This window comes from Bradyrhizobium sp. Gha, from assembly GCF_900113735.1.
Taxonomy (GTDB): domain Bacteria; phylum Pseudomonadota; class Alphaproteobacteria; order Rhizobiales; family Xanthobacteraceae; genus Bradyrhizobium.
In genome coordinates this window covers 1-54685 of the sequence record NZ_FOQM01000012.1, presented here as the reverse complement: position 1 = coordinate 54685, position 54685 = coordinate 1, and the positions used below count along the sequence as shown (strand labels likewise).

General features: G+C 63.9%; 58 protein-coding genes and 2 pseudogenes. 39 read left to right on the top strand and 21 right to left on the bottom strand.

Annotated features, from left to right (window positions below):
- Positions 1-9: 9 nt before the first annotated feature.
- From BM222_RS16800 to BM222_RS16790, 3 genes are read left to right on the top strand one after another with little or no spacing between them, the layout of a single operon-like run.
- Positions 10-315, top strand: coding sequence for a hypothetical protein (locus tag BM222_RS16800; protein ID WP_244547171.1), 306 nt, complete (start codon positions 10-12; stop codon positions 313-315).
- A gap of 3 nt (positions 316-318) precedes the next feature.
- Complete coding sequence (locus BM222_RS16795; protein WP_092229395.1) at positions 319-519, top strand: CbtB domain-containing protein; 201 nt, start codon at positions 319-321, stop codon at positions 517-519.
- A gap of 10 nt (positions 520-529) precedes the next feature.
- Positions 530-1297, top strand: coding sequence for a CbtA family protein (locus BM222_RS16790; RefSeq protein WP_092229393.1), 768 nt, complete (start codon positions 530-532; stop codon positions 1295-1297).
- A gap of 76 nt (positions 1298-1373) precedes the next feature.
- On the opposite strand, the gene BM222_RS16785 is transcribed toward BM222_RS16790, so the two are convergent.
- Entirely contained in the window at positions 1374-1808 is a 435-nt protein-coding gene (locus tag BM222_RS16785) for a hypothetical protein (protein ID WP_143105988.1), read from the bottom strand.
- An 85-nt stretch (positions 1809-1893) separates the two neighbouring features.
- Here BM222_RS16785 and BM222_RS16780 point away from each other — a divergent pair, with 85 nt between their 5' ends.
- On the top strand, positions 1894-2295 hold the full coding sequence (locus BM222_RS16780) for a MerR family transcriptional regulator (protein ID WP_092229389.1): 402 nt from the start codon (positions 1894-1896) through the stop codon (positions 2293-2295).
- A 25-nt stretch (positions 2296-2320) separates the two neighbouring features.
- On the opposite strand, the pseudogene BM222_RS43345 reads toward BM222_RS16780, so the two are convergent.
- The 3 genes and pseudogenes from BM222_RS43345 to BM222_RS16765 all read right to left on the bottom strand — a co-directional run.
- Positions 2321-2452: pseudogene (locus tag BM222_RS43345) on the bottom strand (Cj0069 family protein); the annotation flags it as partial.
- 273 nt (positions 2453-2725) lie between these two features.
- Entirely contained in the window at positions 2726-3787 is a 1062-nt protein-coding gene (locus BM222_RS16770; protein ID WP_092229601.1) for a HoxN/HupN/NixA family nickel/cobalt transporter, read from the bottom strand.
- Between the two features lie 5 nt (positions 3788-3792).
- A complete protein-coding gene (locus tag BM222_RS16765; RefSeq protein ID WP_092229385.1) occupies positions 3793-4071 on the bottom strand; it encodes a metal/formaldehyde-sensitive transcriptional repressor in 279 nt (92 codons plus the stop codon).
- A gap of 404 nt (positions 4072-4475) precedes the next feature.
- On the opposite strand from BM222_RS16765, the gene ilvD reads away from it, so the two are divergent.
- Together ilvD and BM222_RS16755 are read left to right on the top strand one after the other, a co-directional pair.
- A complete protein-coding gene (gene ilvD / locus BM222_RS16760; protein WP_092229383.1) occupies positions 4476-6212 on the top strand; it encodes a dihydroxy-acid dehydratase in 1737 nt (578 codons plus the stop codon).
- The gene (locus tag BM222_RS16755; protein ID WP_092229381.1) at positions 6199-7023 is read left to right on the top strand and encodes a tetratricopeptide repeat protein; all 825 of its coding nucleotides are present in this window, start codon (positions 6199-6201) and stop codon (positions 7021-7023) included. Before ilvD ends, BM222_RS16755 begins: the two co-directional genes overlap by 14 nt.
- 125 nt (positions 7024-7148) lie before the next feature.
- On the opposite strand, the gene xth is transcribed toward BM222_RS16755, so the two are convergent.
- Positions 7149-7946, bottom strand: a complete 798-nt coding sequence (gene xth, locus BM222_RS16750; RefSeq protein ID WP_177243267.1) for an exodeoxyribonuclease III — start codon at positions 7944-7946, stop codon at positions 7149-7151.
- Positions 7947-8081: 135 nt separating this feature from the next.
- Between xth and BM222_RS16745 the strand changes: the two genes are divergently transcribed.
- The gene (locus BM222_RS16745) at positions 8082-10412 is read left to right on the top strand and encodes a hybrid sensor histidine kinase/response regulator (protein ID WP_092229377.1); all 2331 of its coding nucleotides are present in this window, start codon (positions 8082-8084) and stop codon (positions 10410-10412) included.
- 130 nt (positions 10413-10542) lie between these two features.
- Here the strand turns inward: BM222_RS16745 and BM222_RS16740 are convergent, their stop codons facing one another.
- The gene (locus BM222_RS16740) at positions 10543-11016 is read right to left on the bottom strand and encodes an Lrp/AsnC family transcriptional regulator (RefSeq protein ID WP_092229374.1); all 474 of its coding nucleotides are present in this window, start codon (positions 11014-11016) and stop codon (positions 10543-10545) included.
- 128 nt (positions 11017-11144) lie between these two features.
- Here BM222_RS16740 and BM222_RS16735 point away from each other — a divergent pair, with 128 nt between their 5' ends.
- The 7 genes from BM222_RS16735 (at position 11145) to BM222_RS16705 (ending at position 18706) form a co-directional block, all read left to right on the top strand.
- Positions 11145-11378 (top strand): DUF6356 family protein, encoded by a 234-nt coding sequence (locus BM222_RS16735; RefSeq protein ID WP_092229372.1) that lies wholly within the window; start codon positions 11145-11147, stop codon positions 11376-11378.
- 30 nt (positions 11379-11408) lie between these two features.
- Positions 11409-12185, top strand: a complete 777-nt coding sequence (locus BM222_RS16730) for a class II glutamine amidotransferase (protein ID WP_092229368.1) — start codon at positions 11409-11411, stop codon at positions 12183-12185.
- A gap of 168 nt (positions 12186-12353) precedes the next feature.
- On the top strand, positions 12354-12575 hold the full coding sequence (locus BM222_RS16725) for a DUF3311 domain-containing protein (RefSeq protein ID WP_092229599.1): 222 nt from the start codon (positions 12354-12356) through the stop codon (positions 12573-12575).
- A 63-nt stretch (positions 12576-12638) separates the two neighbouring features.
- Entirely contained in the window at positions 12639-14192 is a 1554-nt protein-coding gene (mctP, locus tag BM222_RS16720) for a monocarboxylate uptake permease MctP (RefSeq protein WP_092229366.1), read from the top strand.
- 503 nt (positions 14193-14695) lie between these two features.
- Complete coding sequence (locus BM222_RS16715; RefSeq protein WP_092229364.1) at positions 14696-17956, top strand: adenylate/guanylate cyclase domain-containing protein; 3261 nt, start codon at positions 14696-14698, stop codon at positions 17954-17956.
- Between the two features lie 152 nt (positions 17957-18108).
- Positions 18109-18291: a DUF1059 domain-containing protein gene (locus BM222_RS16710; RefSeq protein ID WP_092229598.1), complete on the top strand. Its 183-nt coding sequence runs from the start codon at positions 18109-18111 to the stop codon at positions 18289-18291.
- Positions 18292-18409: 118 nt separating this feature from the next.
- Positions 18410-18706, top strand: a complete 297-nt coding sequence (locus tag BM222_RS16705) for an antibiotic biosynthesis monooxygenase (protein ID WP_092229363.1) — start codon at positions 18410-18412, stop codon at positions 18704-18706.
- A 364-nt stretch (positions 18707-19070) separates the two neighbouring features.
- Here BM222_RS16705 and erpA read toward each other — a convergent pair whose 3' ends face one another.
- A complete protein-coding gene (gene erpA / locus BM222_RS16700; RefSeq protein WP_027529739.1) occupies positions 19071-19400 on the bottom strand; it encodes an iron-sulfur cluster insertion protein ErpA in 330 nt (109 codons plus the stop codon).
- 121 nt (positions 19401-19521) lie between these two features.
- Between erpA and BM222_RS16695 the strand changes: the two genes are divergently transcribed.
- From BM222_RS16695 to surE, 12 genes are all read left to right on the top strand, one after another.
- Positions 19522-20730 (top strand): deoxyguanosinetriphosphate triphosphohydrolase, encoded by a 1209-nt coding sequence (locus tag BM222_RS16695; protein WP_092229361.1) that lies wholly within the window; start codon positions 19522-19524, stop codon positions 20728-20730.
- 10 nt (positions 20731-20740) lie between these two features.
- Positions 20741-22531 carry an arginine--tRNA ligase gene (argS, locus tag BM222_RS16690; protein WP_092229360.1) on the top strand — a complete coding sequence of 597 codons (1791 nt, stop codon included), beginning with the start codon at positions 20741-20743 and terminating at the stop codon, positions 22529-22531.
- 140 nt (positions 22532-22671) lie between these two features.
- Positions 22672-24183 (top strand): SPOR domain-containing protein, encoded by a 1512-nt coding sequence (locus BM222_RS16685; protein WP_092229597.1) that lies wholly within the window; start codon positions 22672-22674, stop codon positions 24181-24183.
- 46 nt (positions 24184-24229) lie between these two features.
- Entirely contained in the window at positions 24230-24661 is a 432-nt protein-coding gene (locus tag BM222_RS43340; protein WP_092229359.1) for a hypothetical protein, read from the top strand.
- Entirely contained in the window at positions 24658-25497 is an 840-nt protein-coding gene (locus BM222_RS16675) for a segregation and condensation protein A (protein WP_092229357.1), read from the top strand. Before BM222_RS43340 ends, BM222_RS16675 begins: the two co-directional genes overlap by 4 nt.
- Positions 25498-25518: 21 nt before the next feature.
- Positions 25519-26271: an SMC-Scp complex subunit ScpB gene (gene scpB, locus BM222_RS16670; RefSeq protein WP_177243266.1), complete on the top strand. Its 753-nt coding sequence runs from the start codon at positions 25519-25521 to the stop codon at positions 26269-26271.
- A 166-nt stretch (positions 26272-26437) separates the two neighbouring features.
- Entirely contained in the window at positions 26438-26671 is a 234-nt protein-coding gene (locus BM222_RS16665) for a twin-arginine translocase TatA/TatE family subunit (RefSeq protein WP_027529733.1), read from the top strand.
- 88 nt (positions 26672-26759) lie between these two features.
- A complete protein-coding gene (tatB, locus tag BM222_RS16660; protein ID WP_092229353.1) occupies positions 26760-27323 on the top strand; it encodes a Sec-independent protein translocase protein TatB in 564 nt (187 codons plus the stop codon).
- Positions 27320-28132 carry a twin-arginine translocase subunit TatC gene (tatC, locus tag BM222_RS16655; RefSeq protein ID WP_092229352.1) on the top strand — a complete coding sequence of 271 codons (813 nt, stop codon included), beginning with the start codon at positions 27320-27322 and terminating at the stop codon, positions 28130-28132. The genes tatB and tatC overlap by 4 nt, the downstream gene beginning before the upstream one ends.
- Positions 28133-28269: 137 nt before the next feature.
- A complete protein-coding gene (gene serS, locus BM222_RS16650; protein ID WP_092229350.1) occupies positions 28270-29601 on the top strand; it encodes a serine--tRNA ligase in 1332 nt (443 codons plus the stop codon).
- Positions 29602-29699: 98 nt separating this feature from the next.
- The gene (locus BM222_RS16645) at positions 29700-30065 is read left to right on the top strand and encodes a hypothetical protein (protein WP_092229349.1); all 366 of its coding nucleotides are present in this window, start codon (positions 29700-29702) and stop codon (positions 30063-30065) included.
- A gap of 132 nt (positions 30066-30197) precedes the next feature.
- Complete coding sequence (gene surE, locus BM222_RS16640) at positions 30198-30965, top strand: 5'/3'-nucleotidase SurE (RefSeq protein WP_092229347.1); 768 nt, start codon at positions 30198-30200, stop codon at positions 30963-30965.
- Between the two features lie 19 nt (positions 30966-30984).
- Here the strand turns inward: surE and BM222_RS16635 are convergent, their stop codons facing one another.
- The gene (locus BM222_RS16635; RefSeq protein WP_092229594.1) at positions 30985-31356 is read right to left on the bottom strand and encodes a response regulator; all 372 of its coding nucleotides are present in this window, start codon (positions 31354-31356) and stop codon (positions 30985-30987) included.
- A 238-nt stretch (positions 31357-31594) separates the two neighbouring features.
- Between BM222_RS16635 and BM222_RS16630 the strand changes: the two genes are divergently transcribed.
- Positions 31595-32245: a protein-L-isoaspartate(D-aspartate) O-methyltransferase gene (locus tag BM222_RS16630; RefSeq protein ID WP_092229590.1), complete on the top strand. Its 651-nt coding sequence runs from the start codon at positions 31595-31597 to the stop codon at positions 32243-32245.
- A 109-nt stretch (positions 32246-32354) separates the two neighbouring features.
- Positions 32355-33743, top strand: coding sequence for a LysM peptidoglycan-binding domain-containing M23 family metallopeptidase (locus tag BM222_RS16625; RefSeq protein ID WP_092229344.1), 1389 nt, complete (start codon positions 32355-32357; stop codon positions 33741-33743).
- Positions 33744-33911: 168 nt separating this feature from the next.
- Here BM222_RS16625 and BM222_RS16620 read toward each other — a convergent pair whose 3' ends face one another.
- On the bottom strand, positions 33912-34904 hold the full coding sequence (locus BM222_RS16620; protein ID WP_092229341.1) for an ATP-binding protein: 993 nt from the start codon (positions 34902-34904) through the stop codon (positions 33912-33914).
- Between the two features lie 179 nt (positions 34905-35083).
- Here BM222_RS16620 and yajC point away from each other — a divergent pair, with 179 nt between their 5' ends.
- From yajC to BM222_RS16590, 6 genes are read left to right on the top strand one after another with little or no spacing between them, the layout of a single operon-like run.
- Positions 35084-35452 (top strand): preprotein translocase subunit YajC, encoded by a 369-nt coding sequence (gene yajC, locus BM222_RS16615; RefSeq protein WP_092229337.1) that lies wholly within the window; start codon positions 35084-35086, stop codon positions 35450-35452.
- 49 nt (positions 35453-35501) lie between these two features.
- A complete protein-coding gene (secD, locus tag BM222_RS16610; RefSeq protein ID WP_092229332.1) occupies positions 35502-37100 on the top strand; it encodes a protein translocase subunit SecD in 1599 nt (532 codons plus the stop codon).
- A 16-nt stretch (positions 37101-37116) separates the two neighbouring features.
- Complete coding sequence (gene secF, locus BM222_RS16605; RefSeq protein WP_092229328.1) at positions 37117-38142, top strand: protein translocase subunit SecF; 1026 nt, start codon at positions 37117-37119, stop codon at positions 38140-38142.
- 60 nt (positions 38143-38202) lie between these two features.
- Positions 38203-38586, top strand: coding sequence for an Mth938-like domain-containing protein (locus BM222_RS16600; RefSeq protein ID WP_092229326.1), 384 nt, complete (start codon positions 38203-38205; stop codon positions 38584-38586).
- On the top strand, positions 38583-39446 hold the full coding sequence (locus BM222_RS16595; protein WP_092229323.1) for a phytoene/squalene synthase family protein: 864 nt from the start codon (positions 38583-38585) through the stop codon (positions 39444-39446). Before BM222_RS16600 ends, BM222_RS16595 begins: the two co-directional genes overlap by 4 nt.
- A gap of 45 nt (positions 39447-39491) precedes the next feature.
- The gene (locus BM222_RS16590) at positions 39492-40736 is read left to right on the top strand and encodes a threonine ammonia-lyase (protein WP_092229321.1); all 1245 of its coding nucleotides are present in this window, start codon (positions 39492-39494) and stop codon (positions 40734-40736) included.
- Between the two features lie 6 nt (positions 40737-40742).
- On the opposite strand, the gene BM222_RS16585 is transcribed toward BM222_RS16590, so the two are convergent.
- The 5 genes from BM222_RS16585 to BM222_RS16565 all read right to left on the bottom strand — a co-directional run bounded on the left by BM222_RS16585 (position 40743) and on the right by BM222_RS16565 (position 45474).
- On the bottom strand, positions 40743-41921 hold the full coding sequence (locus tag BM222_RS16585) for an aminotransferase class V-fold PLP-dependent enzyme (protein ID WP_092229319.1): 1179 nt from the start codon (positions 41919-41921) through the stop codon (positions 40743-40745).
- 94 nt (positions 41922-42015) lie between these two features.
- The gene (locus tag BM222_RS16580) at positions 42016-42573 is read right to left on the bottom strand and encodes a CAP domain-containing protein (RefSeq protein ID WP_244547170.1); all 558 of its coding nucleotides are present in this window, start codon (positions 42571-42573) and stop codon (positions 42016-42018) included.
- Positions 42574-42664: 91 nt separating this feature from the next.
- Positions 42665-43759, bottom strand: a complete 1095-nt coding sequence (locus BM222_RS16575; protein ID WP_177243265.1) for a serine/threonine protein kinase — start codon at positions 43757-43759, stop codon at positions 42665-42667.
- A 7-nt stretch (positions 43760-43766) separates the two neighbouring features.
- Entirely contained in the window at positions 43767-45194 is a 1428-nt protein-coding gene (trmFO, locus tag BM222_RS16570) for a methylenetetrahydrofolate--tRNA-(uracil(54)-C(5))-methyltransferase (FADH(2)-oxidizing) TrmFO (protein ID WP_092229313.1), read from the bottom strand.
- A gap of 127 nt (positions 45195-45321) precedes the next feature.
- Positions 45322-45474 carry a DUF1127 domain-containing protein gene (locus tag BM222_RS16565; RefSeq protein WP_092229311.1) on the bottom strand — a complete coding sequence of 51 codons (153 nt, stop codon included), beginning with the start codon at positions 45472-45474 and terminating at the stop codon, positions 45322-45324.
- Positions 45475-46105: 631 nt separating this feature from the next.
- On the opposite strand from BM222_RS16565, the gene BM222_RS16560 reads away from it, so the two are divergent.
- Positions 46106-46432: a hypothetical protein gene (locus BM222_RS16560; RefSeq protein WP_177243278.1), complete on the top strand. Its 327-nt coding sequence runs from the start codon at positions 46106-46108 to the stop codon at positions 46430-46432.
- A gap of 69 nt (positions 46433-46501) precedes the next feature.
- Here the strand turns inward: BM222_RS16560 and BM222_RS16555 are convergent, their stop codons facing one another.
- Both BM222_RS16555 and BM222_RS16550 read right to left on the bottom strand, forming a co-directional pair.
- Complete coding sequence (locus tag BM222_RS16555) at positions 46502-47326, bottom strand: lytic murein transglycosylase (protein ID WP_092229307.1); 825 nt, start codon at positions 47324-47326, stop codon at positions 46502-46504.
- A gap of 163 nt (positions 47327-47489) precedes the next feature.
- On the bottom strand, positions 47490-48392 hold the full coding sequence (locus BM222_RS16550) for a DUF2189 domain-containing protein (protein ID WP_092229305.1): 903 nt from the start codon (positions 48390-48392) through the stop codon (positions 47490-47492).
- Between the two features lie 333 nt (positions 48393-48725).
- Here BM222_RS16550 and BM222_RS16545 point away from each other — a divergent pair, with 333 nt between their 5' ends.
- Positions 48726-49139, top strand: a complete 414-nt coding sequence (locus BM222_RS16545) for a DUF3597 domain-containing protein (protein ID WP_092229303.1) — start codon at positions 48726-48728, stop codon at positions 49137-49139.
- 54 nt (positions 49140-49193) lie between these two features.
- Here the strand turns inward: BM222_RS16545 and BM222_RS16540 are convergent, their stop codons facing one another.
- The 4 genes and pseudogenes from BM222_RS16540 to BM222_RS16525 form a co-directional block, all read right to left on the bottom strand.
- Positions 49194-49481 carry a GNAT family N-acetyltransferase gene (locus tag BM222_RS16540; protein ID WP_092229301.1) on the bottom strand — a complete coding sequence of 96 codons (288 nt, stop codon included), beginning with the start codon at positions 49479-49481 and terminating at the stop codon, positions 49194-49196.
- A 106-nt stretch (positions 49482-49587) separates the two neighbouring features.
- Positions 49588-49863 carry a GNAT family N-acetyltransferase gene (locus BM222_RS16535; RefSeq protein WP_092229299.1) on the bottom strand — a complete coding sequence of 92 codons (276 nt, stop codon included), beginning with the start codon at positions 49861-49863 and terminating at the stop codon, positions 49588-49590.
- 11 nt (positions 49864-49874) lie between these two features.
- Positions 49875-50115: pseudogene (locus BM222_RS16530) on the bottom strand (DUF3828 domain-containing protein); the annotation flags it as partial.
- Positions 50116-50263: 148 nt separating this feature from the next.
- Entirely contained in the window at positions 50264-50578 is a 315-nt protein-coding gene (locus BM222_RS16525) for a hypothetical protein (protein ID WP_092229296.1), read from the bottom strand.
- 179 nt (positions 50579-50757) lie between these two features.
- On the opposite strand from BM222_RS16525, the gene BM222_RS16520 reads away from it, so the two are divergent.
- The 3 genes from BM222_RS16520 (at position 50758) to BM222_RS16510 (ending at position 54090) form a co-directional block, all read left to right on the top strand.
- Positions 50758-52365, top strand: a complete 1608-nt coding sequence (locus tag BM222_RS16520; RefSeq protein ID WP_092229587.1) for an acyl-CoA synthetase — start codon at positions 50758-50760, stop codon at positions 52363-52365.
- A 9-nt stretch (positions 52366-52374) separates the two neighbouring features.
- Positions 52375-53235 carry a PCC domain-containing protein gene (locus BM222_RS16515; RefSeq protein ID WP_092229294.1) on the top strand — a complete coding sequence of 287 codons (861 nt, stop codon included), beginning with the start codon at positions 52375-52377 and terminating at the stop codon, positions 53233-53235.
- A gap of 87 nt (positions 53236-53322) precedes the next feature.
- A complete protein-coding gene (locus BM222_RS16510) occupies positions 53323-54090 on the top strand; it encodes an AAA family ATPase (RefSeq protein ID WP_092229584.1) in 768 nt (255 codons plus the stop codon).
- 252 nt (positions 54091-54342) lie between these two features.
- On the opposite strand, the gene BM222_RS16500 is transcribed toward BM222_RS16510, so the two are convergent.
- On the bottom strand, positions 54343-54685 hold a 343-nt coding region (locus tag BM222_RS16500; RefSeq protein WP_143105954.1), incomplete at its 5' end, for an IS630 family transposase.

The following is a 54685-nucleotide window of genomic DNA, read 5'->3' as shown; positions in this document are numbered from 1 at the left end:
GGTGCTCACGTGGCGCGCGACAGCTTGAGCAGCGAGGTGCATTGGCGCGACGATATCGCCTCGCTGGTCTTTGCCGTCACCGGTCATGGCGCGATCTGCGCCGTCCATCGCGGCGCGTTCCGGACGCTGTTGGGCGCCGAGCCCACGCCGCAGGCCTGTCTCGGCTATTTCCAGCGGTTTGAGCTGGCCTTCCGGGCCGCGGCCGCCAGCAAGATCGCCCGCAGGGGCATTTTGCCCGGAACAAGTCTGCATCTTACCAGTCGCGATATCGCCCGGAAGCTGCTACAAGACGCCCAAATCGCCGATGGAGAATAGATCATGAGCCAGTCCCAGCTCGCCAACGCCACGACCCCGGTCACGCTTCCGGTCGCCGCCGGGCAGGTGGGACGGCTGTCTCAGGCTGTGATGGCCATGGTGCTCGGCGTGTTCGTCATCGGGATGGTCGGCTTCTCGCAGATCGACGTCGTCCACAACGCCGCCCACGACGTGCGCCACTCGAACGCGTTCCCTTGCCACTGACCGCGATGGGATGAGCACGTTTCGCTCGATCGTCTTCGCGTCGGTCATATCAGGCCTCATCGTCGGTCTCATCGTCACTGTCGTCCAGCAGTTCGGCACCGTCCCCCTGATCCTGAAGGCGGAAGTCTTCGAGAAGGCGGCAGAGACGCACCAGCATGAGGCGACGCCGCAGCCCGCTGCGGCTGGTCATGACCGCGCCGGTCACGACCATGCGGCGCACGAGCATGGCGCCGGCGACCACGACCATGGCGCCGGGGCGTGGGAGCCGCGCGACGGTTTTGAGCGCAACGCCTATACCGCCGCCGCCAACGTCCTGACCGCGATCGGATTTGCACTGCTGCTGGCGGGCTTCTTCGCCCTGCGCAGCGGCGCCACCGGGGCGAGCGTCCGCTGGCACGAAGGCCTGCTGTGGGGCCTGGCGGGCTTTGCAGTCTTTACCCTGGCGCCTGGCGTCGGCCTGCCGCCCGAACTCCCCGGCGTGCCGGTCGCGCCGTTGCTGTCGCGCCAGATCTGGTGGCTGGCGGCCGTGCTGGCGGCGGCAGGCGGGCTCGCCCTGATCGCCTTCCGCCGCTCGGTGCCGGCGGCGATATCAGGCGTGATCCTGCTGATCCTGCCCCACCTGATCGGCGCACCTGATCTCGCCAATATCGAAACCAACGTGCCGTCGTCGCTGTCGCATCAGTTCGTCACCGCGGTGACGGTGACGAGCCTGGTGTTCTGGACGCTGCTCGGCGGTCTGACCAGCGCGATGTTCGCGCGTTTCGATCAACGCGCCTGAAGCTTGCGAGCCATCGCCGGAACGCGATTGTCGTCCTGGCCGTCTCGACAAAGCCGAACGGTGGTGCGGCCGTCCATCAGCCGGCCAGCGGCTTCGGCTTCTTGGCAACGCCGAGCGCGTGGAAGACGGCCTGTTCCATCACCGGCCACAGCGCAGCCGTCGCCGTCAGCACGGTCGCCGCGCACATCGCTGCCAGCACCCCTGCGCGGATCTTCAGGCCCGTCATTCGCCATCGCCACACGATCCAGCTCCATGCGCCGAGCACGACCGCGATCGAGAGTATTGTCATCAGGCCATGCGCATGGTCGAGCACGGCGATCAAGCTTCCCGCGGTGGCGAGCACGACAGCGGGCAATGTGAAGGGCAGCACGCAGCATGCCGTGCAGGCTGTCGCGACAACAGCGGTTACAACCGCCGTGCCCGCGGCCCTGCCGCCGCCGGACTTGGCCGCGCAGCCGCATGCGGGCGACGCCTCGGAGGGTAGGCCGCAAGACGGTCCAATAACGCTCATGTGATTCTCCTCATGCTTGTGCGTCTCGGACCCGATCGCTACGCCCTCAAGCCACTTGAGGTTCAAGCGAAAAGTGAGAGCTTCCATGAGAATTGGCGTGCTCGCCAAAGCCACCGGCGTTTCGGTTCCCACCATCCGCTACTACGAGAGCATCGGACTGCTCACGCCGCCGGCGCGGCAGGGCGGCCAGCGCGTCTACGGCAGCGAAGACGTCAAGGTGCTCAGCCTGATCCGGCATTGCCGCGATCTCGACTTTTCGCTCGACGCTATCAGCGACATACTCGCCTCAGTGCAGCGGCGCTTGCCCTGTAGCGACACCAAGGTTTTTGCCGAGCAGCACCTCCGCTCGATCAGAAAGAAGATCGCGGAGCTGCGTACGCTGGAGACGACAGTGGCGGGGCTGGTCAGCGGCTGCGAGACGACATGCTGTGGCAGCACCGCGCCGGACTGCGTGATCCTGCAGCCCAGCCAGGCGTGTTGCGGTTGAATGCGACCCGCTTGCTTTGCAGCAACTACGGCCTCGCACCCACCAGCCCCTCGCGCACCGTTCGCGCGATCGCCGCCGGCGCCTCATCGGGGATCGCGAAGCACGAGCTCGCATTGATCTCGCAGAGAACGTAGCTGTCGGCGCCATCGGCATCGCGTAGATCGCCGGTTGCGCCGCGATGCCGGCGGCGGCGAGGGCGTCGAAGACGCGAACGAAGCGGCTGTTCTGTGCGGTTGTGTTGCGGCGCGCCTCGGCATCGCCCCGCGAAACAATGGCTACGGAATATCGGCGAGAGGATTTTGTGTCCATGCGCAAGCTCCACGAAGTGCGTGCTGCGCAGACTTGGACCGAAGTCTCACGAGGAGTCTGCCTTGTCCCCTCGGCCGCATTCTATGTGGGATCCCGAGGACACCGCAAGACGTCGGGACACTCAAACCATCAGCTCGTGCAATCCGGTCCAGCCGGTGTAGAGACCGACGAACACGATCAGCGCCGCCGAGACGTAGGGCGCGCGATGGGCGTAGCGGCTGAAGCCGCTCCAATGGCGTTCGACGTGGCGCAGGCTGAGCGCCGCCAGAACGCCTGCCGACACCATCGTGATCGCGAGCCCGATGCCGAAGGACAGCACCAGGACAAAGCCAAGGCTGAACTGTTTCAGCTGGATGCAGAGCAGCAGCACGGTGATCGCGGCGGGACAGGGGATCAGCCCGCCCGTGAGACCGAACAGGACGATCTGTGTCGTCGTCACGTTGCGCCCGGCAAAGCGCTTGCGGATGTCGGCGGCGTGGGCGCGGGCGTGCGCGTCGTCCTCGTCGCCGAGATTCATGTGGTCGCGATCGTGCTCTTCGAACAGGCGCTCGGTGGCGTCGCCTGCAAGCGCAATGCGCGCCTTGAACGCATGCGGCTCGGGGATCTCTTCGACGCTTTGGAGGTATCCGTCGCGCGCAGCGAACGCGAATGTCTGCTCCGCGCCATCCTCGCGGATGGTGGTCACCGTGATCTCATCGGCGGAGGGAAGCGTACCGTTCTCGCTCCTGATACGCCAGCGCGGCGGCACGCCGTCTTCGAACACCTCCAGCAGGAGCGAGGCTCCCGCGAGCGAGATGGATTGCGGTTCGTCGTGGTGATGATGATCGTGGTCGTGGTTCTGCTCGCGCCAGGTGCGCCAGATCATCCAGCCGGCGATGCCGATGATGATGGCGGCGGACGCCAGTTGCAGCCAGGCTTCGCTGCGTTCCCCTGATAATTCCCGGCCGAAATACAACCCGGCGAGCGCAACCGCCCAGACGATCGCCGTATGCGAGATGGTCGCCGACAGGCCGAGCAGCGCAGCCTGAAGCACCGTGCCCCTCACGGCGATGATGAACGCGGCCATCATCGTCTTGGAATGGCCGGGCTCGAGACCGTGCAGCGCGCCAAGCAGGATGGCGCTGGGCACGAACAGCCAAGCATGTGCGCTGCTCTGCTGGAGCAGAGAGGACAGGTCGGTCATGGCGTTCACTTCAAATAGGTTCGAACGACGTCGATGAGGTCGGCAGCGCCCTTGGCCTTCTCCGGATCCTTCTCGTGCGCGGGATCCACGACATGATGGCGAATGTGATCTTCCAGCAGTTCGGTGGTCAGGCCACTGATCGCGCCTTTCACCGATGCCACCAGCATCAGGACGTCGGCGCAGCCGATCTCCGACTCGAGCGCGCGCTCGACGGCTTCGAGCTGACCTTTGATGCGCCTGACGCGGCCGATGAGCTTCGACTTGTGCTGGATCGTGTGGGACATGCCGATAAGATAGGGGGGTACCCTATAACTGTCAAACCCACCGGTCGTGCGCGCCCGCGCCGACAATCACGATCCGAGCGCCGTCGCCGCAAAAATTGCACGCGTCTCATGTCTTGAAATCCGAGGTTGTGGGCTTTCACCTCTGCGAGGTATCGCAGTAGGAATTCCCGTGTCTTCCCGGTAACGATTGTGCTTCCCGTGCAACATTCCTGTGGGATTTCACCGGCGTCGCCCGGTCGTTCGCATCAGCGCCGCTTTTTGGCCACACCCGAACATGAATAAAATCACTCTAATGTTTCGGGGCTGGGCTGGCCCCTTGCAGGCGGCGAAAAAATCCCAAGGTCGATTCAAATCTCGGCGCTGATTTTTCGGGTCTGAAAGGGTTAGCCAAGGAAACTGGTGCGATGGACGCCAAGGCCAATACCAAGACCAACATCAAGCAGAGGCTGCCGAGCCGTCACGTGACGGAAGGTCCTGCGCGCGCGCCCCACCGGTCCTACTTCTACGCCATGGGTCTGACCACCGAGCAGATCCACCAGCCGTTCGTCGGCGTCGCCTCGTGCTGGAACGAGGCCGCGCCCTGCAACATCTCGCTGATGCGCCAGGCACAGGCGGTGAAGAAGGGCGTTGCCTCCGCCGGCGGTACGCCACGGGAATTCTGCACCATCACCGTCACCGACGGCATCGCGATGGGCCATGACGGCATGCGCTCGTCGCTGCCCTCGCGCGAATGCATCGCCGACTCCGTCGAACTGACCGTTCGCGGCCACGCCTATGACGCCCTGGTTGGGCTCGCCGGCTGCGACAAGTCGCTGCCGGGCATGATGATGGCGATGGTCCGTCTCAACGTGCCTTCGATCTTCATCTACGGCGGCTCGATCCTCCCCGGCAGTTTCCGCGGGCAGCAGGTCACCGTGCAGGACATGTTCGAGGCCGTCGGCAAGCACTCGGTCGGCGCCATGTCGGACGAGGACCTCGACGAGATCGAGCGCGTGGCGTGCCCCTCGGCGGGCGCCTGCGGCGCGCAGTTCACGGCCAACACGATGGCGACCGTCTCGGAGGCCATCGGCCTTGCGTTGCCTTACTCCGCCGGTGCCCCGGCACCCTATGAAATCCGCGACGCATTCTGCATGACTGCGGGCGAGAAGGTGATGGAGTTGATCGCGTCCAATCTCCGGCCGCGCGACATCGTCACCCGCAAGGCGCTGGAGAACGCGGCTGCCGTGGTTGCGGCCTCAGGCGGCTCGACCAATGCTGCGCTGCACCTGCCGGCGATCGCCCACGAAGCCGGCATTAAGTTCGACTTATTCGACGTCGCCGAAATCTTCAAAAAGACACCATATGTCGCGGATTTGAAGCCCGGCGGCCGTTATGTCGCCAAAGACATGTTTGAAGTTGGCGGCATCCCGCTTCTGATGAAGACGCTGCTCGACAACGGATTTCTCCACGGCGACTGCATTACGGTCACCGGTCGAACGATCGCCGAAAACCTCAAAAGCGTGAAGTGGAATCCGCACCAGGACGTGGTGCACCCGGCAGATAAGCCCATCACCGTCACGGGCGGTGTGGTCGGTCTGAAGGGCAATTTGGCGCCAGAAGGTGCGATCGTGAAAGTCGCGGGCATGTCCAACCTCAAGTTTACCGGTCCGGCCAGGTGCTTCGACCGGGAGGAGGACGCGTTCGAGGCAGTCCAGAACCGTACCTACCGGGAAGGCGAAGTCATCGTGATCCGCTACGAGGGCCCCAAGGGCGGCCCCGGCATGCGGGAGATGCTCCAGACCACCGCGGCGCTGACCGGGCAGGGCATGGGCGGCAAGATCGCGCTCATCACCGACGGCCGCTTCTCCGGCGCCACGCGCGGCTTCTGTATCGGCCATGTCGGGCCCGAGGCGGCGATCGGCGGCCCGATCGCTTTGTTGCAGGATGGCGACATCATCGAGATCGACGCCGTTGCCGGTATCCTTAACGTAAATTTGAGCGACGCTGAGCTGGCTCAGCGCAAAACCAAATGGAGCCCCCGCGCGACTAACCATACGTCGGGTGCGCTCTGGAAATATGCCCAGCAGGTTGGACCAGCGGTCGATGGGGCAGTAACCCATCCAGGCGGCGCGCACGAGAAACAGTGCTATGCGGACATCTAGGCGTGCCATAGTTGCGTTTGTGTTGGGGGCTATCGCGCTGGCCGCGCCGGCGCTCGCCTTCGACGGCGCGCCGGTCAATCCGAAAGATGCGACCATCCCCGTGGTGACCAGTTTGCCCGGGTCCGCAGGAGCTGTGCGCAAAGCCGTGCCGCCGGTCGCGACCCCGGAAAGCTCGCTCAGCGCCCTGCAATATGCCGCCGAGGGCGGTCACCCCATTGCGCAGTGGAAGCTCGGCCGCATGTACGCCAGCGGCGACGGCGTGGCCCAGGACGACGTGCGTGCTTTCGACTATTTCACCCGGATCGCAAATGCGCATGCCGAGGACAGCCCCTCGGCGCCGCAGGCGCAGGTGGTGGCCAATGCCTTCGTGGCGCTTGGCCGCTATTATCTGAGCGGGATCCCGAACTCGAAGGTCAAGGCCGATCCTGACAGGGCGCGGGAGATGTTCTCCTATGCCGCCTCCTATTTCGGCAACGCGGATGCCCAATACGATCTCGCCCGGCTGTATCTGAAGACGCCGGACGCCTCGCGCGAGGATTTCCGCTACGGCGCGCGCTGGCTCGGCCTTGCCGCCCAGAAGGGTCAGCACGAGGCGCAGGCGCTGCTTGGCCAGATGCTGTTCAACGGCGACCGTCTGCCGCGGCAGGCCGCGCGCGGCCTGATGTGGCTGACGCTCGCGCGTGACAGCGCCGGCGCCGACGAGATCTGGATCAAGGAAAACTACAACCGCGCCTTCGCCAGGGCGTCGAACGACGACCGCGCCATGTGCCTGCAAATGCTGGAGCAATGGGTGCAGGGCCGCCGCGAATAATAACATTGCGCTGTCATTCCGGGGCGATGCGAAGCATCGAGCCCGGAATCCCGAGATTCCCCGGTGCGCAATTGCGCACCTGAGGTTCGGCTCTTCGAGCCGCCCGGGAATGACGACGCTGATGGCTACGCCGCCTCCAGATCCAGATCCGCCCAGACCGGCACGTGGTCGGACGGCTTCTCCCAGGCCCGCACATAGCTGTCGATGCCGACATTGGCGAGCCGGTCGCTGGCCTGCGGCGACAGCAAGAGATGGTCGATGCGCAGGCCATGGTTCTTCTGCCAGGCGCCGGCCTGGTAATCCCAGAAGGTGTAGAGCCCGCCCTCGTCGGTGACGGCTCTTAAGGCATCGGTCAGGCCGAGGCCGAGCAGCGACTGAAAGCTCTCCCGTGTCTCGGCCTTGAACAGGGCGTCCTCGGTCCAGGCGGCGGGATTGTGGACGTCGCGGGCGTGCGGAATGACGTTGAAGTCGCCTGCGAGGATCAGCGGCTCCTCGGTCTGAAGACGCTCCTTCGAATACTCAAGAAGCCGCGACATCCATTTGAGCTTGTAGGGATATTTCTCTGTCCCGACCGGATTGCCGTTGGGCAGATAGAGACAGGCGATGCGCAGCACGCCAGACTTGAGCGTCACCACGCCCTCGAGGAAGCGGGCATGCGCATCCTCGTCGTCGCCTGCGAGGCCCGATTTGGTCTCGTCGAATTTGAGCTTGGAGAGCAGGGCGACGCCGTTGAACGTCTTCTGCCCGTGCGTCACCACGTTGTAGCCAAGCGCCTCGATCTCCAGCCGCGGGAAGGCCTCGTCCACGCATTTGATCTCCTGCAGGCAGACGATGTCGGGCTGACACTCCCTCAACCAGGTCAGGAGGAGATCAATCCGCTGCCGGACCGAATTCACGTTCCAGGTGGCAACTCTGATGGGCATGTCGGCGGGCTCCGGACCAAGGGGCATGGTTAGAACAAACCGCCAACGCCCCCGTCAAGAACGCCGCAAAATCTCCCACAAAATTAACCCGGCTTAAGCCGGCCGCAGTCATGGATACCGAAAAGGTTCCTTGGAATGGGATGGCGGGACAAATCCACAGCATCGACCGAGCCGCGCGACGGGCTGATCAGCGCGTTCCTGTACTGGCTCGGCGGCTTCGAGATCGAGGACGGGCTGACCGCCGATCTCAGCGAGCGGGAGCTGCGCCGCATCCGCGCCAAGCAGATCGACGCGGTGACGCGGGCCATCCCGGTGACGATGGCCGCCACCATGCTCAACGTCGCCATCGTGCTGATCCTGTTCTGGGGTCGCGGCTGGAACGGCTTCCTCGCGATCTGGGGCATGACGCTTGCCGTCACCGCCTCGCTCGCAGTGCGGGCGTGGCGCCGCTCGCATCGCAGCCCGCCGCAGGAGGCCTCGGCGCGCGCCGCGCGGCAGACGATGCGACAGGCGTTCTTCCTTGCCGCGATCTGGGGCGCGCTGCCCCTGGCACTGTTCAGCCTGATAGAGCCGGCCAGCCAGCTCATCCTGGCCTGCCTGATGGTCGGCATGATGTCCGGCGGCGCCTTCACGCTATCGACCTTTCCGCGCGCCGGCCTCGTCTATCTCGCCACAATGACCATCGCCTGCGCGGGCGCGCTCTTGCTATGCGGCACCGGGCCCTATCTGGCGACGGCGGTGTTCCTGCTGATGTTCGCCTTCTTCATGGCACGCAACATCGTCTCGCAGGGCAATCTGTTCCTCGGCAATCTCAAGGCGCAGCTCGAGCTCGAGCGGCAGACCGAGATCATCTCGCTGCTGCTGAAGGATTTTCAGGAGAACGCCAGCGACTGGCTGTGGCAGACCGACGCCGAAGGGCATCTGAGCGACGTGCCGCAACGGTTCGCCGACGTCGCGCAACTGCCGCTTCCGCTGCTGAAGGGATCGCACTTCGCCGACGTGCTCGACATGCTCTGCCCCGAGGACAAGGCGGCCGCCTCCAACGTTGTCGGCCTGATGGAGCACGCCGAGCCGCTGCATGAGATGAACCTCAAGGTCGTCGCCGGCGGCGAGGCGCGGCTGTGGTCGCTGACCGCGAAGCCCGCCTACGACCGCGGCGGGCAGTTTTTGGGCTATCGCGGCTTCGGCCGCGACGTCACCGAGCGCTGGCGCGCGGAAAAGGCCGAGGCCGAGAGCCGGGCGAAATCAGATTTCCTCGCAGTGATGAGCCACGAGATCCGCACGCCCATGAACGGCGTGCTCGGTCTCGCCAGCATGCTGCTGGAAACGAACCTCGATGCGGAGCAGCGCGAGGCCGTCACCACGATCCGCGAATCCGGCGACAACCTCCAGCGCATCCTCAACGACATTCTCGATCTCTCCAAGCTCGAGGCTGGGCGCTTCCAGTTCGAAGCTATCGACTTCGCGCCGCAGACGCTGGTCGAGGCAATCGCCAATGTCGCGCGGGCGAGTGCCAAGAGCAAAGGCATCAGCGTCAAGGTCGAGCTCGATCCGAACCTGCCGCCGACGCTGCGCGGCGACGTCGCGCGCATCCGTCAGGTGCTGCTCAATCTCGCTTCCAATGCGGTGAAGTTCACGGACGCGGGCGAGGTAACGATCAAGGCGATGTGCCAGGCGCGCCGCGATCTCCTCGCGACCGTCGAATGGAGTGTGACCGACAGCGGCATCGGTATCGCGCCCGACAAGCTGGGGCAGCTGTTCAGCGACTTCGCCCAGGCCGATGCCTCGATCAGCCGCAGCTTCGGCGGCACCGGTCTCGGTCTTGCGATCTCAAGGCGCATCATTGAGCAGATGGGTGGCACCATCGCCGTCACCTCGACGCCGGGTGAGGGGTCGACCTTCCGCTTCACGCTGGTGCTGCCGTGGAGCCAGGCGCAGCCATCCGATCAGGACGCGGGCCGCGAGGAAGCCGACGATCTCAGGACGCGCATTGCCGGCCTCGACCGGCCGCTGAAGGTGCTGGTCGCCGAGGACGACGCGGTCAACCGCATGGTCGTGAGCAAGATGATCGGTGCCTTCGACGTCGACTTGCGTGTCGTCACCGACGGCGTCGAGGCCGTCGCGGCCGTCGCCGACGGTGATTACGACGTCGTGCTGATGGACGTACGCATGCCCGAGATGGATGGGCTCGCCGCGACGCGGGCAATCCGTGCAGAGGGCGGACGCTTCAACGCCTTGCCGATCATCGCGCTGACCGCCAACGCCTTCCCCGACGACGCCAGGATCTGCCGCGAGGCCGGCATGTCGGACTTTCTGGCCAAACCGCTACGCAAGCCGGCGCTGGTCGCCGCGCTCCTGCGCGCGCTGGACGGCCACGTCATGACGGAGGAGGCGCCGCTCCAGCCTGAGCTGTCGTCTGATGAGGTGGAGTGGACGGACGAGGAAAGGCAGATCACGGGGGCCTAAACTGGCGCCGTCACGGTTTTGCGTAGACTCGCGCGGCAATCGCTTTCAGGTGAACCGGACTCCGCAGGCGGTTTGATGGCGCGAACCGGATCGATCGTGTGCATGAGACCCCCAGCCGGATGCCACGACTTTACCCGCGCCGCTCCGGCGTATAGTCGAGCGGCAGCACCGTCGTCGCCTTGATCTCCTGCATGACGAATGACGAGGATACGTCCGCGAGCGTGATCCTCCCGATCAGGCGCTGGTAGAGGCGGTCATAGGCGGCAACGTCAGGGATGACGGCCTGCAGCAGGTAATCGACATCGCCGGTCATGCGGTAGACGCCGATGATCTCGGGAATGTCGCGCACGGCATTCGAAAACTGCGCGAGCCAGCTCGCGCTGTGCTCGGTGGTGCGCAGCGCGATGAACGCGGTCAGGCCGACGTTGATACGGCTTGCATCGAGCAGCGTCACGCGGCCCTTGATGATGCCGTCATCTTCCAGCCGCTTGATGCGGCGCCAGCAGGCATTGCGGGAAAGCCCCGCCCGCTCGCTGAGCTCGTCCAGCGACAGGGCTGCGTCATGCTGGATCAGGTTGAGGAGTTTGCGATCTGTTTCATCCATTATCCCAATAGTACGTTAGATTGTCGTCCAAATTCAACCAAAAGACGGCAAATAGCGTGATGTTTGGGACATCTTCTTGGCTCGAATCCACTAGGGATCGAAGGCGCAACCGCGCCCTGGAGTCCCGCATGCAAACCACCCTGCACCGGCTATTTCTGTCCCATCCTGAAAGCGTCGATGAGTCCTATGGCGAGCATTTCCTGGTCGCGTCCGGCTTCGCGGCGCGCCTGTTCGGCGCCGCATTGGCGGCGCTGGTGCACGCCCTCATCCCCTGCCTGTTCGAGACCACCGCCAGCCGCATGATCCGGCAGATGCACGAGCGCATCGCGCGCCGCGGCCGCACGCTCCAGTCGGCCGAGTAGCCGGTCGCGATCGGGAGCCGGGGAAGCAACATGTGCCGATGGTTGGCCTATCTGGGCACGCCGGTCTTCCTTGAGGACTTCATCGCAAAGCCGTGCCAGAGCCTGATCGCTCAAAGCCGCCATTGCCGCGAGGCCAAGTCCGAGGTCAACGCAGACGGTTTCGGGGTCGGCTGGTACGGCGAACGCGAGCGGCCCGGCCTGTTTCGCGACGTGCGGCCCGCCTGGAGCGACGAGAACCTGCTGTCGATCGCGCACCAGATTCGTTCCTCGCTGTTTCTCGCGCATGTGCGTGCTGCGACCGGCACTGCGACCATCCGCAACAACTGTCATCCCTTCGCGGCGGATCGTTATCTTTTCATGCACAATGGCCAGATCGGCGGCTGGCAACGCGTACGCCGCGCCCTGGAAGCGCATATCCCTGACGACCACTACGCCAGTCGCCACGGCACGACCGACAGCGAAGTGATCTTCCTTCTCCTGCTGGCGTTCGGGTTTGCATCCGATGCCGAGGGCGCGTTCGCTGCGGTTATCGACTTGATCGAGCAGCAGATGGCCGCGAGCGCGGTCAATGAACCGTTGCGGCTCACCGCCGCGATGTCGGACGGCGAGAAGCTCTATGCGATCCGCTATGCCAGCGATCTGCGCCCGCCGACGCTCTACGTCAACACGCGCGGGTCCGGACGCGATGCGCTCATCGTGTCCGAGCCGATCGACGACGCGAATACCGGCTGGGACTCCGTTCCGCCGCAGAGCTTCCTGCGTATCGATCGCGCCGGCATCGCCGTGAGTCCGTTTCGCCGGTCATGAGAGGATCGCAAGCTTGAGCCGCCGATTGCGGCGGCGCTTTTCTTCGCACGATCAAAGAAGTCGGCGAAAGTGGGATGGAACCCGGGAACAGGCGATGCGTTACACCGACGGCGGCGCACCTCGATGAAGGAGGCCTCCATGTCGAATGGCGTCGGTTCGAGACAAGGCATGCGGGAAGCAGCCCCTGGCCGATTGGACGGCGTGCGCGCCGGATGGAGCTGGTGGTACCTGCTCCTGCTCATCCAGTTCATCGCCGTTCTCTGGCCACCGTTTTACAACATGGCCGAACCTGAACTCATCGGCATCCCATTTTTCTACTGGTACCAGCTTCTCTGGGTCATCATTGGAGCCATCCTGACCGCAATCGTATATTTCGCGACGGACGATTAGACCGCGGGCCCTACCGCACAAGAGGGAAGACGACAACGAGGAGGGCCAATCGGGAGGACTGCAGTGCAGGACGTCAACTGGACCGCCTTGATCATCTTCCTGGTGCTGTTTGGCCTGATCACGTGGCTGGGCTTTGCCGCGGCGCGGTGGCGCAAGGGCGACCTCGATCAGTTGCACGAATGGGGACTCGGCGGACGTCGCTTCGGGACAGTCGTCACCTGGTTCCTGATCGGGGGCGACCTTTACACCGCCTATACCTTCATAGCCGTTCCGGCGCTGGCTTTCGGGGCCGGCGCGGTCGCCTTCTTTGCTGTTCCATATACCATCATTGCCTATCCCATTCTCTTCCTGGCTTTCCCGCGGCTTTGGTACGTCTGCCACCGGCACAACTACATCACGGCCGCCGACTTCGTTCGCGGGCGCTTCGGCAACCGCTGGCTCGCGCTGGCGATGGCGGTCACCGGCATCGTCGCGACGTTGCCCTATATTGCGCTTCAGCTCGTCGGGCTTCAGGTCGTGATCGGAGCAATGGGCGTTTCCGGCGAAGGTTACACCGGCGATCTGCCGTTGCTGCTCGCGTTCATCATTCTCGCAGCCTTCACCTATTCGAGCGGATTACGGGCCCCCGCGTCGATTGCCATCGTCAAGGACATCCTGATCTACATCACGGCTTTCGCGGCAATCGTCGCCGTTCCCATCCAGCTTGGCGGCTTTGAGAAGATCTTTGCTGCTGTACCGGCCTCGAAACTGCTGCTGGCTTCGCCCGGCGCCGACACCACCGGCGCGTACGGCGCCTACGCGACGCTGGCGCTCGGATCGGCGCTGGCGCTTTTCCTCTACCCCCATTCGATCACGGGCATCCTGAGCGCCAGCAGCGGACATGCCGTCAGGCGCAACGCGGCCCTTCTGCCGGCCTATTCATTCATGCTTGGCCTGCTTGCGCTGGTCGGCTTCTTCGCAATTGCCGCGGGCGTCGGCTCGCTTCCCGAATATGCGACCGGCTTCAAGCAGTTCGGCAACAATTTCGCGGTGCCGGCCCTGTTCCTGCACAGCTTCCCGTCATGGTTCGTCGGCATTGCCTTTGCGGCCATTGGCATCGGAGCGCTCGTGCCGGCCGCGATCATGTCGATCGCAGCCGCCAATCTCTACACGCGCAACATTCACCGCGAATTCATCAACGGGGCGCCCACCGACAAGCAGGAGGCGCAGATGGCAAAGTGGGTGTCGCTCATCGTCAAGTTCGGCGCGCTGGCCTTCATCGTGTTCGTGCCATCGAAATTTGCGATCTACCTGCAGCTCCTCGGCGGAATCTGGATCATCCAGACGCTCCCTGCCGTGATGCTCGGCGTCTACACGCGCTGGTTCAACGATTGGGCGCTCCTCATCGGATGGGCCGCGGGAATCGTCGCAGGCAGCGCGATGTTCATCGCCGCAAACCTCACTCCGACCTATGCTCTTGCGGTCGGCGGCTTCACCTTTCCCGGTTATTCGGCGCTGTACGCCGTGGTCCTCAACCTCGTTCTGACGCTCGTCCTCACGCCGCTGTTCAATCTGGTCAGCCGCACTTCGGCCGATGAGACGCTCGCGGCCGAATACCGGGCGCCGCTGCGGACTTGAAGAGGCATCGTACGGCTCGGGTTCGGGCGACGACCTAATCAATCAGCTCGTCAAAGATTCTGGAGTAGCCCCAGGTCGGCCCGGGAATCCCTTAGCTGTTGGTTGTCGCTCCCGGTCGTAATGCGCAAGCTCGGTCCCTTGCTCTACTACGTCCGACAGTTTGTCAGCTAAGCCGATGGATTCACTAGCGGACCATGCGTATTTGGGGCCGCTCAGCCACGCGGTTACCCGCGGTCTTGCTCATTCTCTTATCTATTTGAAGAAATTACGTAATTTCATGAGTTGGCAGCGTACAATCGCACAAATGCCCGCCTTGCTGTCCTCGGCAGAGATACACGTTCATGTCAGGTGACGTCTGAGAAGCATTGGATATTCGCCCTGGTCGGTCAGAACGTCCTGAAAGTGCTATGGTTGATCCGGAAGTCGCAGCGTCTTGGGCGATTGAGCATCCGCCTTTGGCCTTGCGGTGAGAGGGCTCACTCTCGCGGGAGGGACCTGACGCCGTGCGGTGTGCCGGTTGCGAACACGAAAATCGGGATGGACGCAAATTCTGTGCGTCATGCGGCTCCGCCTTGCCGGAGCTCTGCGGCGATTGTGGCTTTGCGAACGAGGCTGCGGCGCGTTTTTGCGGGGGATGCGGTCGCGGGCTTGTCGAAATCAATGCCGGCGCAAAGGGGACAGCCCTTGCCGAACCTGAGGGAGATCGCCGTCCGGTTACGGTGTTGTTCTGCGATCTTGTCGGCTATACGCGCCTCTCCTCTGTGCTGGACCCCGAAGAGGTGCATGCTTTGCTGGAGCGCTTTTTTGCGCTCGTCGATGCAACGGTTGACCGCTTCGGAGGAACGATCGACAAGCACATAGGTGACGCGGCAATGGGGCTGTTCGGTGCGCCGCTGGCCCGGGGCAATGATGCCGAGCGGGCGGTCCGCGCCGCTTTGGAGATACAGGCTTCCGTTCCGGCGCTCGCCTCCGGCCTGCCTTCGACCCTCGCCGTTCACATCGGCATTGCGGCTGGCGAGGTCATGGCGAGTTCGGTGGGAAGCCAACATCACCGCCGCTACACCGTGACCGGCGAAGCCGCGAACGTCGCCGCGCGTCTGCTGGACCGGGCAACCGGCGGCGAAACCCTGGTTTCCGATGCAGTCTACCAGGCAACGAACCATGTCGTTATGTACGAAGCTGTGGGTCCGCTGGCGCTGAAGGGTGTCGAAAATCGCATCAAGGCCTGGCGACCAACGGCAATGAGAAGCGCGGCTCCGGACGTCCACGCATTGGTCGGCCGCCGCTCCGAGCTCGGTCAACTCCGGGCGGTGCTGGATGCATGCATCAACGGTTCGTCCGGTACGACCCTGCTGATCAGAGGTGAGGCCGGTATCGGTAAAACGCGGCTCATGGATGAATTGCAATCAGTGGCCGCAAAATCCGGCATGACTTGCACAGCCGGCTTTGTTCTCGACTTCGGCACCGCGCGCGGGCATGGCGCCGTGCGCACCGTGGTTGCCAGTCTTTTGGGACTTGGGGCCAATACGACCGTGGATGTCGCCGAAAGCGCGATCGAAAAACTGCAGCAGGAATCGCAACTGCGTCAGGACGACGCGCTCTATCTGCAGGATTTACTCGAGATACGGCACTCTGACGCGACCCGAAAGCTCTATGAGGCGATGGATTCCGCAGCACGAACCCACGGCAAGGAGCGCGTGGTCACCGCGCTGGTAAAGTCCGCGGCAGACCGCCGGCCACTTCTCATCGCAGTCGAAGACGTGCACTGGGCCGATCCCGATACACTCAGCCTTTTGGCCGCGGTAAGTCGCGCCACCGCGCTGAGTCGGACGGTACTTGTGATGACCTCGCGGCTGGAGGGTGACAAGCTCGATGGTCACTGGCGCAGCATGGCCGGCGAGGGGACGGTGGTTACGATCGATCTCGCTCCGCTATCGCCTGAGGATGCGAGGTCGATCGCGCGGCGTTTCATCGACGTCTCGACATTCGCCGACCAATGCGTCGAGCGGGCGGGCGGCAATCCTCTTTTCCTCGAGCAACTGCTTCGGGGCGCGGGTGACCTGACCGATGGACGTCTCCCTGCGTCGATTCAGAGTGTCGTGCTAGCCCGCACCGATCTGCTTTCCCCCCACGACAGGCGCGCCATCCAGGCAGCGTCAGTGCTCGGCCAGCGCTTCAATCTGCCTCAACTCAGGACGCTGCTGCAGGAGCCGCATTTTGTCTGCGATACGTTGGTGCGGAACGTGCTCTTGCGCCCGACGCGCGACGGGCTGTCGTTTGCCCATGCCCTGGTGCGTGAGGGTGTCTACGGCTCGCTCACCAACGCGCGCAAGCGGGAATTGCACGCTGCCGCTGCGGCGATTTTCGCCGATGATCCGGTATTACGGGCCGAGCACCTGGACCGCGCCGGCGATGCAGCGGCCCCGCGCGCCTATTTTGCTGCGGCAAGAATGCAGGCAAGCCTGTTTCGGCACGATCAGGCCATAAATCTTGCGGCACGCGGCCTTTCCCTTGCCAGTCGAGGGCGTGAAGGATTTGAGCTCGCTATTCTGCTGGGCGATCTTCAGCAGGATGCCGGTCGAGGCACCGAGGCTCTGGACGCCTATCTCAGGGCATTATCCGAATCCGCTGATGAGGCTGACCGGTGCCGCGCTCTGATCGGCTGTGCTGCGTCCAATCGATTGACCGCGCGCCTCGACAACGCCCTTTCTGCGTTGGCCGAGGCTGAACCCCTGGCCAGCTCTCGTGACGACAATCGTGCGCTGGCGGAGATCCACTACATCAGGGGCAATCTGCATTTTGCGCGCGGACAGTTGGTCGAGTGCCGCAGCGAACACGAGTTGGCTCTGCAAGCCGCGCGAGGTGTGGATTCGCCGGAATGGCAAGCCCGTGCCTTGAGCGGTCTCGCGGACGCGCAGTACATGGATTGTCGAATGGCGACGGCGCTTCGTCACTTTGTCGACTGTGTTGATCTCTGCGAAGCACATGGCCTGACCCGGATCGGGGTGCCTAACCGCGTCATGATGGGACATTGTCGGATCTATACCTGCGCGTTTGATCTCGCACTGGAAGATATGCGCACGGCGATGGAGGTCGCCGTGAGGATCGGCAATCGGCATGCAGAGATGTTCGCCATACACTCGATCGGTTTCTGCCTGACCGCGGCGGGCCGGTATTCCGAGGCCGACAAGGTGCAACCCCAGGCGCTGGAACTGGCGCGCACGCTGAAGGCGCGGCGATACGAGGCCGTCATTCTGTGTCATTGCGCGGAGGTTGCATTGGCAAAGGGGCTGAGGGGGGAGGCCTTGGCGCTCGCTCGTCGAGGTCGGGACATATCGGAGGAGACCGGCCCCGGTTTTGTGGGCCCGATCGTTTTAGGTCTCCTTGCCTTACTGGAGGAGCAGCGAAGCGACCAGGAGGCCGCTCTCGGCGCTGCGGAAGGGCTGCTCGAGCGGGGATCCGTCGGCCACAACCATTTTTGGTTTCGACGCTACGGCATCGAAAGAGCCCTGCTGTTGGAGGATTGGAACGAGGTCGACAGGCACGCCGATGCACTGCTTGTTCGCATGGCCGAGGAGCCGCTGATCTACGCGTCCTGGGTGGCCCAACGCGGCAAAATGCTGGCACGTCGCGGCAGGGGCGAAGCAGGCGAGACCGATGAAAGCGCCCTTAATCTAGTTCTAGCGGCTGCGACCGAAATCGACATGCGTATCGATGCGCTCGGCGCATCTCTGCGTCGTGCGACCACCGCGCGACTTTCGTAATTCCGGTGTCCGGGCGTTTGACTCCCGGACAGACGAAAAGGGCGAGGGGCCGGCATGTCACTCTCACAATGTATGATACGCTCGATAATGCCTCCTACTTGAGCGAGGCAATGAACGAGAAGATCGGTATGATCGCAATTAGGGAGGTCGATATGGCCAGAATGTTTGTGGATTGCCGAGATTATCCAAGTGAGATGAACTGCACGATCGCGATTTCAGCCGATACCAAAAAGGAGCTTTTGGAAGCGGCGGTTCAACACGCAACCTCGGTACATGGCCATCAAGATAGCCCGGAATTGCGCCGTGAGTTGGCAAAGATGATCAAGACTCAGTAGGTCCGGTCTGGTCGATCCGTGATCGCAACAAGGCAGGCCGCGGATGTGCGCTTCAACTCACGCGAACGCATAGACGCGATTTATCTTCGGGAATGTCAGGGGACTATGGGAGAAGACCGTGACCGCTTTCAATGCAGTGCGTTTTCGAGTGAAGCCGGGGCGCGATCAGGAGTTTTTGGACGCACACAAGACAATCGGAGCGACTTGGCAGGGTTTATTGCATGCCAACATAATTAAGACCGGTGATCGTTCCTACTGCATTATCGCCGAGTGGCAAAGCATGGACGCGTGCATCAAGGCGCGGCCAGACATGATTTCCACTCTCAATTCTTTTCGCGATACGCTCGAAGACCTCGGCGGCGGTATCGGAGTCACCGATCCGGTTGCGGGCCCGGTTATCTTGTCTTTGAAATAAAGCCTGTTGCGAGCCGAGATCGCCCGCTTCACGCTGCAAGCCCGGGCCCAAGCGAGGCCCCCGCAACATCGCTGACGCGGGCCATAACGTCCAGGAAGACAATCCGCGCGATCTGGCCGGCGCACTGAGAGCCTTCTGGAGCGGGACGCCTGCAGAGTATGACCCTGAAAGGCATTCAATGAAGACGCGTCAGGGCGGATTCAGCGCGTGCGATCTGGTCGAACTCGTCGCCCTTCGTGATCTCGCGATGATGGCATCCTACCCCTGTTTTGCCCGACGGGTCAACGGATTTTCGCAAAAGCCGAATCGCACCGGGCCGGCCCGGCTACTGTGCATGGGGTTGTTTTGCAGTTTTGCGTTGGGGCTAGATCGAGAAGCTGGTGCCGCAGCCGCAGGACGCGGTGGCGTTTGGATTGTTGACGCGGAACGAGGCGCCGATCAGGTCGTCGACGAAATCCACCTGCGAGCCCGCCAGGAACGGCTGCGAGGCGGAATCGACCAGCACCACCGCGTTCTCCTGCTCGATGACGAGATCGTCGTCGGTGCGGTCGCGGTCGATGTCGAACTTGTATTGGAAGCCGGAACATCCGCCGCCCTCGACCGAGATACGCAGCATCGCGCCTGTGCCTTCGCCCTTGAGGATTTCCCCAATCCGGCGTGCGGCGCGGTCACTGATGGTCACGGCAGTCGTCATGTCTCATCTCCGGTCGTCCGCGTCATACCAAATTCGCTTGGCCAATTCATTTGGTATCCCGCGTCCGGCATAGTTAAGTGCAAGAATACGCAGAATCAAATGGATAGGGACTAAATTCGTCGTGTCCGTCGGAATGGCAGCCCCCCGCGCGCCCTATGCCTGCGACCCCGATCGCAGCCGCGGCCGGCTGGTCGCGGAGCCGCCGAGCCGGACCCGGAGCCCGTTCCGCCGGGATTGCGACCGGGTGATCCATTCCACCGCGTTCCGCCGCCTGAAGTACAAGACCCAGGTGTTCGTGTTCCACGAGGGGGACCATTACCGGACACGGCTGACCCATTCGCTGGAGGTGGCGCAGATCGCCCGCGCGCTGGCCCGGCAGCTTGGGCTGGACGAGGACCTCACCGAAACCCTGGCGCTCGCCCATGATCTCGGTCATCCCCCGTTCGGTCATGCCGGCGAGCGGGCGCTGGACGCCTGCCTGAGGGATTTCGGCGGCTTCGACCACAACGCCCAGGCGCTCCGCGTCGTCGGCGCGCTGGAGCATCGCTATCCTGAATTCGATGGGCTGAACCTTACCTGGGAATCGCTCGAAGGCATCGTCAAGCACAATGGCCCACTGACCGATCGCAGCGGCGCGCCAATTGGCCGTTATCGCGAGCACGGCGTTCCCGTCGGCATCGCCGACTATATCAAGACATACGACCTCGAGCTCTGGAGCTTCGCCTCGCTTGAGGCCCAGGTCGCGGCGATCGCCGACGACATCGCCTATGACGCCCACGATATCGATGATGGCCTGCGTGCGGGCCTGTTCCACCTCGACGACCTCAAGGTGATGCCGCTGACGGCGGAGATCATTGCCGAGACCTCGGCACATTACCCTGATCTCGAAGACGTCAGGCGCGGGGCCGAGCTGGTACGTGAGCTGATCTCGCATCTGATCGGCGCGGTGTTCACAGAGGCGCAGAAGAACATTGCCGCCGTCAGGCCGCAATCGGCCCAGGACGTGCGCCAGCAGAATAGGGCGCTGATCGCGTTCCCGCCTGAGGTCGCCGAGGAGGAGGCCGCCATCAAGGGCTTCCTCTATGGACACATGTACCGGCACACCAGGGTGATGCGAGTGATGGCCGAGGCGGAGCAGATCGTGTTCGACCTGTTCGCGAAATACCTGACATCGCCGGCCGACCTGCCGCCGGAATGGCTGGTCGGGTCAGAGGCCGACAATGAGGGCGAGCGGGCCCGGCGGATCGGCAATTTCATTGCCGGAATGACCGACCGTTTCGCGCTGACCGAGCATCAGCGGCTCTTTGACTCGACCCCGGATTTGCGTTAGGCGGCGGCCCATGCCCGATACATCCTCAAGCCCGCATTTGTTCGCCGACGTGCTCGCCCGCGTGCATGCCGCCTGCCGCGCACTCGCGGTGGAAGCCGACTGGCCCGAGGGCATCGATTTCTCCCGCGTGGTGGTCGAGCCGCCGCGCGACGCCTCCCATGGCGACATGGCGACCAACGCCGCCATGGTGCTTGCGAAAGAGGCAAAGGCGAAGCCGCGGGACCTCGCCGAGCAGATTGCCGAACGGCTCCGCACCGACGCGCTGATCGCCAAGGTCGACGTCGCCGGTCCTGGCTTCATCAATCTGACGCTGCAACCCACCGCTTGGGCCGAGGCGCTGCGGACGGTGCTGCGCGAGGGCGCCGATTACGGCCGTGTCCGCGGCGGCTCAAAGGTCAACGTCGAATACGTCTCGGCCAACCCGACCGGACCGATGCATGTCGGTCATTGCCGCGGTGCCGTGTTCGGCGATGCGCTGGCAAGCCTGCTCCAGTTCGGCGGCCACGACGTCACCCGCGAATATTACATCAACGATGCCGGCGCCCAGGTCGACGTGCTCGCACGCTCCGCCTTCCTCAGGTACCGCGAGGCGCTCGGCCAGGACATCGGCGCCATCCCGGAAGGCCTCTATCCCGGCGACTATCTCAAGCCGGTCGGGCAGGCGCTCGCCAAGGAGCACGGCGATAAGCTCGCCACGATGAGTGAGGCGCAGTGGCTGCCAACGGTCCGCGCCAAGGCGATCGCGATGATGATGGACGAGATCAAGGACGATCTCGCCGCCCTCAACATCCGCCACGACGTGTTCTTCTCCGAACGCTCGCTGATCGAGACCGGCAACAACAAGGTCGCCGAGACCATCGACTTCTTGAAGGCCAAGGGCGACATCTACGAAGGACGCCTGCCGCCGCCAAAGGGCGCGCCGGTCGAGGACTGGGAAGACCGCGAGCAATTGCTGTTCAAGGCGACCGCTTACGGCGACGACGTTGATCGTCCGCTGATCAAGTCGGACAATTCCTACACCTACTTCGCCTCCGATATCGCCTACCACAAGAACAAGTTCGACCGTGGTTTTGCGGAGATGATCGACGTCTGGGGCGCTGACCACGGCGGCTACATCAAACGCATGCAGGCGGCGGTGAAGGCGACGACCTCGGGCAAAGGCTCGCTCAACGTCAAGATCGTCCAGCTCGTGAAGTTGCTGCGCAACGGCGAGCCGGTGAAAATGTCGAAGCGGAGCGGGGACTTCGTCACCCTGCGTGAGGTGGTGGATGAAGTCGGCCAGGACGCCGTCCGCTTCATGATGCTCTACCGGAAGAACGACGCGGTGCTTGATTTCGACCTCGCCAAGGTCATGGAACAGTCGCGCGACAATCCAGTGTTCTACGTCCAGTACGGCCACGCCCGTGGCCACTCGATCTTCCGCAACGCGCGGGCCGAGGTGTTCCCGGACCTGCCCGAGGATTCCGAAAAGCGGATCGCGTGGCTCGGTGAGTCGGCCCTGGAACGGCTGTCGGACCCCATCGAACTTGATCTTCTCAAGCGCCTCGCAATTTATCCGAGGATGCTGGAGGCCGCCGCTGCGGCCCATGAGCCGCACCGTATTGCCTTTTATCTCTATGACTTAGCGAGCGAATTTCACGCACTTTGGACGAAGGGGCGCGATCTGCCCTATTTACGCTTCATTATCAATAATGATGCAGTTCTAACAAAGGCGCGACTGGCCATGGTCCAGGGCGTCGTCTCTGTCCTGGCATCGGGCCTCGCCATCCTCGGCGTCCATGCTCCGGACGAGATGCGGTAGTTTGGGGCGAACTACTTAACGGGAATTTTGGGGGTACCGGCAGAAGCCGGATCGCTTAGACTTGGTTGAAAGCCTTGTGGGTCGAAAGCCGCGCCTTGGTCGAGGGGTGCGCGGCTTTCCCGAAGGGACGCATCATCACGATGGCCGATCGATATCACGACAGACCGCTTCCTTCCGATGACTATGGTCGCGGAGCCGACCAGCATGGGAGGGCGGATAACGATCCGTTGGCCGAGCTCGCCCGCCTGATCGGACAGACCGATCCGTTTGCAGCCCAGGGCCGCCCGGTTGCAGCGGCGGCACCCACGCAGGCCTATCAGCACGACGATTATTCGCGCGACGATGATCAGCCCGACTACGCTGAGCAGGCCGCGCCCCCTCAGCCGGGGCCGCCCTCATGGATGCGGCGCGCCAACGTGCAGCCGCAGCCTGCGCCCGAGCCTGACTATCCCGTCGCAGTGAATCCGGTTCATCCGCTGCATCGCTATGCGGCTCAGCCGGCTGCGCCCGAGCCGCAATATCGCCAGCCGCAGGCCCATCAGGACCACGCTTATCAGGATCAAGCCTATGGTCAGGAGCCGGCCCAGGCTTACGAGGCCCCATACGAGCAGCCGGATCCGGCGCGTTATGATGATGCGCTTTATGGCCGGCTTGAGTCAGGAGAGCAGGATTTCCAGCGTGAGGCGGCCTATCCGGACGATCCTTACGCGTTCCAGAGCGAATATGCCGAAGCCGATCTCGACGAGCCCAGGAAGTCGCGCGGCGGCATGATGACCGTTGCTGCGATCCTTGCTCTCGCTGTGGTCGGAACCGGTGCGGCCTTCGCTTACAAGACCTATATCGGCTCGCCCCGTAGCGGCGAGCCCCCCATCATCAAGGCCGACAATACGCCGACCAAGATCATACCGGCGCCATCGGACTCCTCCACCAAGGTGCCGGATCGCATGGTGGCCGGTGACGGTGGCGAGAAGATCGTGCCGCGCGAGGAGGCCCCGGTCGATGTCAATGCCAAGGCTGCCGGTCCCCGCGTGGTATTTCCGGCGCTGAACCAGAATGCAAACCCGCCGCCGGTGGCGAGCGTGTCGCCATCCAATGTTCCGGCGCCAACCGCCGGTCCGGTTCCGAGTAACGGCACGATGCCGAACAATGCGCCGCGCACGATCAAGACCGTGGCGGTGAGGGGCGACCAGACCGACAGCACCGCACCACAAGCCGCAGCTCCGCCCCCGGTCAAGCCAGCGCCGGCGTCGAAAGCGGCCGCCGCGCCGCGTATGCCGCCGACCTCTGCCAACGCCAGCGTCACCCAGCCGCTCTCGCTGGCACCTACGCCGTCCGAGCCGCCGCAGCGCGTGGCTGCGACCGCCCCGACGCAGATTGCGCCTGCGCCCAGCGGCGGCGGCTACGTCGTGCAGGTGTCCTCGCAGCAGAGTGAGGATAGTGCGGCTGCGTCCTACCGGGTGCTCCAGAGTAAATATGGGAGCGTGCTCGGCGGCCGTTCGCCGGTCATCAAGCGGGTCGACCTGACTGACAAGGGCAAGGGAATCGTCTACCGCGCCTTCGCCGGGCCGTACGGTTCGGCCGACGAGGCGGTGCAGGCCTGCAACAATCTGAAATCTGCTGGCCTGCCGTCCTGCTTCGTCCAGAGGAATTAGCGGCCGTTTCCTTGACCCCCTCTTGGGGCAGGGTTAATCGGCCCTCATGAGCACGCGGGCCTTCATTACCGGCGTATCCGGAACGGAACTGACGGCCGCCGAGCGGGCGTTTGTCCGTGCCGAAATTGCACGGGGTGCCATGCCCTTCGGGCTCAGCTTTGAGATTTCGCTCCAAGTTGCAGCCCCTCTTTGGGAATTGACCGCGCGACGGTCGACTGATCCCGCTGGCCTCAGCATTCCCGTGGATGGCGCCGCCGAGCGGGTCCATCTGGCGACGACTTCTGCGACAATGATTGCTCAGGTGATTCGCAGCGCAATCGGGTTCCAGGGTTTGTTGACGAGTAACGACGGGCCGGGGAAGGCGTTAGTGGGAAGCATTGGCGAGCGAAGTCGCGCCAGGTCCAGGGCCGGCACGCCGCTTCACAGCAACGACAATGCGGAACTGGACGCATTGACCCCAAACACGGCATCCGCATGACCGCAGAAATTCTATCGTTTGAGACCGGCCGGCCCGCAGAGCTCGCCGAGGGTGAGCCGGCGTTGGTCGTCGACGTCGAGGGCTATGAAGGCCCGCTCGACCTGCTGCTCGCGCTGGCCCGCCAACAGAAGGTCGACCTCGCCAAGATATCGATCCTGGCGCTGGCCGATCAATACCTCCATTTCATCGAAGCTGCGCGAAAGATCCGGCTCGAGCTTGCTGCCGACTATCTGGTGATGGCGGCCTGGCTCGCCTTTCTGAAGTCGCGCCTCTTGCTGCCGGAGCCGCCGAGCGCCGAGGGGCCGAGCGCCGAACAGATGGCGACAGCGCTCGCCAACCGTCTGCGCCGCCTGGAGGCCATTCGCGAAGCGGCCAACCGGCTGATGAACCGCCAGCAATTGCTGCGCGACATTTTTCCGCGCGGCGAGCCCGAGCAGATCGCCGAGATCCGGCATCCGAAATACACCGCGACGCTGTACGACCTGCTCACGGCCTATGCCTCTCAGCGCCAGTCCCGCGTGCTGGCGAGCGTGCATCTGGCCAAGCGCACGGTGTGGTCGCTGGCCGAGGCACGCGCCACGCTGGAGCGGCTGGTCGGCAGCATCACCGAACAGGACGACTGGGGCGTTCTCGATGATTTCCTGATCCGTCACGTCGCGGATCCGACGCAGCGCGCGACGGTGTTCGCCTCGAGCTTCGCCGCTGCGCTCGAGCTCGTGCGTGAAGGTCAGCTGGAGCTGAATCAGAAAGAAGCGTTTGCGCCAATCTACTTCCGGAAGGGGCGCCCGAAACCGGTCGTGGACGCAGCTCCTGCGCCCGATGCGCCGGTCGGTTAAGTGCAAGAAGGAGAAGCTGCCATGGCAAGCCTGGCTGAAGTGCGGGTAGAAGAGGCCGAGCCGATGGAGAACGAACCCCAGGCACGTCCCGAAGAATTGCGGCTGCTGGAAGCGCTGCTGTTCGCCTCGAGTGAGCCGCTGGATACCGCGACGCTCGCCAAGCGCATGCCCGAGGGCATCGACGTGAAGGCGGCGCTCGAGCAGCTCCAGGCCGACTATGCCTCGCGCGGCGTCAACCTCGTGCGGGTCGCCAACAAATGGACGTTCCGCACCGCCGGCGACCTCTCCTGGCTGATGACGCGCGAGAGCACCGAGACCCGGCGCCTGTCGCGCGCGGCCATCGAGGTGCTGGCGATCATCGCCTATCACCAGCCGGTGACGCGCGCCGAGATCGAAGAAATCCGCGGTGTGGTGACCTCGAAGGGCACGCTGGACGTGCTGCTGGAGACCGGTTGGATCAAGCCCCGTGGCCGTCGCAAGACGCCGGGCCGTCCGCTGACCTTCGGAACCACCGAGGATTTCCTGTCGCAGTTCACCCTGGAACAGCTCGGCGATCTGCCGGGGCTGGAGGAGCTGAAGGGCACGGGCCTGCTGGATTCGCGTCTGCCGACCGGATTCAGTGTCCCGACGCCCTCGGATGATCCAGCGTTGCGGGAGGACGAGGATCCGCTGGAACCGGGCGAGGAGCTCGATCTTGCCTTGGCGCCTGCGGTCGAGCCCGAGCCGCCGCCGGAAGGCGGCAATGAGGGCGGCGACGGCGGGAGCGAGGAGTAATCCTCCGGCCTTCGACAGGTCCCCTGCGACAGGTTAACACTAGCAAGATTACGTAGCGCCGACAGCGAATTGGCGCTGCCTTAATCCTTGTTTTTGAGGCTTGCGAAGCCTACGTTCCGGTCAAGATCGGCCGGGTCCCGGCCATACGCGTTTGGAGGGTTGCAGGATGGGTTCACTTAGCATTTGGCACTGGATCCTGGTGATCGCAGTGGTCCTGCTGCTGTTCGGCCGCGGCAAGATTTCGGATCTGATGGGCGATGTGGCTCAGGGCATCAAGGCCTTCAAGAAGGGCATGCAGGACGACGACAAGCCCGCCGAGAAGCAGGAGCCCTCGAAGTCCATCGAGCACAATGCCGCGCCGACCGCGGCACGGTCCGACGTCGGCAGCAAGGCCGTCTGAGCCAGGAGCACGCGAGACGCGGGAAACGGCCCCGATCCTGCGCGTGAGGGATTGGGCCGATCGTGGCTTCGCGTGAACGGAAGACGTCATGTTCGACATCGGCTGGAGTGAGCTGGTTCTGATCGGGGTCGTGGCCCTGGTCGCCATTGGCCCGAAAGAGCTGCCGGGCGTGCTGCGCATGGTCGGTCAGTGGATGGGCAAGGCCCGCAAGATGGCCGCCGAATTCCAGGGCCAGTTCCAGGAAGCGATGCGCGAGGCGGAGATGGCCGACCTCAAGAAGAGCTTTGACGAGGTCAAGGAAGCCGCTTCCGGTTTCACGAGCGGTGGCCTGATGACCTCGCTCCAGAAGGACGTCAGCGACGCACTCCGCGTCGATGCGCTCGACAAGCCGGCTGAGACGTCGGCGACGACCTCCGTCGAACCTCCTGCGGCTTCAAGTGAAGCGCTGGCGACTTCAAGTGAAGCGCCGGCGACTTCAAGTGAAGCGCCGGCCACGCCCACGACACCGGAAGCTCCGACGCCGGAGATCTTCGTGGAAGCCGAGGGGCACGCGGCGGTGAACGAGCCGCTCGCGATTATCAGCGAGGTCGAGCAGACACCGGTTGCGCAGGACACCGCACCCGAAGCGATCAAGGACGCCAAAGCGTCATGAGCGACGCCGATATCGAGGCCAGCAAAGCTCCGCTGATGGACCATCTGATCGAGCTGCGTTCGCGGCTGATCAAGGCGCTGCTTGGCTTTGGCGTGGCCTTCATCTTCTGCTTCTTCTTCGCCAAGCAGATCTACAACGTTCTGGTCTGGCCGTTCGTGTGGGTCGCAGGCGCGGAGAACTCGAAATTCATCTACACTGCGCTGCTGGAATATTTCATCACCCAGCTCAAGCTCGCGCTGTTCGGTGCCGGCTTCATCTCGTTCCCGATCGTCGCAACCCAGATCTACAAGTTCGTGGCGCCCGGCCTCTACAAGCACGAGAAGCAGGCCTTCCTTCCGTATCTGATCGCGACCCCGTTCTTCTTCGTGCTCGGCGCGGCGTTGGTCTATTTCGTCGTGCTGCCGATGCTGGTGCGCTTCTCGCTCGGCATGCAGCAGATGGGCGGTGACGAGACCGCGCAGATCCAGCTCCTGCCCAAGGTCGGTGAATACCTCTCGCTGATGATGTCGCTGATCTTCGCCTTCGGCATCGCCTTCCAGCTGCCGGTGATCCTGACGCTGCTCGGGAGGGTCGGCATCATCACCTCGAAGATGCTGCGCGACAAGCGCCGCTATTTCATCGTTCTCGCTTTCATTATCGCCGCAGTCCTGACGCCGCCTGATATCCTCAGCCAGTGCTCGCTCGCGATTCCCCTGCTGGCGCTCTATGAGGGCTCGATCATCGCGGTGTCCATGGTGGAGAAGAAGGCGGCCGCGTCGAAGGCGGCCACCGGCACCGACGTGTCGACGCCGGCCAATCCGGCGGAGTAGGGCACTTTCGTCCTATCATATCGCAGTACAGCCAATGATTCGTCATGCCCGGGCTTGACCCGGGCATCCACGACTTGATCTAAGGCGGCAGGTACGTGGATGGCCGGGATCACCCCGGCCACGACGGGAAAACAGCCATGCACGACATCAAATCGATCCGCGACAATCCGCAAGCGTTCGACGCCGGTCTCGCCCGGCGCGGCCTCAAGCCGTTGTCGGCGTCGCTGCTCGCGATCGATGAGCGTCGGCGTGCGGCGATCCTGGCCTCGGAGCAGGCGCAGGCGCGCCGCAACGCGGCCTCGAAGGAAATCGGCGACGCCAAGAAGGCCAAGGACGAGGCGCGCGCGGCGAAGCTGATGACTGAGGTCGCCGAGCTCAAGACCACCATGCCGGAGCTCGAGGCTGCCGCGAAAGCGGCCGACGAGGAGCTGACCAAAGAGCTGTCCGCGATCCCGAACATTCCTTTCGCTGAAGTGCCCGATGGCGTCGACGAGCATGGCAACGTCCAGCATCATGTGTTCGGCGCCAGGCGCAACTACGGTTTCGCGCCGAAGCTGCATGACGACCTCGGCATTGCGCTTGGCTGCATGGATTTCGAGGCTGCGGCAAAGCTCTCGGGCGCGCGCTTTGTTGTGCTCAAGAAGGGGCTGGCGCGCCTTGAGCGCGCGATCGGCCAGTTCATGCTCGACCTGCACACCACCGAGCACGGCTACACCGAGATCAACCCGCCGCTGCTGGTGCGCAATGAAGTCATGTTCGGCACCGGGCAGTTGCCGAAATTCGAGGACGACCAATTCTGGGCGATCAAGGGCGAGTTGCTGGCTTCGCCCGATCATGAGCGGCTGAAGACCGAGCGCCTCGGCCTGATCCCGACCGCCGAAGTCTCGCTCACCAACCTCGCGCGTGAATCCATCCTCGACGAGAAGCAGCTGCCGATGCGGCTCACTGCGCTGACGCCGTGCTTTCGCGCCGAAGCAGGTGCGGCCGGGCGCGATACCCGTGGCATGATCCGCCAGCACCAGTTCACCAAGGTCGAGCTGGTTTCGATCACGACGCCCGAGACCAGCAAGGACGAACTGGAGCGAATGCTGTCCTGCGCCGAGCAGGTGTTGCAGAAGCTCGACCTGCATTATCGCGTGATGACGCTGTGCGCAGGAGATATGGGATTCTCGTCGCAAAAGACCTACGACATCGAGGTGTGGATGCCCGGGCAGGGCGAGGGCGGCATGTTCCGCGAGATATCGAGCTGCTCGGTGTGCGGAGACTTCCAGGCGCGGCGCATGGATGCGCGCTCGCGCGGGCCGGACGGCAAGCCGCGCTTCGTGCACACGCTGAACGGCTCGGGCACGGCGGTCGGCCGCGCGCTGATCGCTGTCATGGAGACCTATCAGCAGGAGGACGGCTCAATCGCGGTCCCCAGCGTGCTTCAGCCTTACATGGGTGGCTTGAAAGTGGTCACGCGCGAGTAAGAATTCGCGTTGGCCACTGAAATGTAGAAACGTTTGGTTGCGAAGATCGGGCGGCCGGCTATCCTGACGGCTGCCCGCGAACGCGAAACCAACCGTCCATGGCCTTGCACCGCGATATCTTCTGGATCGGCCGACAATGGGCGGTGACAGGTGCCGGCATCCAGGCCGTCGATCAGCGTTTGCGTGGCGTGCTTGACATCGACATTGCGCGTCTTTGGGACGAGGGCCTGGTGCAGAGCCGGCGGGCGAAGCCCGGGGTCAATGCCGAGGACTTCGACAGGGCGCTGACGATGGCGCGCGAGCGTTTTCCCGAGACGGCGGTATCTGCGCCGTTCCTTGCGCAGCTGAAGGCGCTCGGTGTGGTTGAGACCCCGGTCGTGAGCCCGGTCGTCGCGCCTGCGATGCAGCTGCGCGCCGAGGGCAGGCTCGCGCGCTTCCTGCCGCAATGGCGAGTCCGCCGCTGAAGCGAATGGACTCGATTGCTGCGCTGCGGCAATGAACGTCGGCGCGGGTGAGGTCTGCGCCGAAGCCGGTTTGCCTGATCGGTCCCGGCCGGATAAGACGGCCTCACTCCAGATCAGGAATCGACCTCCGGCATGCGCATTCTCTGCACCAATGACGACGGTATCCACGCTCCCGGCCTCAAGGTCGTGGAGGAGATCGCACGCGCGCTGTCGGACGACGTCTGGGTGGTGGCGCCCGAGCTCGATCAGTCCGGCGTATCGCATTCGCTGTCGCTGAACGACCCGTTGCGCCTGCGTGAAGTTGGGCCGCGGCACTTCGCGGTGCGCGGCACGCCGACCGACTGCGTCATCATGGGCGCGCGCCATATTCTCGGTGCGCAGCTCCCCGACGTCGTGCTCTCCGGCGTCAACAAGGGCCGCAACGTTGCCGAGGATGTGGTCTATTCCGGCACCATCGCCGGCGCGCTCGAAGGCACCATTCTGGGCATCCCGTCATTTGCGCTGTCGCAGGAATTCAGCGTCGAGACGCGCGATCGGCCGCAATGGGATACCGCGCGCAAATTCGGTCCTGATATCTTGCGCAAGGTGATCAAGGCCGGCATCCCGAAGGACACCGTCATCAACGTCAACTTCCCGTCCTGTGCGCCGGAGGATGTGCTCGGCATTCGTGTCACGCGACAGGGCAAGCGCAATCTCGGTTTTCTCAGGATCGACGAGCGCAGGGACGGCCGCAACAACCCCTATTTCTGGATCGGCTTTGAGCGCACGGCGATGATGGACACGGCGGCCGAAGGCACGGACCTGGCAGCGCTTCACGAGCATTATGTCTCGGTCACGCCGCTCCGGCTCGATCGTACCAACGAAGCGTTTTCCGAAGAGCTGAGCGCTACTCTGAAGTAAAGGCGCTTGCTACCAGCGGCTAGCCGCCGCGAAGCGCGGCTTCGATGGTCTTGCCGAGCGCGTCAAGCTGAAACGGTTTCTGAAGCGCCGGACGGTCGCGATATTGCTCGGGCAGGCCCGACGAGCCGTAGCCGGTCGCGAAGATGAAGGGGCAGCCCTTGGCCTTGATGACGTCGGCGACCGGGGAGATGACCTTGCCGTTGACGTTGACGTCGAGGATGGCGATGTCGAACTCGGTCGCCTGGGCCAGCCGCATTGCCTCTGAGATATCTCCGGCTTCGGCCGCGACCTTGTAGCCGAGCTCTTCGAGCATATCCGCCACCATCATTCGGATCATCACCTCGTCCTCGACGAGGAATACAGAGCGGCCGGAAAGCCCTGTCGCAGTCATTGTCGTTGAGTCCTTGCCCATTCCCGAAAACGTTCGCAGATAACGCTTATCGACGCAATGCGCGTTTCGGCCAAACGATACTTGAAAATGGCCCGCGCGGCTTGTCCGCTGCAAGCCGATTTGTGGTCAAATGCCCGGATAGAACACTATACGGGTTCCTGAGCAGGAACAAGATTCCAGCCCGGATCCTGGCGCCGAGCCATCATCCGGGACCCCGACGAAGATGGTACAGCCCGCGATGACCTCCAATCAGCACCCGCCGGAAAAGATGATGTTTCAGCTCACGCTGAGGCGTCGCGGGATCAGCGATCAAACCGTGCTGCGGACGATGGAGGAGGTGCCGCGCGAGTTGTTCGTCGAGGCCTCTGATCGGGACGGCGCCTATCGCGACAGCGCGCTGCCGATCGCCTGTGGGCAAACCATCAGCCAGCCCTTCGTCGTCGCCTACATGACCGAGCAGCTTCAGGTCCAGAAGAGCCACCGCGTGCTTGAGATCGGCGCGGGCTCCGGCTATCAGGCCGCCGTGCTGTCGAAGCTTGCGCGCGAGGTGCTGACGGTCGAGCGCTACCGCAAGCTCGCGGATGCCGCGCGCGCCAGGCTTGAAAAGTTGGGCTGTCACAATGTCGAGGTGATGCTCGGCGACGGCCTCAATCTGCCTGCAAATATCGGCCCGTTCGACCGCATCATCGTCACCGCCGCGGTGGAGCAAATTCCAGAGAACCTGATCGAGCGGCTCGAGGTCGGCGGCATCCTGATCGCACCGGTGGGGCCGCATCAGGGCGTGCAGACACTGACACGCCTCAACCGCACCGAGGCCGGGATCGAGCGCAGGGAACTCGTCGAGGTCCGTTTCGTGCCGGCACTGCCTGGCGTGGCGCGGGAGCTGTAGAATTCCGGATCGGCAACGCATCCAACATCTTATTGGGAGGGTTAAGCCGTTATTTACTCGGCGCGTGTTTACTTAAAACACCAGTTCTGTTGCGTACGAGTGAGTAACCATGTCAGTTGTCGCCGAGTTGCTTTACTCGCGCCGCGTACCGCAGGTCGCGGTGCTGGCGCTGATCTCTTTTGGTTTCGCAGGGTGTAGCGCCGACATGTCGTCGCGCCTGTCCCAGTCGAACTTCTCTAACCCCTTTGAATCGACCGGCTCGGTGCAGCAGGCCCCGCCGCCGCAGCGCGAGCTGCCGCAATATGCCCGGCCGCAGACCCAGCAGGGCAATTATCAGTCCCAGCCGTTGGCGCCGGCGGTTGCCGCGCCGCAATCCTATCCGGTTGCAGCGGGTGGCGGCGTATCGGGAGGCGGTCGCGGGCTCGGCTCCTACACGCCGCCCGCCCAGCCGCGTCTCGAAGCCACCGGCACGGTGCCGCAGCGCTCGGTGGTGGCCGCCCAGCCTGCCGGCGGGACCAAGATCATCGTCGGCACCAGTGACACGCTCGACGTGCTCGCCAAGCGCTACCACGTAACTCCGCAGGCGATCCTCGCCGCCAACGGCTACAAGGGGCCGCGCGCGCTCTCTCCTGGTCAGCAGCTCGTCATCCCGCATCCCGGTGCTGTTGCAGCTGCGCCGGCGCCCGTGATGACCCCGGTTGCCGCGGCTCCTGCGATGGCGCCGAAGCCGGTCGCAGCCGTCGCCGCGCCGTCGAGCTTCCACTTCGTCAATCACGGCGACACGCTCGCCAGCATCGCACGCAAGAACCACATCTCCGCCGCCGAACTCGCTCGCGCCAACGGTCTCGATCCGTCGACCAAGCTCAAGCTCGGCACCAAGCTGACCGTGCCGGGCGCCAGGACCGCGGCTGTTGCTGCGCCGCTGGCTCCCGCGCCCGTCGCCGCGGCACCCGTTGCGGCTGCGTTGCAGCCGGTCGCGGCCGCTCCCGCGCCTACGACCAAGATGGCCGCCGTTGCCCAACCCGCGCAGAGCGCGCGCCTCGCCCAGGCCACCGCCAATATCGACGAGAAGCCCGCTGCCGAGGCGCCGGCGAAAGCGGCGGAGACCACGAGTTCCCTGCCGACCTTCCGCTGGCCGGTGCGTGGCAAGGTGATCACGAGCTACGGCGCCAAGACCAATGGCAAGTCCAATGACGGCATCAACGTTGCGGTGCCCGAGGGTACGCCGGTCAAGGCGGCTGAAGACGGCGTCGTTGCCTATTCCGGCAACGAGCTGAAAGGTTACGGCAATCTGGTCTTGGTTCGGCACGCCAACGGCTACGTCACCGCATATGCCCATGCGAGCGAGCTGTTGGTGAAGCGCGGCGATACCATCAAGCGCGGTCAGGTCATTGCCAAGTCGGGTCAATCCGGCGAGGTGGCATCACCGCAGCTCCACTTCGAGATCCGTAAGGGATCGAGCCCGGTCGACCCGCTTCAGTTCTTGAATGGGGCGTGAGGCCTCTGCAGAGTAAGGCAGGACATCGCCACAAAGACGCTGTCATCGCCCGGGAAAGCGGGCGATCCAGTACGCAGGCGGCCTCTCGATCGGTCACAATCGTCTCTGGAATACTGGATTCCCCGCCTTCGCGGGGAATGACAATTGCGGGTGCAGCGACAGCCTCGACTACTTCGCCGCGAGCTTCACGCCGAGCCGTCCGGCCAGCTCCTGCACGAACTGCCAGGCGACCCGGCCCGAGCGCGCGCCGCGCGTGGTCGACCATTCCAGCGCTTCGCGCTCGAGCGCTTCGTCGTCGACCTTGATGCCGAAATGGCTGCAATAGCCCCCCACCATGGCGAGATATTCGTCCTGGCTGCAGCGGTGGAAGCCGAGCCAGAGACCGAACCGATCCGACAGCGAGACCTTTTCCTCGACCGCCTCGCCCGGATTGATCGCGGTCGAGCGTTCGTTCTCGATCATGTCGCGCGCCAGCAGATGGCGGCGGTTGGAGGTGGCGTAGAGGATGACGTTCTCGGGCCGCCCCTCGATCCCACCTTCGAGTACAGCCTTGAGCGATTTGTAGGACGCGTCATTGCCGTCGAAGGAGAGGTCGTCGATGAACACGATGAAGCGGAAGTCGGCGTCGCGGAGCTGCTCCATCAGCATCGGCAGCGTTTCGATGTCCTCGCGATGGATCTCGATGAGCTTCAGTCTGTCGGCCGGCTTGCGGTCGGCGTTGATGCTGGCATGCGCCGCCTTCACCAGCGAGGACTTGCCCATGCCGCGCGCGCCCCAGAGCAGGGCGTTGTTGGCGGGCAGGCCGCCTGCAAAACGCTCGGTGTTCTCCATCAGGATATCGCGCATCCGGTCGACACCCTTGAGCAGAAACAGCTCGACGCGGCTGACCCGGGGCACCGCGGCGAGGCGGCCGTCCGGATGCCAGACATAGGCGTCCGCCTGCTTGAACGACTCGCGTTCGGCGGCCGGCATACCCTGGGCGGCGAGGTGGGTCGCAATCGTTTCCAGCGCGCGGACGATGCGCTCCTGGGTGAGGTCCGGGGTTGCCTGGAGGGAGGTTTTTTGGACCACCTTGGGGCGTTTTGCCGCGACCTGGGCGGCCTTCATGGCAGGGGTACGGGGGCCTTTGCCGGCCGGGCTTTTGCTTGGTTTTTTGGGCATGTCCGAAGTTCCTGAGAATGCAGCCTTATCGGGCCTGACGGCGCGCCGCAAGGTGGTCAAAAGGGCGGTCTGGCAGCGTTGCAATTGGGGCGGTGGTCGCTATAGTCCGCGCGAATTTGACCGAGCCGGTCGCCGTCAAGGCCTGACCGGCTTCCCCCGTTTCCACGAGGATCGTCCGAATGCTGATTACCCCTGCGTATGCCCAGGCTGCGGGCGCCGGCGACACCAACAGCATGTTGATGTCGCTGCTGCCGTTCGCCCTGATCTTCGTGATCATGTACTTCCTGATTCTGCGTCCGCAGCAGAAGAAGGTGAAGGACCACGCCGAACTCGTGAAGAACATCCGCCGCGGCGACACCGTCGTGACGTCGGGGGGCCTCGTCGGCAAGGTCACCAAGGTGGTCGATGACGACCAGATCGAGTTCGAAATCTCCGACGGCGTCCGCGTGCGCCAGATGCGCTCGATGATCTCGGGCGTGCGCGCCAAGGGCGAGCCGGCCAAGGACAGCGCGAAGGAAAGCGCCAAGGACGACGCCGCGGCGAAGTGAGCGCTTTCCCGCGAGCATCTCAAATCTCCTGATCTGACAGGTCCAGTCGATGTTGTATTTCACGCGGTGGAAGGCGCTCGGGATTATCCTGACGGCGCTGATCGTGTGCCTCTGCGCGGTCCCGAACTTCTTCCCCGAGGCGCAGGTCAAGACCTGGCCCACGTGGGCGCAGCGGCGCCTGGTGTTGGGTCTCGACTTGCAGGGCGGCTCCTCTCTGCAGCTCGAGGTCGACTCCAACTATGTGAAAAAGGAAAAGCTCGACCAGATCCGCGACGACGTCCGCCGCGTGCTGCGCGAAGCCAAGATCGTTTACACCGGTCTCGTCACGAAGAGCGATGCCGTCGAGGTGCGCGTCAAGGACGCGGACGCCCAGACGGTGCTCGCCAAGTTGCGTGAGCTTGCACAGCCGATTGGCGGCCTGATGGGATCCAGCGGTCAGCGCGACATCGACGTCTCGGATGCCGGCGGCGGATTGATCCGCCTCAGCATTCCGGAGACCGCGATGATCGAGCGTTTGCGCAAGACCATCGAGCAGTCGATCCAGATCGTCGAGAAGCGCGTCAACGAGCTCGGCACCGTCGAGCCCATCATCCAGCGTCAGGGTAACGACCGCATCCTGGTGCAGGTGCCGGGTTTGCAGGATCCGACCCATTTGAAGGAACTGCTGGGCAAGACCGCGAAGATGGAATTCCGCATGGTCGATCCCTCGGTGCCGCCGGACCAGGCGCAGCAGGGCGGTTTGCCGCCGGACACCGAGTTCCTGCCGGCCGCCACGCCGCCGCCGTCCGGCTACGTTGTCAAGAAGCAGGTGCTGGTTGCGGGCGGCGATCTGACCGACGCCCAGGCGACCTTCGACCAGCGGACCAATGAGCCGGTCGTCAGCTTCAAGTTCAATACCTCGGGCGCGCGCAAGTTCGCGCAGGCCACGCAGGAGAATGTCGGGGTGCCCTTCGCGATCATCCTCGACAACAAGGTGATCTCGGCGCCGGTCATCCGCGAGCCGATCACCGGCGGGCAGGGCCAGATCTCCGGCAATTTCACCGTGCAGTCGGCCAACGACCTCGCGATCCTGCTGCGCGCCGGCGCGCTGCCTGCGCCGCTTACGGTGGTGGAGGAACGCACGGTCGGTCCCGGCCTCGGCCAGGACTCGATCGACAAGGGTGAGCTCGCGGCCTATGTCGGCTCGATCATGGTCGTCGTCTTCATGCTGTTGACGTACCGGCTGTTCGGCGTGTTCGCCAACATCGCGGTGACGATCAACGTTGCCATGATCTTCGGCTTGCTGTCGCTGCTCAGCGCCACGCTGACGCTCCCCGGCATCGCCGGCATCGTGCTCACCGTCGGCATCGCGGTCGACTCCAACGTGCTCATCTATGAGCGCATCCGCGAGGAGCTGCGCGGGGGGCGAAGCCCGATCTCGGCGATCGACGCAGGCTTCAAGCGGGCGCTTGCCACCATTCTCGATTCCAACATCACCACCTTCATCGCCGCTGCAGTGCTGTTCATGATCGGCACCGGTCCGGTGCGCGGCTTCGCAGTGACGCTCGGCATCGGCATCATCACCACTGTGTTCACCGCATTCACCATGACCCGTCTGATCGTGGCCTGGTGGGTGCAGTGGAAGCGGCCGAAGACTGTGCCGATCTGATCATTCGAGGCCGACCGTGACCACTACTCAAATCGTTCTCATTTCTCTCGGCGTCCTGATTGCCGTGCTGACCGTGGTCAGCGTGCTCGGCCTCCTGCCGTCGCTGCGCATCGTCCCGGACAACACGCATTTCGACTTCACGCGCTTTCGCCGCATCAGCTTCCCGATCTCGGCCGCGCTGTCGATCGTCGCCATCACGCTGTTCTTCACGCACGGCCTGAACTTCGGCATCGACTTCAAGGGGGGCACCTTGATGGAGGTGCGGGCCAAGTCGGGCTCCGCCGATCTCGCGCAGATGCGCGCGACCCTTGGCAGCCTCGGCCTCGGCGAAGTCCAGCTGCAGCAGTTCGGCAGCGCCGCCGACGTGCTGCTTCGGGTGGCCGAGCAGCCGGGCGGCGACAAGGCCCAGCAGGAAGCGGTGGACAAGGTTCGCGGCGCCCTCGGCGAGTCCGTCGAATACCGCCGCGTCGAGGTGGTGGGCCCGCGCGTCTCCGGCGAGCTGCTGGGGTGGGGCATGGCCGGCCTGATGCTCGCAATCGGCGCGATCCTGGTCTATCTCTGGTTCCGCTTCGAATGGCAGTTCGCGCTCGGCGCCATGATCGCCAACGTGCACGACATCGTGCTGACCATCGGCTTCATGTCGATCAGCCAGGTCGATTTCGACCTGACCAGCATCGCGGCGCTCCTGACCATTCTGGGCTACTCGCTCAACGACACCGTCGTCATCTATGACCGCATCCGTGAAATGCTGCGGCGCTACAAGAAGATGCCGATGCCGCAGCTGCTGAACGAATCCATCAACTCGACGCTGTCGCGCTCGATCATCACCCACTTCACCGTGACGCTGGCGCTGCTGGCGCTGCTGCTGTTCGGCGGTCATGCCATCCACAGCTTCACGGCCGTCATGATGTTCGGCGTGGTGCTGGTCGGTACCTACACCTCGATCTTCATCGCGGCGCCGATTCTGATCTATCTCGGCGTTGGCGAGCATCGCGAGGATGCGAAGGAAACGGCTGCGCCGGCGAAGAAAATCAAGGCATGATCCGAACCGCTTGCCCTCGCATGAGTTTGCGAGGGTAGTCAGCTCATTCGGACGAGGCTCATGGCCGGCGATCCCAACGCTCCCCATTTCCCGCGCTCCGCGCCGATCGAGGCCTATGGCAAGGGCGGCTTTGCCTTCGCCGGCATGTCGCATCGCGGATCGCTGCTCTGCCTGCCCGACGCGATCTGGGCCTGGGACGTGACCGATCCCACCAAGATCGACCGCTATTCGCTGGATCGGGTTTTCGCCGCCGCCAACAGCATCGATACGCTGCTGGTCGGGACCGGAACCGGCGTCTGGCTGCCGCCGCCGCAGCTGCGCCAGGCGCTGAAGGCGGTGAGGGTGGTGCTGGATACGATGCAGACCGGCCCCGCCGTTCGCACCTACAACATCATGATCGGCGAACGGCGCCGCGTCGCGGCTGCGCTGATTGCCGTGCCATGAGCAGCGCTGCGACGCCGGCCGACAGCGTGACCTTCTGCGCCGATCTGGTGCGCAGCCACGACTTTCCACGCTATGCCGCGACGCTGTTTGCACCGGCTGCCGAGCGCCGCGCGCTGCTGGCGCTCTACGCCTTCAATGTCGAGATCGTCCGCGTCCGCGACCAGGTGAGCCAGCCCTTGCCCGGCGAGATCCGCTTTCAATGGTGGACCGATCTGCTCTCGGGCCTTGTCCACGGCAGCGCCGAGGGCAATCCGGTGGCAGCGGAGCTGTTGCGCGCGATCGCCGATTTTGACCTGCCGGTCGAGCCGTTGTCGCTGCTCGTCGACGAGCATCAGTTCGATCTCTACAACGACCCGATGCCGACCATGACGGCGCTCGAGGGCTATCTGGCCGCGACCTCTTCGGCGTTGTTTGTGCTGGCGGCGCGGATCATGGGCGAAGTTTCGGAGGCGGCTGGGCACCTCGCGCGCCACGCGGGGCTGGCGCAGGGCATCGCGCAGGTGATCGCAAACCTGCCACGGGACTCGTCCCATCGCCAATTGTTTCTGCCGCAGCAATTCCTGACCAGCCATGGCTGCGCCACGGAAGATGTGTTCGCCGGCAAGCAGACGCCCAACCTCCATGCCGTGCTGGACCAGCTCATCGGCGAAGCCCGGCAGCATCTGGCGATGGCCTCGTCGCTGCTGGTGCAACTGCCGCCCTCGGTGCGGCCGGCGTTCCTCCCGTTGAGTCAGGCGCGGGCTGATCTCGATCGCCTGTCGCGGCCCGGGCGCAATCCGTTCGCGCCGCAGCCGTTATCGCGGCTACGCGCGCTATGGACGCTGTGGCGGGCGTCACGATCGCGGGAATTTACCAAATAGCATTTGGCTTATCGCCCGGACCGGCCAAATGCTCTATGCTGTCCCATGGCCGACATGTCCCCAACCGCAATCCCCGATCTGGGCGGCTTTCCGGTTACACCGGCTGACGTTCACGCCGCCGCCGCGACCATTCACGGCGCCGTCGTCGATACGCCCTGTAGCTACAGTCGCACGTTGAGCAGCATCTGCGGCTGCGAGCTCTGGCTCAAATTCGAAAACCTTCAATTCACCTCCTCGTTCAAGGAGCGCGGCGCTCTCAATCGCCTCGCTGCGCTGACCGCGGAAGAGCGTGCGCATGGCGTCGTCGCAATGTCGGCAGGCAACCACGCGCAGGGCGTCGCCTATCACGCCAAGCGGCTCGGCATTCCCGCCACGATCGTGATGCCGGTGGGCACGCCGATGGTGAAGGTCGAGAACACCAGGCACCACGGCGCTGAAGTGGTCGTCACGGGGGCGACCCTGGAAGAGGCGGCTGCGTTTGCGCGGAGCCACGGCGAAGCACGTGGCATGATCTTCGTCCATCCCTACGACGATCCGCTTGTCATCGCGGGCCAGGGTACGGTCGGGCTGGAGATGCTCAAGGCCGTGCCGGAGCTCGATACGCTGGTCGTTCCGATCGGCGGAGGCGGCCTGATCAGCGGCATCGCCATCGCCGCGAAATCGATCAAGCGGTCGGTGCGCATTCTCGGCGTCGAGGCCTGGCTCTATCCCTCCATGTACAACGCCATCCACGGCGGCAATCTGCCGGCGCGCGGCGATACGCTTGCCGAAGGCATCGCTGTCAAATCGCCGGGCAAGATCACCAGTGAAATCGTCCGCAGTCTCGTCGACGACATCGCGCTCGTGAACGAAGCCGAGCTCGAACGCGCGGTTGCGACCCTGATCTCGATCGAGAAGACGGTCGTCGAGGGGGCCGGTGCTGCGGGACTTGCGGCGATCATGTCCGATCCCTTGCGCTTTGCCGGCGAGAAGGTCGGGCTTGTGCTGAGCGGCGGCAATATCGACACCCGGCTGATCGCCTCGGTGCTGACGCGGGAGCTCGCGCGCGAGGGACGGCTGACGCAGCTCTCGCTCGATATTCCCGACAGGCCCGGCCAGCTCGCGGCAGTGGCTTCGCTGCTGGCCGAGGCCGGCGCCAACATCATCGAGGTCTCGCACCAGCGGACCTTCTCCGACCTGCCGGCCAAGGCGACGCTGCTGCAGCTCGTCATCGAGACCCGCGACAGTGCGCATCTCGATGAGGTCATGGCCAAGCTGAGCGCCTCCGGACTGAGCGCGCGCTGCACCTGAGCAGCGCTATCGCGCTGCCAGCTCCGCGAGGTGGTCGATCAACCGATCGATCTCGGCTTCCGTGTTGTAGTAATGCGGGGAGGCGCGAACGACCACCGGCAGCGCCCGGACTTCCGCGTCGATGCGGGTGCTCGACGGATGCGAGGCGCCGATGGTGATACCGGCCGCAGCGGCGCTGCTGACGATGGTGTCGGCCTCACGGCCCTCCATCGTGAAGCTGACGATCGCGCCCGGCGCATGACCGAGGTCGCGAATGATGATGCCACTGATCGCGGCGAGACCGCGGCGGAGACGGTCCGCAAGCAAGCGGCAGCGCCGCTCGATCCGGCCGAGGCCGATCGCAAGAGCGTAGTCGACGGCAACGCCGAGGCCAAGCCGGGCCACGTAGTTGTTCTCCCAGGTCTCGAACCGGCGCGCATCGTCGCGGAGCTGATAGCGGTCCCGCGCGACCCAGGGCGCAGCAAAATGGTCGATCATCGGTGGCTCAAGCTGCTGCAGCAGCTCACGGCGGACATAGAGAAAGCCGGTGCCGCGCGGTCCGCGCAGGAATTTGCGACCCGTGGCGGACAGCATGTCACAGCCGATGGCTTCGACATCGACCTGCATCTGGCCGACTGCCTGGCAGGCATCGAGCAGATAGGGAATGCCGTGCGCCTGCGCGATTTTGCCGATTGCCGCGGCGGGATTGACGAGCCCGCCATTGGTCGGAACCCAGGTGATCGCAATCAGCTTCACGCGATGATCGATCATGCGTTCGAGCACATCGACATCGAGCTCGCCGCTTGCGTCGCTCGGCACGATCTCAATGACGGCGCCGGTTCGCTTGGCGACCTGGAGCAACGCGACATAGTTGGCGGCGTATTCGGCCTCGGCGGTCAGAATCCGATCGCCGGCGCGAAACGGCAGCGCATAGAATGCCATCTGCCAGGCCACCGTTGCGTTCTCCATGAGCGCAATCTCGTCCGGTGCGGCGTTCAGCAAGCGCGCGACCGAGCCGTAGACCGCATCGAGCCGGTCAGACTCGCGGTCGGCGGCCGCATAACCTCCGATCTCGCTCTCCAGATCGATATGCTGCTTCATCGCCGAGACGACGGCCGCCGGCATGAGCGCCGCGCCCGCGTTGTGCAGATAGGCAAGCCGGGAGGCCGCCGGCGTGTCGGCACGAAGTCGGTGGATGTCGATCAAGTGGGCCTCCCTCTCGCAATCCTGCTGAATGGATTAGACGCGCTGGGGAGGGCGAGCAAGACGGAGGCCGCGAGGGACGGGCTTGGCGTTCGCTTCAGATGCAGAGGCCGAGCAGCTTGATGTGGCAGTTGCTGGATTTGGGCTTGCTTGCGGGCGCGGTCTCGCGTCTCAGGGCGACCAGCGGTTCGGTATCCTTCTTGCCCTTTCCCGGCTTCGGCTCGTAATCGCCGGCAATCACCATGGCCCAATAGGTCCGCTTGCCGCTGGCATTCTTCGCGCTCGCGATTCCGACTCGGGAGGCGTTGTGGAGCAGCAGGTTCTTGCGGTGCCCGGAGGAGTCGATCCACTGTCCCAGCGTCTTCTCGAAATTGTCGTAGCCATAGGCGATGTTCTCGGCGGCGCGGCCCGCGCCTGACGGTGCGACGCGCTTGTTGAACGGGCCGAGGGCGTCGTGGCTGAGATCATCCTTGGCCGCCATCGCGCGCGCCTGGTCCATGGCAATGCGGTCGAGCGTTGCGTCGCGTATGACGCGGCCCTCGCCATGCTTCAGCCGGAAGCTGGAGATCTGTTCGGCGGCCGACTCGGCCGCCATCACAGGCGCCGCAGTCAGCAGCACCAGACCTGCGATTAGCAGGGGCGCGCGGCGCCTCATGGTCCCCCAACGATTCATTGTTCCCCAAGTCAGCGTGGTCCCCGGCTTCTCTACCGGCATTGTGGACGCTTCAAGGCGCAACGCAGCCCGCCTAACCGGTTGGCAGGTCCGCCTCGAAGTTGAAGCGATCGCGCAGGTTTTTGCGTTGCTCCAGGATGTCCTTCAGGAACGCGCGGTCCTGGTCGTTCCTCATCATCGGCTCGATCAGGTCGAGCTGATTCATCGCGACCAGTTGCAGGACCTCGGTGCGCGGCTTTCCGCTGGTGTCGCGCGGCAACGCGTGCACCACCTGGATGTGTTCCGGCGGCTTTGGCCCCTTGGCGGCCGTGAGCTCGTTCCGCAACTGGCCCTCGAGCGTAGCCTGATCAGCTTCCACAAACGCATAGAGCCCAACACCTGAGCGACGGTCGGCAAAGGCGACGATGGCGGTGTCGCGCACCGCGGGATTCTTGCGGATCAGCTCGGCAAGCACCGGCGCATCGTTGACGAGCCGACGACCGCCGCCCTCGCGGTCGGTGAAGTTGAACAGGCCGCGCGTGATCGCGCGATAGACCTTCTTGCCTGTCACGAGCCACAGGCTGGCGGCAAAGGACTTCTTCGCCAGGACCTTTCGCTCGCGCGGCGTCAGCGCCTCGGGCGCGTAGGTGCGCTTGTGCTTGAGCAGGTGCCGGAGATCTTCATAGGCGAGGATGCGGTAAAGCCGGCCACGCCGCTTGAAGCACGCCGCCAGCTGGAAATCGGTCACATAGGCGCGCCCGTCGCGGCCCATCAGCCAGTTCTGTTCCTTGGCAAGATCGTTGTGGCAGATGCCTGCGCGGCGCAGGCGGCGCAGTACGTCCTTCGCCGAGCGGAAATAGGCGACGTCACCATGCGGCTTTGCCAGATGCAGCGCGACGCCGTCGATGAACCCACGCACCAGCGCGCGGCGACCGGCCCAGAGCAATTCAGGACCGACGTCGAGGCCCTTGGCGAGCGACAGCGCGTGCTTCTCGCGCGCAAACAGATGACGTGCCAGCAGGAACGACCACCAGGGCACTTCATCGAGGCGACGCAGCACCGCCTCGACCTCGCCGTCATCGGCGCGGAAGCGCCCGCGCTCGACGGTCGAGAACACGTCGCGCTTGAGCAACACGCCCTCGGTCCAGCGCGCCGAGAGCACCGCGGCGTCGTTTTTCGGGAGGCTCATCGAAAACTCACGCGGCTGCGGCGATACGCAAATGATCGGCGATCCAGCGATCGAGATCGGCGAGCGCCAAAGCGCTCATGGCTTGCTTCTTGGCCACCGTCTTCTCGTTGCCGCGTAAGCGCGTGCCGTCGGGCTTCTTCGTGGGAGCGCTCGCGAGCGGCGGGAACAAGCCGAAATTGATGTTCATCGGCTGGAACGAGCGCGTGCCCGGTTCGATGGCCTCGATGTGGCCGCCGGTGATGTGGCCGAGCAGCGATCCAAGCGCGGTCGTGCCTGGTGGGCTCGCAAGCGTCTCGCCGCGCGCGTCGGCAGCCGCGTAGAGGCCCGCGATCAGGCCGACGCTGGCGGACTCCACATAGCCTTCGCAGCCCGTCATCTGGCCGGCAAAGCGCAGTCGCGGCTGTGCGCGCAAGCGCAACTGGCCATCGAGCAGCTTTGGCGAGTTGAGGAAGGTGTTGCGGTGCAGCCCGCCGAGACGGGCGAATTCGGCCTTCTCCAGCCCGGGAATGGTGCGGAAGATGCGCTGTTGCTCGCCGTATTTCAGCTTCGTCTGGAAGCCGACGATGTTGTAGAGCGTGCCGAGCTTGTTGTCCTGGCGCAGCTGCACGATCGCATAGGACTTTGTTGTGGGATCGTGCGGATTGGTGAGGCCGACCGGCTTCATCGGCCCGTGGCGCAGCGTCTCGGGCCCACGTTCCGCCATCACCTCGATCGGCAGGCAGCCGTCGAAATAGGGCGTGTTGGTCTCCCATTCCTTGAACTCGGTCTTCTCGCCGCCGATGAGTGCGGCGACGAAGCCGTCATACTGCTCCTTGGTCATGGGGCAGTTGATGTAATCGGCACCGGTACCGCCGGGGCCGACCTTATCGTAGCGCGACTGGAACCATGCCACCGACATGTCGACGGAGTCGCGGTGCACGATCGGCGCGATCGCATCGAAGAAGGCGAGCGCGTTCTCGTCGGTCAACTCGCGGATGGCCTCGGCCAGCGGGGCGGAGGTGAGGGGGCCGGTCGCAATAACGACGTTGCTCCAATCGGCCGGCGGCAGGCCTTTGACCTCGCCGCGGGCGATCTCGATGAGAGGGTGGTCGTTCAGCGCCTTGGTGACCGCTGCGGAGAAGCCGTCGCGGTCGACCGCGAGTGCTCCCCCGGCGGGCACCTGGTTGGCATCGGCCGCGCGCATGATCAGCGAGTCGAGGCGGCGCATTTCGGCGTGCAGCAGGCCGACAGCGTTGTTGGCGGCATCGTCGGAGCGGAACGAATTGGAGCAGACGAGCTCGGCGAACCCGTCGGTTCGGTGCGCCTCGGTCATGCGGTCTGGCCGCATCTCGTGCAGCACGACGGGCACGCCCGATTTGGCCACCTGCCAGGCCGCCTCGGAACCGGCAAGGCCGGCGCCGATGACGTGCACAATATTGGATAGAGATCCTGTCATGGGGCGGACAGGTAGCGCTTTTCAGCGGTGAGTGGAATCGCCGAAATCGAGTTTTCTGCCACCAGATGCGACAACGCCCGCACGAGGCGGGCGCTATCGGTTCGACCGGTGAAGGGCTGAAACGAGATCAGCCCTGGAACTGACCGGCAGCAACACGCGGGATGTCCGAGCGATCAAGGCCGATGTCGGCCAGTTCGCGATCGCTGAGCTGGGACAGCTCGGCAACGTTGCGCTGATAGTCCCGGAAGGCCTGGATCATGCGGATGAGCGAGAGCAGCATTTGTAGTCTCCTGTAGTTCGATTCAGCCTTTGCCGAGGCGTCATCGTTGAAATGAATATAAGTGAGAGTGGTGCGTCGCGAAAGTTCATATGTTGCGATGCAGCTAAGCGAACAACGCATAGCACTAGTAAGGAACGATTAACCCATCGGCACTCGCGTCAAACGCCTGGGTGAGATAGGACGATAATTGGAATAAGTCTCTGCGATGTCATTAGATTATGCGATTTCAATCATGCCGAACCTTGCCGTGGCAGGTTACATTTCGCTGATACGGAGCGCTGCTCAGTCAGCATGTAAACCCAAGTTCGTCATGCGCAACTCACATGAAGTAGGTTTCCAAGATATGAATTAATGTTCATTTCGACGTGATGGATTGCAGCCGCGCCTAAATCTCTGAAGGAGCCCATCCCAAGAATGGCCTTCGGTGCTTCACCTGGTGCCGGACCGCTCCTCCGGTCCAATCTCGAGGCGGCAAGCCATTGTGCGTCGCACACACGCTGAGCGTGCAAGACCTGATTACGAAGTTGTAATGAAAATCAGAAATTTCGCATGCGCCTCTGCGCCGCACGCAACATCACGCGATTCTCGCGGGGAATTTATTGCGGCAAGTTGCCACGTCGGCAGCAAAGTCGTGTTGCGGATTCCCGCGATGTCGCTGGATCTGTCACAAAAACAAGAGAAGGAAAGTAACGTCATGACGAAGTTACTCGGGGTTATCGCCATTGCTGCCGTCGCCTTCGCCGTCGCGCCGGTTCAAGCAACCAAGCACAGCGCGGGTGGCTGCAGCTCGGGCAATCTTGAGAAGACCGAGACTGCGGTCGAAGGGATGCCCGATGGCGACGGCAAGATCGTCGCTCAGAAGGAAGTCGCCTCCGCGCAGGATTCGATGCTCAACGGCAAAATGGGCGCGTGCGGCATACACCTGAACAAGGCGATGCACGCCACCATGGGCAAATAAGAGGGTAGGTCAACGCACTCAAGGGAGGGCCGGTCGCAGGGCGATCGGCCCTATTTGTTTCCCTGCGTCTTAAGGGGCGTGCGCGAGTTGAGTGGCGAAATAGGCCACGGTCTTTGAATAGACCTCGCTCTTGTTCCATTGCTGGAGCACCGCGAAGTTCGGGCTGCCTGGCTGCCAGTCCTTGCCCTTCTGCCAGCCATAGCCGGCGAGATAGTTGGCCGTCGAGGCCAGCACGTCAGGTGCGTTGTGCAACAGGTCCCGCTTGCCGTTGCCGTCGAAATCGACGGCGTACTTCATCCAGGACGACGGCATGAACTGGGTCTGGCCGAGCTCGCCGGCCCAGGCGCCCTTCATCTCGGAGGGCGCGAGATCGCCGCGCTGGACGATGCGCAGCGCATCCATCAGCTCGCCGCGAAACTGCTCGGACCGCCGGCAATCATAGGCCAGCGTCGCCAGCGAGCGGATCGTCGCGAACTTGCCGGTGTTGACGCCGAAATCGGTCTCCAGACCCCAGATCGCGACCAGGATCTCGCCGGGCACACCATAGGTCTGCTCAATGCGCGACAGCACCGAGCCGTATTGTTTCATCATGTTGGAGCCGCGTGTCATCCGCGGCGGCACCATGCGGCCGGAAAATTCTTCAAAGGTCTGGGTGAAGACCTTTTGCGACTTGTCGCGGTTGAGGACGCTCTGGTCCAGCGTGACGCCGGCTAGTCCGGCGGTGATGGCCTGTTGCGAAATGCCCTTGGCCGCGGCCTCGGTTTTGAAGTCCGCAAGCCAGGCGTCGAAATTGCCCGAACCACAGGCGACCGCGGCCAGAGCGGGCTCGACGAATACGATTGAGGCTGAGAGGACGAGGGCTGCAAGCGTGAGACGAGAATTCGTCAGGGTCATCAGAGGTAATTGATTCCGTGAAGTGACATGACCGGCGAAGTAATGTCGGATGTAACCGCGGCCAAAGCAAGGCGCATGGCAGTCAGCCGCTCCAGCCCGGGGGACGGGGCAGGAGGGGCTGTAGCAATATCGTCAGACGCTTCTTCTTGCCGAGGCGTCCGTTCTATTCCCTGTTCCGCCACGGGAAGAGGTTAGCAGGGAAATCGGCCGCGGGCTTGCGCGGGCGCTGCGGCGGCGGCGGCACCGGCCGTGCACCGGGCTCGGAGACAATGACCTTGCGGTAGAGATGCCAGCTGGCGTGACCGAGGAGGGGGATGACGACGGCAAGGCCGAGGAACGCGGGGATCGTGCCGAGCGCCAGCAGCACCGCGACGATCAGGCCCCAGGCCGCCATCGGCACCGGGTTCTTGGCGACGACGCGGAGCGACGTGACCATCGCCTCCAGCGCGCCGGCATGGCGGTCGAGCATCAGCGGGAATGATACGGCGCTGATGCAGAGCGCGGCGAGCGCAAACAGGAAGCCCGTGCCGCAGCCGATCAGGATCAGCCACCAGCCCTGCGATGTCGTCAGCACGCGCGTCACGAAATCCGAGATTCCGGTGACACCCTCATAGCCGAACGCCGCCACATAGATCGCCTGCGCAGTCGCGACCCAGGTCACAAACAAGGCGAGCAGCAGCGTACCGAGGCCAAGCATGGCGCCGAAGGAGGGCGATCGCAGCACGTCCAGCGCATCCCAGGCGCTGGCTTCCTCATGGCGCTCACGACGGCTCGAGAGCTCGTAGAGGCCGAGCGCTGCGAACGGGCCGATCAGGGCGAAACCCGCCGCCAATGGAAACAGCAGCGGTATGACCGAATAGCCCATCGCCACGCGGGCGAGCACGAGGCCCAGCACCGGATAGATCACACAGAGGATGATGGCGTGGCTTGGAACGGCCTTGAAATCTTCCCAACCGCGCTTGAGCGCGTCGTGCAGGTCGGACAGTTGGATGGTTCGGATGATCGGTCCGGCCGCGTTTGCGGTCCGGCCCACCGTGGGGACATTGCCCTGGTAGAGTGTGGCCATGGTCGGCTTGCTCCCTTGCCATGCAGCCGAATTCGGCGCCGACAACGGCGCAAGCGGCCGCTCTTCTGAGTTTCACGATGTCAACCAGACGCGAATTCCGGACGGCATCGCGAGCTGAACGAGAAGCGTACGCCTATTTCCGAGTCCTGTCCCTCACGCTTGGGTGAAAATCGATGCCGCAGTGCAACCCCGATGACGTCATCCGGTCGTCATTTCGCCGCAGATAAGCTCATGCTGTTTGTTGGTTCGCAGGGACTTGGCGGGCGCGACAACGTAACTTCGTCTATAAGTGTCACTCAGGACCTTACAGCGGATCCTTTTCGGGGAACAGACATGAGCATTTTCGGGAAAATCATGGGCGCGATCTTCGGCAGCCACGCGGCTTCCGGTACGTCCGCCGGCGGCGCACCCGCGGGCAGCGCGCCGGCAGGAGGCTCGCCAGGCGCATCGGCGCCGGCGTCTGCACCCGCATCCGCGCCTCCGGCAACTGTCGATGTCGCTGCGATCGTTGATGCGGCCGCCGCCGCGCACAAGGGCGAGAAGCTCGAATGGCGCACCTCGATCGTCGACCTGATGAAGGCGCTCGACGTCGATTCGAGCCTTGCCGCGCGCAAGGATCTCGCCAAGGAGCTCGGCTACACCGGCGACATGAACGACTCCGCCAGCATGAATGTCTGGTTGCACAAGCAGGTGATGTCCAAGCTCGCCGCCAATGGCGGCAAGCTGCCGCCGGAAATCAAGCACTGACCGATTACCATTGGTCAATGCTCAAGGGCCCGCGAACTCGCGGGCCCTTTTCGGTCAGGCGACGAGATCGGCGTCCTCCGGATGCTTGTCGAGATAGTCGACGACGAAGCCGCAGCCCGCGATAACCTTGTGGCCGTCGTGGCGGATCAGCTCGAGTGCGCCCTTGATCAGCTCCGACGCAATACCGCGGCCGCGCAATGCACGTGGCGTCTCGGTGTGGGTGATGATGACGGCAGTGGGCGTCAGGCGGTAATTGGCGAAGGCCAGCTCGTGACCAGTCCCCTGGCCGACATCGAGCTCGAAGCGGCTCCTGTCCTTGTTGTCCCGAACCGCTGTTGCCATGGCTGACCCTTCCGAAGCGATGCTTGTTCCCTGATCGAGGCGCCTGAACCCTGTCCACTTCTTTTTGGGGCGAAGATGAAGATCAGGGCTCCTCGCAATCAGGAGGTTAGACCTTCACCAGGTCCTGATAGTCCGGATGCTTCTCGATCCAGGCTCTCACGAACGGGCATTCCGGGATCAGCTTCAAGCCGCTGGCGCGGACCTGGTCGAGCGCGCCTTGCACCAGCTTTGAGCCGACGCCTTTGCCGCCGAGCTCTTTCGGCACGTCGGTATGCTCGAATGTGATGACATCGCCGTCGAGCTTGTAGTGCTCGGTCGCGAGATGGCCTTCCACCTCGAGCTCATAGCGGTGATGAGCCCTGTTGTTGATCACGTCGGTCATGATATCTCCGCTCAATTTTTCAGTGCGTCCGTCAGCATCTTGCGGATCGACCAGCCTTCGCCGTCGGAGGAACCCTTGATGTCGTCGATCTTCCAGCTGTTGGCCTCTCGCACGAAGTCATAACGCACGATCTGGTCGGCAGGTTTGCGGTCGTTGCGGCGGCCTCACCGCCAGCGTCGCCTTGTCGGCCTCGGTCTTCTCCGCGTCAACCTTCAACGACTTCACGTCGGGTTCCTGCGAATTGGTGACGGGACGGGCTTGGCGGCGGCGAAGACAGAGGCGGCAATTAGGCTGCGGCGGGTGAGCATGGATCGTCCCTCAGATGATGGCGAGCGACCATAGGCCGGAACGGCTGATGTCAACGCTATATCCCTGTAGACCGACCCAAGCGGGGTTCGGTTCAATCGGCCGCTTTGGCAAGCCGCGGATCGTCCGGCTGTGGCTTTGCACGAAGGCAGCCCTGGCAGATGACGAGCGAACGATTGACCTTGGCGTCCTGCTCGGCATCGTTGCCGTCGCTCTCCGACTGGGCAGCGGCGCGCGTTGCCCGTGAAGGGCCGGGAGTTGAGTGCGGCCGATTGGGGTCCTGACCCGCGCCATCCCAGGCATAGCGCCCGGGCGTAAAGGCGGGATCGGAGGCCAACTGCGCTTGCGGTGCGACAGCACAGCCGGCAAGCGCCAACGACAACAGCAGGAACGCGGGCGCTTTGACCATGATGCGGCACTCTGTACGCGAGGACTGATGCAGGTTGCGCCGATCATGTTTAAAATTCCCTGAACCACCGCAAGGATGACGGCGGCTTGGCGGCCTTGCGAGGCCGTTCTCGATGGCGATAAATGGGCCGCAATATCGGGGAAGGCCAGCGTGCCATCCGCTATCGAAGAGGAAGCCCCATGCAGCCGCTCCGCATGTCCCGCCGTGTCATGAATCTCGCTCATATGCTGACGCAGAATGCGCGGCGTCATGGATCTCGGCCCGGGTTCGTCTGGGGACACAAATCCTGGACCTGGCGCGAGATCGATGCGCAGGTCTCGGCACTGGCTGCCGCACTTGCTGCGCGCGGCATCGCCAAGGGTGATCGCATCCTCGTCCATTCCAAGAATGGCGACGAGATGTTCGTCTCGATGTTCGCGGCATTCCGGCTCGGCGCGGTCTGGGTGCCGACCAATTTCCGCTTGATGCCGGACGAGGTGGCCTATCTTGGACAGGCCTCCGGCGCGAAGGCGTTTCTGTGCCATGTCGATTTCCCTGAGCATGTGGCAGCGGTGAAGGGCGGCGCGCTGGAATTCACCTGGTGTATCGACGGCAAGGCCTCGTTCGGCGAGACGTCGGTGGCGGACGCCATCGCCTCGCAGGGCGGAGCTGTGGTCGAGAATGTCGCAGTCGAGCATGACGATCCCTGCTGGTTCTTCTTCACCTCAGGCACCACCGGCCGCTCCAAGGCCGCGGTGCTGACCCACGGCCAGATGGGCTTTGTCGTCACCAACCATCTTGCCGATCTCACCCCCGGCGTCACGGAAGCCGATGCGTCGCTGGTGGTGGCGCCGCTGTCGCATGGCGCCGGCGTGCATCAACTGGTGCAGACCGCGCGCGGCGTCTGCACCGTGCTGCTGCCGACCGAGAAATTCGATATCGACGAGGCGTACCGCCTGATCGAAAAGCATCGCATCGCCAATCTGTTCACGGTGCCGACGATCCTCAAGATGATGGTCGAGCACCCCGCGGCCGACAAATACGATCATTCCTCGCTGCGCCACGTGATCTACGCGGGCGCGCCGATGTATCGCGAGGACCAGAAGGCTGCGCTGAAAAAGCTCGGGAAGGTCATCGTGCAGTATTTCGGCCTCGGCGAGGTCACCGGCAACATCACCGTGCTGCCGGCGGCGCTGCATGATCCCGAGGACGGGCCGCACGCCAAGATCGGCACCTGCGGCTTCGAGCGCACCGGCATGCAGGTCTCGATCCAGGACGACGAGGGCCGCGAGCTCAGTGCGAACCAGAGCGGCGAGATCTGCGTGATCGGTCCTGCGGTGCTTGCCGGCTATTACGACAACCCCGAGGCCAATGCGAAGGCGTTCCGCAACGGCTGGTTCCGCACTGGCGATCTCGGCCACATGGACGAGGAGGGGTTCCTCTACATCACCGGTCGCGCTTCGGACATGTACATCTCGGGCGGCTCCAACATCTATCCGCGCGAGATCGAGGAGAAGATCTTGACACATCCCGCGGTCGGCGAAGTCGCCGTGCTCGGCGTGCCCGATGCGACCTGGGGCGAGGTCGGCGTCGCCATCTGTGTGGCGCGTGACGGCGAGAAGGCCGTGAGCGAAGCGGAGCTGGCGGCGTTTCTGTCGCCGAAGGTGCCGCGCTACAAGATGCCGAAGCGCTTCTTCTTCTGGGAGGCGTTGCCGAAATCCGGCTATGGCAAGGTGCCGAAACGCATGGTGCGCGATGAGCTGGAGGCGCGCGGGCTGCTCGACCTCGACAAATCGAAGACAGGCTGAGCGCTGATCATGCGGAGCATCAAGCAGCCGGGCGCGCCCGTCACCGAGCGTATCCAATGGGTGGTGGCGAGGGGCCGCGCCTTTTCGTTCAGGCTTCAGGCTGGTCTGCCGCTGCTCGAAGCCGCGCGCCGCGGTTTTGCCGCGGAAGGCTTTGCGAGCGGCGTGCTGAATTTCGGCCACGGCGCGCTCGGACCGTTCGGCTATGTGATGCCGGCGCTGTCGAAGACCGGCGAGAATGCGGCGTTCTATAGCGACACGCACCGGCCCGCGGGCGTGACGCGCACCCGGCTCGGCAGCATGACGCTGGGCGAGCGCGACGGCGCGCCGTTCTTTCATTGCCACGGCCTGTGGACGGAAGCGGATGGCAAGGCGAGCGGCGGCCACATGCTGCCGGACCAGACGATCGTGGCCGAACCATTCGAGGTCCGGGCGTTTGGCCTTGAGGGCGCGATGTTTCGTGCTGAGCCTGACCCGGAGACGAATTTCAAGCTGTTCGGACCGGTCGCCACAGCGAGCACCGGCGCGCGCACGACCAGCCGTGCCTTCGCGCTGCGGCTGCGGCCCAACCAGGATTTCGCTTTGTGCCTCGAAGCCTTTTGCAAGGCGCATGGCATAGCGCGCGCAAGGATCCACGGCGGCGTCGGTTCGACCATCGGCGCACGCTTCACCCATGGTGGCGTCACCGAACCGTTTGCGACGGAGCTTGCGATATCGGCCGGGACAATCGCGCCTGACGCCTCCGGCGCGCTGCAAACCGCGCTGGACGTCGCCTTGATCGACTACAGCGGCGGCATCGCCGAGGGCCGGCTGATCCGGGGCGACAATCCCGTGTTGATGACGATGGAGCTGGTGCTGGAGGCGCTGGAGTAGCTTCCGTGCCCAAGTGCCGTGCGAGATACCCCTATCCAATTCCAATGTTCCTGATATGTTCCGTGTATCGGGATGCGGAGGCTGGCGATGGCGCGGAGAGGCAATCGGACAATCAACCTACCTGCGCCATATCTGAAACGGGTCTGGCTCGATCCATCGCAAGTTCGCGATCGCGAGGCCTATCCATTTTGCCTGCCGATCTTTCCGGATGATTTCGAGCTCAATTTCGAGACACCGATCACGATCATCGTTGGAGAGAACGGCACGGGGAAGTCGACGATCCTCGAGGGCATTGCAGCACTCGCCGGCTACGACGACGCCGGTGGAGGCAAGGGCTACATGCCGGTGGATCACTCCGAGGCGCGCGAGAAGATGGGCGGCCAGCTCTCCAGGGCCTTGCGCGCGAGCTGGCTTCCGAAGATCACCAACGGCTGGTTCTTTCGCGCCGAGAGCTTTTTCTCGGTCGCGCGATATCTGGACAAGGCTGCGCGTGATGCTGGTCAGGCTGGTCCCGATTTCCTGTCGCACTCCCATGGCGAAGGCTTCCTGCGCTTTTTTGAGGAGCGCTGCCAGCGCCAGGGCATCTTCATCTTCGACGAACCGGAATCCGCGTTGTCGCCGGCGCGTCAGATCGAATTTTTGAAGCTGCTGCAGCGCATGGAAGACTCCCGCATCTGCCAGGTCATCATGGCGACCCATTCGCCGATGCTGATGGCTTATCCAAATGCGCGGTTGCTGCGGCTCGGGAAGTACGGGCTGGAGCCGACGAGCGTGGAGGAGACCGATCATTACAGGGTGATGCGCGAATTCTGCGACGATCCGCGCGGGTTCGTGGAGGCGATGCTGGCGGAATAGGCGACGGACGGACGTCGCGGATACGCGCTCTCTCCGTCGTCATTGCGAGCAAAGCGGAGCAATCCAGAATCGCTCCGCGGAGAGACGCTGGATTGCTTCGTCGCAAGGGCTCCTCGCAATGACGGAGTGTGGGGTGACACGGTCGTTCTCCAACTCGCATCTGTCTTGCAGACACGTTTTGGCATCCTCGCGACACACATGCCCGCGACGATCACGATAGCGCCCCTCGGCCGGGTTGCGCTCTAGAGCGTTTCACATTTTGACGGAAGCATAACCTGCGTTGGCGAAGTAGTTGGCGCATTCGCGAGGCTGGATGCCCTGGATGAGGTGACCGATGTGGCGCCAAGTGTCCTCGATGGTGCGCTTCTGAGCTTGCCGCATCCAGTGTTTGATCTTGGAGAATGCCTGTTCGATCGGGTTGAGGTCGGGCGAGTATGGCGGCAGGTACCAGAGCCTGGCGCCAGCAGCTTGGATCATTTGCCTGACAGCTTTCGACTTGTGGCTTCCGAGATTGTCGAGAATGACGATGTCGCCTTCGCGCAGGGTTGGCAGGAGAACGTGCTTCACATAAGCGCAGAAGCATTCGCCGTTGATC

What these genes read in the sequence shown, in the direction of transcription:
- surE (WP_092229347.1), top strand. Translation starts at nt 30,198, where the DNA reads ATGCGCATTCTCTGCACCAATGACGACGGTATCCACGCTCCCGGCCTC.
- BM222_RS16770 (WP_092229601.1), bottom strand. Translation starts at nt 3,787, where the DNA reads ATGACCGACCTGTCCTCTCTGCTCCAGCAGAGCAGCGCACATGCTTGG.
- BM222_RS16630 (WP_092229590.1), top strand. Translation starts at nt 31,595, where the DNA reads ATGACCTCCAATCAGCACCCGCCGGAAAAGATGATGTTTCAGCTCACG.
- BM222_RS16725 (WP_092229599.1), top strand. Translation starts at nt 12,354, where the DNA reads ATGCGGGAAGCAGCCCCTGGCCGATTGGACGGCGTGCGCGCCGGATGG.
- tatC (WP_092229352.1), top strand. Translation starts at nt 27,320, where the DNA reads ATGAGCGACGCCGATATCGAGGCCAGCAAAGCTCCGCTGATGGACCAT.
- BM222_RS16565 (WP_092229311.1), bottom strand. Translation starts at nt 45,474, where the DNA reads ATGCTGCTCTCGCTCATCCGCATGATCCAGGCCTTCCGGGACTATCAG.
- BM222_RS16620 (WP_092229341.1), bottom strand. Translation starts at nt 34,904, where the DNA reads ATGCCCAAAAAACCAAGCAAAAGCCCGGCCGGCAAAGGCCCCCGTACC.
- BM222_RS16635 (WP_092229594.1), bottom strand. Translation starts at nt 31,356, where the DNA reads ATGACTGCGACAGGGCTTTCCGGCCGCTCTGTATTCCTCGTCGAGGAC.
- BM222_RS16765 (WP_092229385.1), bottom strand. Translation starts at nt 4,071, where the DNA reads ATGTCCCACACGATCCAGCACAAGTCGAAGCTCATCGGCCGCGTCAGG.
- BM222_RS43340 (WP_092229359.1), top strand. Translation starts at nt 24,230, where the DNA reads ATGAGCACGCGGGCCTTCATTACCGGCGTATCCGGAACGGAACTGACG.
- BM222_RS16780 (WP_092229389.1), top strand. Translation starts at nt 1,894, where the DNA reads ATGAGAATTGGCGTGCTCGCCAAAGCCACCGGCGTTTCGGTTCCCACC.
- ilvD (WP_092229383.1), top strand. Translation starts at nt 4,476, where the DNA reads ATGGACGCCAAGGCCAATACCAAGACCAACATCAAGCAGAGGCTGCCG.
- BM222_RS16520 (WP_092229587.1), top strand. Translation starts at nt 50,758, where the DNA reads ATGCAGCCGCTCCGCATGTCCCGCCGTGTCATGAATCTCGCTCATATG.
- BM222_RS16665 (WP_027529733.1), top strand. Translation starts at nt 26,438, where the DNA reads ATGGGTTCACTTAGCATTTGGCACTGGATCCTGGTGATCGCAGTGGTC.
- BM222_RS16540 (WP_092229301.1), bottom strand. Translation starts at nt 49,481, where the DNA reads ATGGCAACAGCGGTTCGGGACAACAAGGACAGGAGCCGCTTCGAGCTC.
- serS (WP_092229350.1), top strand. Translation starts at nt 28,270, where the DNA reads ATGCACGACATCAAATCGATCCGCGACAATCCGCAAGCGTTCGACGCC.
- BM222_RS16685 (WP_092229597.1), top strand. Translation starts at nt 22,672, where the DNA reads ATGGCCGATCGATATCACGACAGACCGCTTCCTTCCGATGACTATGGT.
- BM222_RS16795 (WP_092229395.1), top strand. Translation starts at nt 319, where the DNA reads ATGAGCCAGTCCCAGCTCGCCAACGCCACGACCCCGGTCACGCTTCCG.
- BM222_RS16550 (WP_092229305.1), bottom strand. Translation starts at nt 48,392, where the DNA reads ATGGCCACACTCTACCAGGGCAATGTCCCCACGGTGGGCCGGACCGCA.
- BM222_RS16525 (WP_092229296.1), bottom strand. Translation starts at nt 50,578, where the DNA reads ATGGTCAAAGCGCCCGCGTTCCTGCTGTTGTCGTTGGCGCTTGCCGGC.
- BM222_RS16735 (WP_092229372.1), top strand. Translation starts at nt 11,145, where the DNA reads ATGCAAACCACCCTGCACCGGCTATTTCTGTCCCATCCTGAAAGCGTC.
- BM222_RS16545 (WP_092229303.1), top strand. Translation starts at nt 48,726, where the DNA reads ATGAGCATTTTCGGGAAAATCATGGGCGCGATCTTCGGCAGCCACGCG.
- erpA (WP_027529739.1), bottom strand. Translation starts at nt 19,400, where the DNA reads ATGACGACTGCCGTGACCATCAGTGACCGCGCCGCACGCCGGATTGGG.
- BM222_RS16790 (WP_092229393.1), top strand. Translation starts at nt 530, where the DNA reads ATGAGCACGTTTCGCTCGATCGTCTTCGCGTCGGTCATATCAGGCCTC.
- BM222_RS16555 (WP_092229307.1), bottom strand. Translation starts at nt 47,326, where the DNA reads ATGACCCTGACGAATTCTCGTCTCACGCTTGCAGCCCTCGTCCTCTCA.
- BM222_RS16730 (WP_092229368.1), top strand. Translation starts at nt 11,409, where the DNA reads ATGTGCCGATGGTTGGCCTATCTGGGCACGCCGGTCTTCCTTGAGGAC.
- tatB (WP_092229353.1), top strand. Translation starts at nt 26,760, where the DNA reads ATGTTCGACATCGGCTGGAGTGAGCTGGTTCTGATCGGGGTCGTGGCC.
- BM222_RS16535 (WP_092229299.1), bottom strand. Translation starts at nt 49,863, where the DNA reads ATGACCGACGTGATCAACAACAGGGCTCATCACCGCTATGAGCTCGAG.
- BM222_RS16745 (WP_092229377.1), top strand. Translation starts at nt 8,082, where the DNA reads ATGGGATGGCGGGACAAATCCACAGCATCGACCGAGCCGCGCGACGGG.
- trmFO (WP_092229313.1), bottom strand. Translation starts at nt 45,194, where the DNA reads ATGACAGGATCTCTATCCAATATTGTGCACGTCATCGGCGCCGGCCTT.
- BM222_RS16675 (WP_092229357.1), top strand. Translation starts at nt 24,658, where the DNA reads ATGACCGCAGAAATTCTATCGTTTGAGACCGGCCGGCCCGCAGAGCTC.
- BM222_RS16645 (WP_092229349.1), top strand. Translation starts at nt 29,700, where the DNA reads ATGGCCTTGCACCGCGATATCTTCTGGATCGGCCGACAATGGGCGGTG.
- BM222_RS16625 (WP_092229344.1), top strand. Translation starts at nt 32,355, where the DNA reads ATGTCAGTTGTCGCCGAGTTGCTTTACTCGCGCCGCGTACCGCAGGTC.
- BM222_RS16755 (WP_092229381.1), top strand. Translation starts at nt 6,199, where the DNA reads ATGCGGACATCTAGGCGTGCCATAGTTGCGTTTGTGTTGGGGGCTATC.
- scpB (WP_177243266.1), top strand. Translation starts at nt 25,519, where the DNA reads ATGGCAAGCCTGGCTGAAGTGCGGGTAGAAGAGGCCGAGCCGATGGAG.
- BM222_RS16515 (WP_092229294.1), top strand. Translation starts at nt 52,375, where the DNA reads ATGCGGAGCATCAAGCAGCCGGGCGCGCCCGTCACCGAGCGTATCCAA.
- BM222_RS16580 (WP_244547170.1), bottom strand. Translation starts at nt 42,573, where the DNA reads ATGAGGCGCCGCGCGCCCCTGCTAATCGCAGGTCTGGTGCTGCTGACT.
- BM222_RS16710 (WP_092229598.1), top strand. Translation starts at nt 18,109, where the DNA reads ATGGCCAGAATGTTTGTGGATTGCCGAGATTATCCAAGTGAGATGAAC.
- argS (WP_092229360.1), top strand. Translation starts at nt 20,741, where the DNA reads ATGCCCGATACATCCTCAAGCCCGCATTTGTTCGCCGACGTGCTCGCC.
- BM222_RS16600 (WP_092229326.1), top strand. Translation starts at nt 38,203, where the DNA reads ATGGCCGGCGATCCCAACGCTCCCCATTTCCCGCGCTCCGCGCCGATC.
- yajC (WP_092229337.1), top strand. Translation starts at nt 35,084, where the DNA reads ATGCTGATTACCCCTGCGTATGCCCAGGCTGCGGGCGCCGGCGACACC.
- secD (WP_092229332.1), top strand. Translation starts at nt 35,502, where the DNA reads ATGTTGTATTTCACGCGGTGGAAGGCGCTCGGGATTATCCTGACGGCG.
- BM222_RS16510 (WP_092229584.1), top strand. Translation starts at nt 53,323, where the DNA reads ATGGCGCGGAGAGGCAATCGGACAATCAACCTACCTGCGCCATATCTG.
- BM222_RS16575 (WP_177243265.1), bottom strand. Translation starts at nt 43,759, where the DNA reads ATGAGCCTCCCGAAAAACGACGCCGCGGTGCTCTCGGCGCGCTGGACC.
- xth (WP_177243267.1), bottom strand. Translation starts at nt 7,946, where the DNA reads ATGCCCATCAGAGTTGCCACCTGGAACGTGAATTCGGTCCGGCAGCGG.
- BM222_RS16590 (WP_092229321.1), top strand. Translation starts at nt 39,492, where the DNA reads ATGGCCGACATGTCCCCAACCGCAATCCCCGATCTGGGCGGCTTTCCG.
- BM222_RS16595 (WP_092229323.1), top strand. Translation starts at nt 38,583, where the DNA reads ATGAGCAGCGCTGCGACGCCGGCCGACAGCGTGACCTTCTGCGCCGAT.
- BM222_RS16740 (WP_092229374.1), bottom strand. Translation starts at nt 11,016, where the DNA reads ATGGATGAAACAGATCGCAAACTCCTCAACCTGATCCAGCATGACGCA.
- BM222_RS16785 (WP_143105988.1), bottom strand. Translation starts at nt 1,808, where the DNA reads ATGAGCGTTATTGGACCGTCTTGCGGCCTACCCTCCGAGGCGTCGCCC.